The organism is Bilifractor sp. LCP19S3_H10, assembly GCF_052119185.1.
Classification (GTDB): Bacteria; Bacillota; Clostridia; order Lachnospirales; family Lachnospiraceae; genus Bilifractor.
In genome coordinates, this window is the sequence record NZ_JBQKFT010000015.1 from 1 (window position 1) to 57671 (window position 57671).

Below are 57671 nucleotides of genomic sequence, written 5' to 3' on the forward strand. Positions count from 1 at the left end.
AGCCAGGATCAAACTCTCATAAAAAAGATTGATTCGTTCAGAATTAACACTTGGCTAATTCATCCCTTTTTACTGTTTTAAAGGATCGTAATCAATTCGTTATCTCCCTGCAAACAGTTCGATAACCCGTTGAATACTTTCGATCGTTCAAACAAAAATTTTATAAAACTTCATTTGAATTTTCGAGGATGTGTTTTACTGTTCAGTTGTCAATGTTCATGACAGGATCAGTGTTTTATCGCATACATTGCAACGTTCTGATCCAGCGGAGATGAAGAGATTTGAACTCTTGCGCCGCTATTAACGACCTACTCCCTTTCCAGGGGAGCCCCTTCGGCCAGCTTGGGTACATCTCCATTCTGCTCGAATATCTCGACCAATTAAATTGTACTGCAATGCCGCGTTAATATTTCTCGCGCGAACAAATGATATGTTAGCACAACACATTTGTTTTGGCAAGCACTTTTTTCATTATTTTCATTTTCTTTTTCCCAGGATCAAACGAAACATCCAACTCCTATCTTTTTGCAGAGTACCGCGTCCACAGCACACGAAACGGCGCATGGGCGTGGGGGAATGCCAAAACAAATCTTAAACGATTTTTATTAGTAGAGATACGTATTGGAAGATACCTCTTCCAGAACCTTAGCGGCTGTTTTACCGGTCTCTCAGATACAGCTTCGGGTCCGATCAACCGGCACATAATCCGGAATATCCGTTCCCGCATACCTGCTGATAAACGACGCCAGAATATGTCCGGTGAGCCCCCAGATTACTCCCATTTCGGTTCTGTAGAAATATACCAGGTGTTTTTTCGAATGCCACGGGTAATTTTTTCCATCGGGAATCAATTCAAAGGGAAAATCTTCGGATGGTTGCGTAACAACGTGTGCAACATAGGTTTCTGGTTTGTGCTCCCGGAACCAGTCAAGCGGAACCGTAAAGGTATGATCCACTTCATCGCCGGACCAGGTATTCTGATAATCACGAAGGACTCCTACCACCGGCCACACCGGGGCACCTGCCGGGCCCATTACTCCGTCCATCTCTCCAAGAATCTCAATCTGGCTGCTTCCGACCAGAAGTTCTTCCTTTGTCTCCCTGACCGCCGCCTGCACTGCATTTTCTCCTTTTTCAAACCGCCCTCCCGGTAAGCAGATTTCTCCCGGCTGTGCATGAAGAGAGGAGGCTCTTTTCTCAAACAAAATTCTCACCTCGCCATTTTCTTCAAGCAATGGAATCAGGACAGCCGAAGTCTGCCGCATCGGATATTCGGGATATCCCGGAGTTCGGCCAAGAAATCTGTCCCGTATTCTTTTCTCTTCCTGTATGATCATGTTTTCATCCTCTCTGATCATGTTCTCATTCTCTTTGATCACATTTTCCTCCACTATTTTCTTCCCGGCAGTGTCTGTACCGGAAATGCCACGGGTACACAGTCTGTCTGATCCGAAATTTATATCACGCTATACAGGAAGCAGCGCCGTCATATGATCCGAACTCAATAACCGTGTAAAAATGGTATAAGCCCGGAAGCTATGTGCCTCCGGGCTTATAAGCGCAGCGTGAGGGATTCGAACCCCCGTGCCGTTTCCAGCAAACGGTTTTCAAGACCGCCTCGTTATGACCGCTTCGATAACGCTGCCTGCAAAATATGTATGACCTGCCGTTTCTCAACGACAGATCATACTATACCATACGATTTTGTATATTTCAACGGATATTTCAGCAATTCAGGTTTTTTTCTCCAGAAAACGCTCGGCAATATCAAGATCTTCCGGCGTAGTGATCTTTATATTAAAGTAATCTCCCTGGAATACATGCACGTCGCTGTTGCCCATCTCCTCCAGAACCATGGCGTCATCGGTGATTCCATCCTTATCAAACATCTGCAGGGTGTCGTATGCCTTCCGGATCAGATCGTATCGGAAAATCTGCGGAGTCTGCACGCTCCAGACCTTTGTCCGGATCGGAGTTTCCGATACGACGCCTTTTTCGTTCACAATCTTTATGGTGTCCTTAGCCTGCACCGCACAAACAGCAGTACCGTACTGACGTGCCGTCTGATACCCCCGTTCGATGATGTCACCGGTGACAAAGGGACGGACGCCGTCATGTATAAAAACGTAATCCGCATCCACACAGGCAAGCAGGCCGGCATAAACGGACTCGTAGCGCTCCGCCCCTCCGATCACCAGCCTGGATACCTTTGTGTATCCGTATTTCTCTACGATATTTTCCCGGACATAATCTGTCGTATCTTTTCCGACAACCAGAATGATCTCATCGATTCTCTGAGAATTCTGAAACACGTCCAACGTATATGCCAGCAGAGGTCTTCCTTTAAGTTCCAGGAACTGTTTGGATACCTTTCCGCCCATCCTCCTGCCGCTCCCGGCGGCAACGATCACAGCCGTGCATTTTTCCAGATTTGCAGCCATATGATCTCCCCTCTCCGTGCGGGACTGCACATTTTTTAACATTCTTCTCTTGTCCGTGCGGGACTGCACATTTTTACATTTTTCTCTTGTTCGTGCGGGACTGCACATTTTTACATTTTTCTCTTGTTCGTGCGGGACTGCACATTTTTTACATTCTTCCATTGTCCGTGCAGGCTGCGTGTGTTCAGTGCTTTTTCCTTCGCCCGTGCGTCTTGCATGACTCCAGTTCACTGTACCTCACCCGTGCGGGCTACATGTCTTCAATGTTTTTTCATCTTTCCCCGAGCTTGAGATTCGGCACGGCATTCAGGTCCCATCCGCTCCTCGCGCCCTTCTGGAATTCATAATATCCGGCAACCGCGATCATTGCCGCATTGTCCGTACAATATACGGGTGACGGACGGTAAAACTTCATCCCGTTCTTTGCACAGGCCTTCTCCATCGCTGCGCGAAGCGCGGAGTTCGACGCCACACCGCCGGCTATCGCAAACTTTGTCACATGGTAATCTCTGGCGCCGCGCATAGCTGTGTCCACAAGTGAATCCACAACCGCCTGCTGAAACGATGCCGCGACATCCGCCTGATTCCACTCCTGATGCATCATCGTGCACTTGTTCAGATAATTCAGGACCGCAGATTTCAGGCCGCTGAAGCTGAAATCATAGTCCGTCATCTCCTGATTCCCTCTGGCAAAGGTGAGCGAAGTCTTCCCCGTATCTGTGACATGAGACCTCGGGAATTCTATAGCGTGCGGATTTCCCTCTTTTGCCACCTTGTCAATCTTCGGTCCTCCCGGATATCCGAGGCCGATGGCTCTTGCCACCTTGTCAAACGCCTCGCCGGCTGCATCGTCTCTCGTCCTGCCGAGGATCTCGAATTCCCCGTAATCCTTCACGATGACAAGATGCGTATGTCCCCCGGAGATAATCTCGCACATAAACGGCGGTTCCAGGTCCGGATGCTCAATATAATTAGCACTGACATGCCCTTCGATGTGATGCACGCCGATCAGTGGAATGTTCTTCGCGTAGGCGATTGCTTTTGCCTCCGCCACACCTACCAGGAGCGCCCCCACAAGACCAGGTCCATACGTCACAGCAATTGCGCTGATATCGTCCAGTGTTACCCCCGCATTCTTCAGTGCGAGACGAATGACCTGATTAATTTTCTCGATATGCTTCCGGGACGCAATCTCCGGGACTACGCCTCCGTATATGGTGTGGAGATCAATCTGTGAGGAAATCACATTTGACAGGACCTCCCTCCCGTTTCTGACAACAGCAGCGGCAGTCTCGTCACAGGAGCTTTCGATTCCAAGAATCAATGTATCTGACATATTCTTCTCCGTCATATTCAATGCCCGGACCGGAAGCCGGGATTTCTTGTATTTCCGACGTCCGGACCGGAAACCGGATTTCTTGTATTTCCGACATCCGGACCGGAAACCGGATTTCTTGTATTTCCGACGTCTGGACCGGAAGCCGGGTTATTGGTTATTCCTCATCAAATTTTAGTTCTGCCGTTTTTCCGTCTTTTCCGAGCTCTGTCCGCGGAAAAACCTTCTGTACCTCTTTAATATACCACTCCGGATGCACCATGGACGGGGAAAAATGAGTAAGCCACATTTCTCCCGGATCTGCCTCTGCGGCGAGACCAGCCGCCTCATACATTGTCATGTGCTTATGCTCCCTGGCCTTCTGTTCTTTTTCCGGTTCTCCGTACATTCCCTCCAGAATCATCAGATCCGATCCCTCTCCGTGCTCCGCGATCTGCTTTACTGGTCTGGTATCTGTGCAGTACGTTACCTTAAGTCCTCTTCGCGGAGGTCCCAGAACCATGTCCGGCGTGTAAACGGTGCCGTCCTCCTCCATCGTCTCGCCCTTCTGCAGAGGATTCCAGAACTTCAGCGGTATATTTGCCGCTTTTGCCCTTGCTGCGTCAAACCTGCCTGCCCGTAGAATTTCTACGTTGTATCCGTAGCAGATCATATTGTGCTGAACTCGAAAAGCTGTGATACGGTAGCCGTGCAGTTCAAAAATCTGCTCCGGTTCAGTAATCTCAATCATTTCTATTTCAAACGGAAGCTCGGGCGCGATGACCCTCAATCCTCCGATGACCCGGTGCAGTCCCTTCGGTCCGATCAGCGTCAGCGGTTCCGTTCTGTCCGCATTGGCCATTGCAAGAAGGATTCCCGGAAGACCGCTGATATGATCCGCGTGAAAATGCGTAAAACAGATGATATCAATCGGCTTAAAGCTCCATCCGTTCTCCTTCATCGAAATCTGTGTTCCTTCGCCACAGTCGATCAGCAGACAGCTTCCGTTATATCTCGTAAGCAGAGACGTCAGCCAACGTTTCGGAAGCGGCATCATCCCGCCGGTGCCCAGCAGACAAACATCTAACATGTAATAACCTCTTTTTCTGTAAAATCTGTATGTTAATGTACCACAACCCTTACGTTTTGCCAACGCAAGATTATTCTGAGGAGCAGAAAAAAAAACGTAAACGGCGGCAACGAGATAAAACACGCTGCGCGAGTTTTATCTCGCTATCGCGACGCTCGCCGCACACGAATACTTCGCATTCGGCTGCGGCTCACTGTTCGCGTAAAAAAAAGATGAGCACCTATGTGCCACATACGCGTCACATAAGTGCTCAAATCATGTATTTTTTTCAGCGGATGGCATCCTTCATGCTTTTTACATAGCTGTAGATATATGGTGCGGCATCTTCTCCATACTTTGCCACAAGCCTGACAATTGCGCTCCCGACAATGACACCGTCCGCAATGGATGCCATTTCCTTCGCCTGCTCCGGCGTATTGATTCCGAACCCGATGGCCGCCGGAATCTCCGTGACCTCTTTGATGTGTCCGAGAATGGAACCGAGATCTGTCGTGATCTTCGATCTTACCCCGGTGACTCCCATGGACGATACAACGTAGATAAAGCCGCGCGCCTCGCCGGCAATCGTCCGGATTCTCTCCTCTGATGTCGGAGCAATCATGGAAATCACGTCGACGCCGTGCTTCGCGGCGATATCCGCGCACTCTCCCTTTTCTTCATATGGCATATCCGGGAGAATGATTCCGCTGATCCCGACCTCTTCACAGCGATTAAAAAATCTCTCATATCCGTAGTAGAATACAATGTTCAGGTATGTCATGAATACAAGAGGCATATCTGTTTCCTTTCTCAGATCCGCCACCATATCAAAGACCGTATCCGTAGTGGTGCCTGCCTCAAGAGACCGGAGATCCGCTTCCTGTATCACGACACCTTCCGCGATCGGATCCGAAAACGGAATGCCGATTTCGATCAGATCTGCCCCTGCCTTTTCCATCGTCAGGATAAATTCCTTCGTTTTTTCGATGGATGGGTCGCCTGCGGTGATAAATGGGATGAATGCCTTGCCGTTTTTAAATGCGTCTGTTATTTTTTTACTCATCGATATCCACTCCTCTGTACTTTGCAATAGATGCCACATCCTTGTCACCGCGTCCGGACAGGCAGATGATGATAATCTGATCCTTGTCCATGGTCGGAGCAAGTTTTCTCGCATAAGCCACCGCGTGTGCACTCTCAACGGCAGGTATTATTCCCTCCGTACGTGAGAGGTACTCAAAGGCATCCACCGCCTCATCATCGGTCACCGGAACATATTCAGCACGTCCGATACTTTTCAGATACGCATGCTCCGGCCCGATTCCCGGATAATCAAGGCCTGCGGAAATCGAGTACACCTTATCGATCTGTCCGTAATCGTTCTGGCAGAACAATGATTTCATTCCGTGGAAGACGCCAAGCTTGCCGACCGCCATAGTAGCCGCCGTTTCTCCTGTGTCCACACCTCTTCCTGCGGCCTCGCAGCCGATCAGTCTGACGCTCTTATCCGGAATAAAGTTATAAAAGGCACCGATTGCGTTGGAGCCGCCGCCGACGCAGGCCATCACGACATCGGGAAGTCGTCCTTCCTTTTCGAGGATCTGTTCCCTTGCTTCCTTTGAGATAACCGACTGGAAATCACGGACGATGGTCGGGAACGGATGCGGTCCCATGCAGGACCCGAGCACATAATGCGTGTCATCCACGCGGCCTGCCCATTCGCGCATTGCTTCGTTAACAGCATCTTTCAGGACCATGGAACCGCTTTTTACATGATGAACCTTCGCACCGAGAAGTTCCATCCGGTAGACGTTCAGCTTCTGCCTCTGGCAGTCGAGCTCTCCCATGAAGACCTCGCACTCCATGCCAAGCAGCGCGGCTACGGTAGCTGTCGCCACTCCGTGCTGTCCGGCTCCGGTCTCTGCAATGACCCTTGTTTTTCCCATCTTCTTCGCGAGAAGCACCTGTCCCAGGCAGTTGTTGATCTTGTGGGCTCCCGTGTGGTTCAGATCTTCTCTTTTCAGATAGATCTTTGCTCCTCCGAGGTCCTTCGTCATTTTCTCCGCATAATAGAGGCGGGATGGACGGCCCGCATAATTCTTCATCAGCGAATCCAGTTCCGCCACGAATTCCGGATCATTCTTGTAATGGTTGTAAGCCTTCTCAAGATGAATCAGTTCATTCATCAGTGTTTCCGGAACATATTGCCCTCCAAATTCACCAAATCTTCCGTTTTGATTTGTCATTTTTTCCTCCAGTTCATAATACGAATATCATATGGTCGTTTCCTGAATAATCTCGCCACAGATCTACGCAGCAGCCGGCAAAATCTATCCCGACGGATCTACGCTGTGACCTGTTGGTTAATTACGCTTTGTAATCTTCTGTAAAATCTACCCCAACGGATCTGCTCAGCAGCCGGTGCTGTCCTGCCTTCGCAGATTCTCAATTGCCCGGCGGATTTTTTCCGGATCCTTTACCCGGTCCGTCTCTACGCCGCTGCTCAGATCCAGGCAATATGGCCGAAACCGTTCCGCCGCCTCGCGGATGTTTTCCGGTGTGATGCCGCCGGCCAGAAAAAACGGCCTGCCGATATCCCGAATCAGCTTCCAGTCAAATCGCTGTCCGGTTCCGGCTCCGCTGTCGAGCAGCACATAATCCGCGATACTTGCCTTTGCGCGAAGCATGTCCCTCTCCGACGAAATCTTAAACGCCTTGATCACAGGCACCAGGGTATCCTGAAAAATCATGACCTTCCGCAACTGCCGGATATAATATTCGTCCTCGTCTCCATGCAGCTGAACAGCATTGATAATTCCTTTTTTCAGGTATTCCGCGATATACTCATAGGGCTCATTCACAAAAACGCCACAGGCCGTGATCGAGGGATCCAGCATACCCCGAAGCTCCGCCGCCTGTTCCATCGGGATGTACCTCCAGAAACGGGAGGTACAGATGAAACCGATCGCATCCGGTCTCCAGCGGTTCGCCGCCCGGATATCCTCTTTCCTGCGCATTCCGCAGATTTTTATCTTGTACTGTTCCTTGCGCTCTTCCTTCAAATTTTCCTCCGTATTCGTGTATTTCTTTGCAAATACTGCCGCAGAATCCCTTGCCTCAGCATTGGACATGTCAATCAAAATTTTTTATCTTACGAATATGTTCCTGTCTTTCGAATATATTCCTGTCTCTAATATGTTTTAGTCTTTCGAACAGTTTCTTGTTATCTGGCGGCACACTCCCGGCGAAGCAGGTCAAGCTCTGCTTTCTTGTCCGTGCTGCGCATCAGAGTCTCCCCGATCAGCACGGCATCTGTGCCGTTCCGGAATAGTTCTCCGACATCCTCCGGGGTACGGATCCCGCTCTCGGACACATAGAGAACTCCCTTCGGTATCCGGTCTCTGAGCCTTACAGAGTTCCGGACATCAACCGTAAAATCCTTCAGATTCCGGTTATTTACACCGATGATCCGCGCTCCCGCACGCACTGCCGTCTCAACCTCCTGTTCATCGTGGGCTTCCACAAGCGCAGAGAGCCCAAGCTCCTCCGCGATCTCCCGAAATTCCCGGATCTGCTCCTCGCTCAGGATAGCACATATCAGAAGTACCGCTGAGGCTCCCATCACTCTGGCCTGCCAGATCATATATGGATCAATGGTGAAATCCTTTCGAAGAACCGGTATATGCACCTCAGCAGCGATGTCTTCCAGATACCTGTCACTGCCCAGAAAATAATCCGTCTCTGTCAGACAGGATATCGCGGACGCGCCAGCCTCCTCATACTCTCTTGCGATTTTCAGATACGGAAAATCCGGCGCGATCAGTCCTTTTGACGGCGACGCCTTTTTGACCTCACAGATGAAGGACATCCCCGGTCGCGCAAGTGCCGCCTCAAAGGGGAATCCGCTATCCGCGTTCATGGACTCCGCCCGACGGCGAAGTTCCTCCGGAGGAATCTTTTTCTTTTGTTCCCGGATGCGGTTTCCTGTGGCTTCCGCCAGATCGTCTAATATCATATCATGTATCCTCCCTGTCCAGGCTGTTTCCTGAATCCGCGTTGTCTTTCTATAGTATATATCTTCTCTATCCCGGTTGCTTTTTGAATCCGCGTTGTTTTATTCATTGGATTCTCGGATATAAGCATCCAGAATTTTTTCTGCGCTCCCATTATCAATCTGTTCTGCGGCCTTCCGGATTCCCTCTTCGATGCTGGCGGCTTTTCCCGCGACATAGATTGCGGCTCCGGCATTCAGAAGCACCGCGTTTCTCTTTGTTCCCTGAATCTTTCCGCTCAGGATCTCCCTTGTGATGCGCGCGTTTTCCTCTGCGGTGCCTCCCAGAAGCTCCTCCTTTTTGCCGCGTGCCAGGCCGAACTGTTCCGGTGTGATGACCATCGACCTGTAGTATCCGTCACGGAGCTCACAGATTGTGGTCGGAGCGCTTGCGGAGATCTCATCCAGACGATCCTGTCCGTACACGACGAGCGCGCGTTTTACGCCGAGTTTATCCAATACCTTGGCAATCGGTTCCACCAGATACTCATCGTACACACCGAGGAGGAAGTACTCCGGATTTGCCGGATTCGTTAGCGGCCCAAGAATATTAAATACGGTCCGGATGCCAAGCTCCTTGCGGATCCCTCCCACATATTTCATGGCTGTGTGATATTTCTGGGCAAAAAGGAAACACACTCCCACATCTTTCAGAAGACGCAGTGCCTTCTCCGGATCCTGATTGATATTCGCTCCGAGCGCTTCCTGGCAGTCTGCAGTTCCGGAAAGTGAGGAAGCCGCGCGGTTTCCGTGCTTCGCGACCTTTACCCCGGCTGCCGCAATGACAAAGGCGCTCGTTGTGGATATATTAAAGGTATGGGACTTGTCGCCGCCTGTTCCCACAATCTCGAGGACCTCCATCCCGGGATGTCTGACCGGAGTCGCGTGTTCTCTCATTGCCTGCGCGCATCCGGAAATCTCATCAATTGTTTCTGCTTTTGCGGATTTTGTGGATAGTGCGGCAAGAAAAGCAGCATTCTGGGTCTGCGTCGTCTTTCCACTCATGATCTCATTCATAACGGTATAGGCTTCGTCATAGGTAAGATCCTGTTTGTCTACAATTTTTTCAATAGCTTCTTTGATCATTTTCGTTCCTCCTGTCCGGCTGCACTATTCTTCACTTCCTATGCTGCTCTGCTCCTCTTTGCTTTTCTATCTGGTTCCCCTATTCTTCGTATCTCTATGCCGTTTTGTTAATCTTCGCCATGTTCTTTTGCAGCGATTCCGCTGCTCGTCAGAAAATTGCGAAGCATCTGTTTTCCCTCCGGCGTCATAATCGATTCCGGGTGAAACTGCAATCCGTAAATTTTTCTTTCGATATCTGCTACTGCCATAACCTCCCCGTCGTCGGCCCTTGCGATTTCCCTGAGATGCGGCGGAAGCGTGTTCTCGATAACTGCCAGCGAATGATACCGCCCGACGGTCACCTCCTCCGGAAGCTCTGTAAAAATCGGTGCCGTCACGTCAAGCTTCACCCGGGACTGCTTACCGTGCATCAATTGTTTCGCATAAGAGATCACGGCGCCTGATGCTTCACAGATCGCCTGATGTCCGAGGCACACCCCGAGGATCGGCACCTCTCCTCCCATCTCTCTGACAACCTCTTCGCAGACACCGGCATCCTTCGGCTTCCCGGGTCCCGGTGACAGGATGATGCAGTCCGGCTTCATGTCTCTGATTTCCCCGACGGTTTTTTCATTATTCCGGATCACCTGAATATCCGAATTCAGAGCACCAATCAGCTGGTAAAGGTTATAAGAAAAACTATCGTAGTTATCAATTAACAGAATCATTCTTCTTCCTCCGCTTTCTCAAGAGCTTCTACAACAGCCCTTGCCTTGTTCCGGCATTCCTGATATTCCTTCTCGGGTACACTGTCTGCCACGATTCCTGCACCGGAACGAACGAATACCTTCCCGTTCCGCTTATAAGCCAGCCGGATAGCGATGCAGACATCCAGGTTCCCCGTGAAATCCACATACCCGATTGCGCCGCCGTATATCCCTCTTTTGTCATGTTCCAGCTCATTGATCAGCTCGCAGGCCCGGAATTTCGGGGCTCCGGAGAGCGTTCCTGCCGGAAGCACGGAATCTACCGCATCAACAGCCTGCCTGTCATCGCGAAGCTGTCCCTTTACCGCCGAGCCGATGTGCATGACGTGAGAATACTTCTCAATGCACATATATTTTTCGACCTCTACGGTTCCAAATTTACATAACCTTCCAAGATCATTCCGCCCGAGGTCCACCAGCATGTTGTGCTCCGCCCGTTCTTTTTCGTCGGCCAGAAGCTCCTTCTCTAAACGCTGATCTTCCTGATCGTCGCGTCCTCTCGGCCTTGTTCCCGCCAGAGGAAATGTACGAATTTCCCCGTTTTCCACCTTCACGAGCGTTTCCGGAGAAGCGCCGGCAATTTCCACATCATCACCGGAAAAATAAAACATATAAGGAGACGGGTTTGTCGTTCTCAGAACACGATACGTATTCAGCAGGCTTCCCTCATATGCCGCCTTCATTGGATTTGAAAATACAAGCTGAAAAATATCCCCCTCCCGGATGTAATGTTTTATTTTTTCCACCTTCCCGGTGAACTCCTCCAGGGAGAGCTTCGGCTTCAGCGGCTCAAGCAGATGTCCCGCAGGCACTTTCTTCGGCTTCCCGTTCCGGATGATGTTCTCCATTTCATCGAGCTGCAGGATTGCCTTATTGTAATCGGTTTCCATGCACTCCGTGTGGATGTTGACAATCAAAAGAATCTTCTGGCGGAAATTATCGTAGCAGATCAGCTTGTCAAACAGCATCAGGTTCACATCATCAAACCTGTCCTCATCCGGCGCATCCAGCTTCAGCTCCGGTTCTCCGTACTGTATATAATCGTAGGAAAAATAGCCCACCAGTCCGCCGGTCAATGTGGGAAGCCCGGGAATCCGGGGTGATCTGTTCTCATGAATAATCTGTTTGATGTAGATGCCCGGGTGAGCGGTCTCCATTCTGATTTTGCCCCCGGCATTCACGGTCAGGATATGATCCTTACAGGAAATCTCCATCGACGGATCAAATCCAAGGAACGTGTATCTGCCCCACTGACGGCTGTCCTCTACACTTTCCAGAAGAAAACAGTGCGTACTGACATTCTGCAGAGCTCTCAAAGTTTCCACCGGGGTCCGGATATCAGAGAGAATCTCTCTCGTCACCGGAATTCGCTTGTAATCGCCGGATGATGCAATCCTCTTCACTTCTTCGAATGATGTCTGCTTCATAACCTTCCCTCCGTAATCAAATTCCCTGATACCGCTTACACATGCACCGAGTCGTTTACACCAGGCTGCATGCCCCAGGTCTCCTTCAATTTTTTCGCCGCACACGAATACTTCGCATTCGGCTGCGGCTCACTGTTCGCGTAAAATAATAAACCCGCCCATGACAGATTTTCTTCTGTCAAGGGCGGGTATAATCGTACAGTTTCGATTCCCGTGGTGCCACCTTGTATTTGTGTCTCCACACACTCATGAGATACCATCATATCTCCGGCATGTAACGTATGCCCTGCGTCAGAAGCTACTTATACCATAACCCGTTTTATGATCCCGGTATTTTCACCCTGCCCTCAGTGGTCCATTTACGGATCAGCGTCCTGCCCGGCTCGCACCTCCCCGGACTCTCTGTGAGTGCCCCATCCGCTTTATCTCCACTTCATCGGTTTAAACTGATGTAGTCTTAAATTATGTTGATATTAAACCACGTTTCACAGCTTCTGTCAAGAAAACTTTCTGAGAAATCCGCACCAAATTCGCATCTAAAATTCGTGCATTGCCGGCCTGTAATGCGCACGATTTTCCCACCTGATTTTTCGCTTTTAAAGCAAGGATGATAAAGCTCACGACTTTTCATTTACCTCGCGGTTTCCCTGTGGTATTCACGCACCCAGCCGCTCAGCAGGGAGTTTACATCTCCTTCCGGCTTGTCTACTTTCAGGTTCCTGATTTCTTCTGCCAGGGATTCTCTGGTTCCGTTATCCGCCTTCAGATCATCCGCCAGCTTTTCAAAGGCTTCTTCTCCTTTTGCCAGATAAACAGCGCAGAGATAGTTTTCCACTGTTTCCCTGGAATGAATACTGTTATAGGCTTCTCTAAGACATTCGACCGCTTCATCCATCTCGAAGAGTCTCGCATATGTGACTCCCATATTGTTGTATACCGTCCCGAGAAACTGCTCGCCGAGTCCTTCCATGTCTTTCATCGCAAGGATCCTCTTGTAGTCCTCGATTGCCTTTGTATATTTCCCGTAACCCACCAGAGAATCGGCCCGCAGACGCAGTCTCTCCGGTCCCGGCAGCTTCCGGTTGGCTTCGAGAGTTTTCTCAAAATTCTCACGATCCTGTACATAAATCCATCCCGTCTCGGCGTTCAGTGCGTGCAGCATTCTTCCAAGCGTCTGCACTCCCTCTCTGCGGATTCTCTCCAGAGACCTCACAAAGTTACGGTCCTCCAGCTCCTCTCCAATCCATCCGATCAGGGCATCGTCAAAAAAACCCTCTTCGACCAGAGCCAGATTGTGGTCTGCAAAATAGCAGAGCTCCTCGATCGAATAGATATTCAGGTCAATGTCACGAATATAAAAAGGATGTTCCGCCCTCTTTACCTGACATAACACAGCCATGCTCATTCGTCTCATTCCTCCAGAATCTCATCATGCAAAAAATCTCTGCACAACCTGCCGATGTTCATCTGTCTCACTCCTCCAGAATCTCACGCCAGACTTTCCCGGTTGCCGGATACATGTCTCCGAATCCCAGGTCTTCTACTTCGATGACACAGCGTTTTGCAGATTCACATGTCAGGTGAATTCGAAGACGGGTCGTCCCGTCCGGACGGTCATCGAGCTCAGGAAGCTGCATCACCGATACCTTCTGATCATTCTCATCCATGCGGTTGATCAAAAATCGAAGCTCATGCTCCTTGCCGATCAGAATGATCTCACAGACCTTGTCCGCCTCATACCAGTTCACTCCCGCGGCGATCAGAGGATAATAGGTCTCCCTCCCCTGAATGTTCATCTTCATGCCGATATTATTGCGGATGATATCATCCCCAAGATACAGACAGTCCGGGAATTTTCTCTGAACAACCTTCTCCCGTGCCGTATAACAGGCGCCTCTCGCATATAGGTTGTCAACCACAAACACCTTCCGTCCCGCCCGGCACAGCAGTGCAATGGATCGGCCCGCCCACGCACGGTCAAAAGTATCGCCCATCAGGAAGATACAGGAATACATATTCTGCCGCAGCGACGCATTGATCATATTATAGAACTGCTCATCCCAGAGACTTCTGTCCTGTTTCAGACAGATCGTTATCCCCTCTTCCATTGTAAAAGTCACCGGCCTGGTCTGTGGATTCATATTCATCGACAGAAAAGATACCTTTTCCTCCTCGAAAATAAAAAATCCAACATTCCGGTTCCAGAGCTCTCTCTTCTGATAAATCGTGTGATAAAAACAACTCTCCTTATAATCCTGAAGAAAGGCGCGTGCCTTTGCGAGGCCAAGCTCCCGGTAGATTGATTTCACCAGATGCACCACCGGGCGGGTCAGGACAGGAACCGTGATCGTGATGCCCGCAATCTGTGACTCCGGATCACTCAGGCCAAGTGTGTACAGTGCCTTCCTCATGGTCTCCGCGGCTTTCTGCTCAAGCTCGTTTCTCCGCCGGTTTCTCTCCTCTTCGTCCGGAAAATCATGAACCAGACTTTCGATTCCGTCGAGAATCTCCCGGAAGGAGACCATGTCATTTCCGACCTTCATCGGCGCGGTGACCGTATTTTCTTTCTCACGTTCATAGTAACAGATCTGCGGCTGATTTCGATTGAGATCTATCCCTACAATCAATTCTCTTTCGCTCATCTGCTCCCCCTCAATTCATCAGCTTCAGCAGCAGCTGATCCTGCCGTTCTGCTCTGATAACTTTGCATCTGTCCCTCCTCAATCCATCAGCTTCAGGAACCGGCTGACAAAGCATTCCTGTCGCAGGTACTGTTCCTCTGCTTCCCGCAGTTTTCCGTCATCTCCCTGATCCCGCGCCTCAAGCATGCGGTTGAGAAGCCGGAACTTCGTTGCGCCGGAAGTGTCCATGTCTACAAGAGAAACCTCATAGGTATCGGAATCGCTGATTTTTCCATCGTCCATGACACTCATGTAATAACGCAGGCTCTCTCCATAGAACAGAAGAAACTCCTTCACAAAAATGCCATGGTAGACATTATTCATCGGCTCGCTGATCCATTCTGTCTGTTCGCCGTCCTGTTCCTTCAGCTGATAATGAAGAATTACCCGGCTTCCCGGTCGGAACTGATCCTGGACAAACACCTTATCCTCGATCTGATATGCCTGAATCAGCCGCTTCGGAAGCTTGTGATAGAATTCAAAACGGAGTCCCTTCTCGTCCATCTGCTTCAGCAATACGCCGGCTCTCTCCATCCGTCTGGCATCCAGCGTATCCAGAGTAGAATAATACCGCAAAAGTGCCAGCTTGCAGATCGTATAATCGACCTCTCCACGGTCCATTGCACTTTCCATAGTGACAATTACCGGGTCGGATATCCCTCGTCCCCCGAGGAAATAATAATCCGAAAGATAGGCCAGGAATGCCGCTGTTACCTCCGGTCTTCCCTGCTGACGGACGTAATCACAAAGAATTTTTCCCTCGTCATCCGGGAACTGATGCGTCCGGATTGACTGCAGCAGGATCCGCTCGTCGAGACTGAGCGTCTCCAGCTGAAATCCCTTCAGCTTTCTCCAGAGTCTGCACAGATTCCGGACAGAGCCCCGGTAATGATCCCGGAGATAACTCAGCATGACCTCATCGTATTTTTCCTTTTTAAATACATACTCAGTCAGCTGCAGCAGCTTCTCCCCGTCCTCTCCGTCACCGAGAATCAGCCGGCTGGACAGACGCAGCAGGAGCCTTGTGGGTACACCTTCACATCCGAATTCGGATATCACATGAAAGGCTTCCTCATATCTGCCCTCGCGGATCAAAAGCACGATCGTGCTCACTTTATCCGCCTCCGCATAACAATTGATTTCCTCCTCACTCATGTCCCGCGGAAGTACCTCTTCATCGGGATGAGCCATGTCATATTCCAGAAGCTTCCTCCGCAGAATTTTGCGGTACTCATCGGTAAACGCCTCATCTGTCACTGCCATCCGGTAAGCAGAAACCGTGCGGCTGTTGACGTCCATCTGAAACGCCTTCTCCCGGCAGATGGAAAGCTCAGCCCCAGGATGACTCACGCCCTGCTCCAGAATCGCATGCGCACTGTCCCTGGCGTCCATCAGCCTCGTTACTTCAAAAGGAATGGTTGTCGCGTACCGCCGATGATGCACATCCTCCATGAGCACAGCGGCATCATCGGTATAAATCCGGGGATAAGCCACCCCGTCTTTCACTGTCTCCGTTTCCTCTTCTTTCAGTGCGTAATGACTCACAACCACCTGCCGTACCATCGGATCCGTGACCGTGACCTTATGTACAAACAAAACATTCCCGAGCAGCTCCGCGATCTCCGGCGATTCCGGTTTCCGGAAATACTGCTGGTAAAGAACCGCGTAATTCTCGTTCATGCGTCCCTTTCGCAGAGATTCCATCGCGAACGTCCGGATATAACGCCCATAGTTCAGAAAACTGGTATCGTCTTCCTCCCGGTTCAGTACGATACTGGCATAGAGCAGTGCACGTTTCTTCTCCGCAAGCTCGGTATTTGTCGCAAAATACATCAGGATCTGCTGTGGAAGTCTCTCCGCCGCCGGCTTATGATATGTCTCCATATAGTATTCATAAAGCCTTGTAATACGGAGATCATGAAGCACTGCCTTCTCGTACCACGGGAAGCAGCGCGAATCCACCGGATTTCCCTTGATCAGCAGCTTGCAGATCGCCTCAAGAACCGCATCGTTCGGATATTTTTGGTACCCGGCAGAAAGGATCCGGTACAACGGCCGGTTAAAATTCTTCTCGTTATCGCTCAGAAAAGCAGTTCTCTGAAGCAGTCCCTCGGTGATAAAATTGTGCTTCAGGCCGAAATTCAGAACCTGAATCATGAACGGTGAAAGTCTGCGCAGGAGAGACTCCTCCCTCGCCAGAAGGTTCCACGCATCCAGGTACAAAAAAGGACTCATGGATCCGGCGTTGAAGCAGTCCTCATATTCCTGCATGCGGTCCGCCGAATTTATGATCTCTGTGTTCTCCTCCTGATGGCAAAGTTTCAGCAGAAGATAGCTTCCCGGATTCTTCCGGTAGTATTTTGCAAGAAGCGGAAGAATGTCACGCTTCTCCTCAGGCAGCAGCCCCACCTCCTTTGCCAGCGAGAGATAAATTCCCTTCTCCTCGCTGTTCGCGGGGCTGACCCGACCGTCTTTCATAGGCCACAGCCGCTCCATTGCCTTACCATTGTCGTCTCTGGAAAACTCAAGATAGGCAGCATAAAGAATTGCGGCGGAATCGTCTGGATTCTCCTCGAGCATCTCATGCACCGTCATGGAAGATGACTCCAGCCAGCTGCGGTAATCCATCTTGTGAAGCTGAAGGCTCAGAAAATCTCTCATCAGCCAGGCGACCTTCCTGCTCCGAACTGCAGATGGAAGGATCTCCGACTCCTCTTTTCGGGATGCCTCAACAATATATTCGAGATTCTGGTGAACACTGCGGATCCGGATTTTTCCAAACGATTTTCCCTCACCGAGTCTGTCACTGTGGACAACATATTCCAGTCCGTAGACCTTCCCGATAAAGTCCTCGGTGGTAATCACCTTTTTCGTCACCTCGAGGAAATCGCCCTCCACCTCAACCTCAAGCCGGATGTATCCCCATGTATTGCGATAGACATACAAGGTATCCTTCTGAGATACATCCAGGTGATATACCGCCTTCTGCTGCTTATCGAGAGTGATCTCGATTGGCTCCTTCTTGCCGGTCGAGACGAGAAATTCCTCAAGATGCTGGTAGGTAACCGGATTGTGTGACATCCCGCGGTACAGTCCCAGATACTGCCGGTTGTTCCCGTTCAGGATTCTCGCAAATCCCGGATCCGTAAACATCAGAAATCCCTCCCTAAGACTTTTCTGGCAAAGCCTGGAGAAATCATCCAGTGTCCGGACCTCCGATTCTTCTCCATCTCCCGGAACATCCACGATCTCCGCGTACACAGGATATTCTTTCTCGGCAATATTGCTGCTGACCAGGATACTGCCACGGATACTCTGCCCGGAGAGCAGCCCTTTGGTAATCACAAGGAAGCTGATCTCACAGTCCTCTCCCTCAAATTCCGTTGTCAGAAGATGAATCCTGTAATCCTCCGACAATACGCTTCCCCGGATGGTACTGCCGTCCGATGCGCAGACATGAAAGGTCCCTCTGCGGACCTCTCCCTCTCCTACAACAATACGATATTCTTCTTCAGAGAAAACCAGCTTCGGAAGATCATACACGAACCCGGCTTCAATTACTCCGTCCTTATTCTTCAATACTCCCACCTTATCCTAAACGGATACGCGTCATGCCGTCCTTTTCCGGAAAGACTGCCCGGGAGAACCCGGTCTGCCCCGAACAGCACATACGCTTGACGAATATCCGCATTCGAATTAAACTTAGTTCCGAATGAGAACGCCTTTTGGAGTCTCATCCACATTGAAGTATACAACATCCACAGAACCTGCGCAATGTTCTGACCGGTGCACGTGATATCTGTTCATGTGTATGTGCAATTGACAAGGCAGAAAACCGCTCTAAGTTAGAAATCGAGGTGTCATCTATGGCTCAGTTTACATTGAAGCACAAGGATCATTTTCACGGAAGCGACCTGGAAAAAATAGAAGAGATCTACCATATCCCAAAGGAAAAAATCACCAGCTTTTCCGCCAACATCAATCCACTCGGAATCTCCCGCAATCTTCGGGAATCTATCAGCGAGCACATCGACGTCATTCAGACCTATCCTGACCGGGAGTATAAAGACCTTCGAAAAGTGATCGCAGAGTACGCGGGCACCACCTACGAAAATGTCATTGTCGGAAACGGATCCACTGAACTGATCTCCCTGATGATTCAGGCAGATGCACCGAAAAAAGCAATGATTCTCGGTCCCTCCTATTCCGAATATGAAAGAGAAATATCTCTGAGAGGCGGCCAGACCGTCTATTATCCTCTGAAAGAGGAGGAGGATTTTCAGCTGAATCCGGACGATCTCTGCCGTCATCTGACGGACGACCTCGATCTCCTGATTCTGTGTAATCCGAACAATCCGACCTCAACCGCGATCTCCAACGATAAGATGCGCACCATCCTCGACGCCTGCATGGTTCACGGCATTTTTGTGATGGTGGACGAGACATACGTAGAATTTACGCACGCAGATGAAAAGATCTCCTCGGTCCCACTCACCGACTCGTACACGAACATCGTCGTACTGAGAGGCACTTCCAAATTCTTTGCTGCTCCGGGTCTCCGTCTCGGCTACGCGATCACCGGCAACACAGATCTGATCCGTAAGGTCATCTCCCTGCAGAACCCCTGGTCTATCAGCTCCATCGCCGAGGTCGCCGGAAGGCTGATGTTCGGCGATACGGAATATATCAATCAGACACGTACTCTGATCGACACCGAACGCACCCGGATCTTCCGGGAACTTCAGACCTGGAATTCTATCAAGGTATACCAGCCTAAGGCGAATTTTATCCTCGTCCGGATTCTCCGCGAGGATATGGACGCGGACATTCTCTTCGACCACTGCATCCGGAAGGGACTCATGATCCGCAACTGCTCCACCTTCCCCTTCCTCTCCAACAAATACTTCCGGTTCTGCTTCATGAATCCCGAAGACAACGACCGCCTCCTCGCCCAACTCCGCAGAGACGTGAATGTATAAGCTCTTCGAAAACATATCCAGGATCGTCACACGCGAAGCGTGTGTAAGAGACTGGATATGTTTTCGAAGGCAACAAGCATGAGCACGAAGGGACGCGCCAGCGGCACGAAAGTGTCTAAACCATCTCATTGATCACGCCGCTGCGGTAAGCCTTCAGCAGTTCCTTCAGCTCATCAATCCTCTGCTTCAGCCGGCATCCGATATCTGTATCGCTGACATGAAGCCTGTGCGGCGCGTTCATAACCAGAATCCTGTCTCCGTGAATATCTGTCTCGTTCCGGACGGCGTCCTCCGTAGAGGTAAAAGGCTTCAGCGCCACCAGCTGCATTCCGTACGAATTGTAGATGAGAGTATACCCTGCAATTCCCGTCTTGCCCTGATATGCTTTCGAAAAACCTCCGTCGATGATGAGCACCTTCCCGCTGCATTTCACGGGACTTTCGCCGGAACTTTGCAGCACCGGTACATGTCCGTTCACAATATGCGCGTCATCTGGAAGACCGAATTCCCGAAGAACCCGGTTCATGATCTCCTCATTGTTTAAAAGCTGGTAGTACGGGTTTTTATGCTCGACATGTGTTTCCTTCTCCGCGATGAAATATCGCTCAAAAGTCGCCATTTTATCCTTCCCGAACAGAGGCGACTGCGGGCTGCACCAGATCCAGTAGATGATATCACGTCCTTTTTTCCTCTCTTCTTCGTTTACGGCGAAAAACGCCTTCCGGACGTACTTTTCCAGCTCGTCGTACAGCTCCCTCCCGCACAGTTTTTTCCCGTACACGTCTACCTTCATAAATTCTCCGTCTCCGGTCAGCGGCATACAGCCATGATAGAGAAGATTGTTGTTGTAGATACAGTACAGTTTTCCCTTGTTCAGGAGAAGATTCATATGCTGATAGAGCTTCTCACACTGCGTAAACGCCCGCTGCATCCGCTCCATCACTTCCGTCTCATCCACCGTCAGGCGATACGGATCCGATGGATCAATTGTCGGAAAATTATGATCAAGAAGTGCGTATTCTTTTCCATCCAGCCGTATGACCCCTCTTTCGTAATCAATCTTGTCAAGAAGCATACGGTCCTCCATATGGAACTCCGGACGCTCTCCAAAGAGCTGTCCCTCCAGCTTAAACTGAATGATGGAAATCGCCTTGTGCATTCTCATGTTCAGTTCATTTTCATTGGGCAGCCGGGTGCTGTTTTCTCCCTTCAGCCTGAAGAGAGAACAGGGATCATCGCCGTAGACCCGGGTGGCAAACGTTGCCAGAGGGATCATATTGATGCCGTATCCGTCCTCCAGAATGTCGAGATTCCCATATCTCGCACAAATTCTGAGAACCGTGGCGATACAGGGCAGCGATCCTGCGGAAGCTCCCATCCAGACAATGTCATGGTTGCCCCAGCAGATATCCAGAGAATGATAGCTCATCAGACGGTCCATGATTCTCTCCGGACCCGGACCCCTGTCATAGATATCACCCAGAATATGCAAATGATCTACAACCATCTGCTGAATCAGATGGCAGAGTGCCACGATAAAATCTTCCGCTCTCTGGATATCGATGATCGTATCAACAATAGAATTATAGTACGCCTCCTTGTCCAGAACATCCGGCTTCTCCGTGATCAGCTCCTCGATCACATAGGCATAGTCTTTCGGCAGCTGCTTGCGCACCTTTGACCTCGTATATTTGGAGGATGCCTTCTTGCAGATCTGAATCAGCCGGTACAGAGTGATTTTGTACCAGTCATCCATGTTCTCTTCCGTCTGACGTATGAGTGCCATCTTCTCATTCGGATAATAGATCAGAGTTGCCAGAGCGCTCTTGTCTGCCTCACTGAGCGTATGGTCGAACACCTCATCGATCTTTTTCTTTACGGAACCGGAGCCGTTTTTCAGCACATGCGAAAAAGCCTCATATTCTCCGTGGATATCCGTGATAAAATGCTCGGTACCCTTGGGCAGGTTTCGTATAGCTTCCAGATTTATGATTTCTGTTGACGCAGCGGCAATGGTCGGATACAGCTCCGCCAGCCGCTGCAGGTATCTCAGTTCCAGATTTTCCATGTAAAAGCCCTCCCTGTTTACGCCCCTTTATCCAGATACCCTCCGGTCTGGTCTTGGATTTTTCCTGCCCGATCTGTAGTTCTTCCGCCCAGGTCTGTGGTTCTGCTCACCCTGTCTTTGGTTCTCCCGCCCAGGTCTGTGGTTCTGCTCACCCTGTCTTTGGTTCTTCCGCCCAGGTCTGTGATTCTGCTCACTCGGCATGTGATTCTGCCGCCATGAATCTACCCCGCCTCCATTTGAAAATCAAACAGCGAGATCTGATTCGTCTCCGGCAGATCGGATATGATTCCCAGCCGGTCCAGTGTATCCGTAATGCTCTTGCCGACCTTCCCCCGCTGCCGCAGATCATCCTTGGACAAAAACTTTCCGTCCCGCGCCGCCAGTACGATGCTGTCTGCCGCAACAGAACCCAGGCCGTCAATGGCATCCAGCGAAGGCATCAGCTTTCCGTCAATAATCTGAAAACGATGCGGCTGCACCCGGTAGATATCTATCGGCATGAACGCAAAACCGCGGGCGTACATCTCCTCGACGAGACACATGTCTCCATACTGATCCTGCTCCATCTTTGACAGAGAATCCTTGCGGGAATTGAACTCGTCCATGATCTCCTCCAGATGGCGCTGTCCCTGGCACATTTTCTCGTAGGAGAACGCCTTCGCGCGGATTGAGAAATATGCTGCGTAATAAGCAAGCGGCCGGTACACCTTGTACCACCCCACGCGGTAGGCCATCATCACATAGGCCACGGCGTGGCCTTTCGGGAACATGTACTTGATCTTTTCGCACGACCAGATATACCAGTCGGGAACGCCGTGCTGTTTCATGTCGGCCGTCCATTCCGGCCAGTTTTTACACTGTTTCTTCGCCACCTTCCCCTTTCGCACCATCTCCATGATGGAAAAGCTCTCCTCAGAATCCATTCCCTTGTTGATCAGGTAGACCATGATGTCATCGCGGCAGCAGATGGCAGTTCCCAGCGTACATTTTCCTTCCTTGATCAGCGTCTCGGCATTGCCAAGATAGACATCCGTTCCGTGGGACAGACCTGAGATCCTGCATAGATCTGTAAAGTTCTGCGGCTTCGTATCAAAAAGCATCTGCATCGCGAAGCTTGTGCCGAACTCCGGGATCCCGAGTGTGCCCAGCCTGATGCCATGGATCTGCTCCGGCTGAAGTCCCAGCGCGCTGAGATTCTGGAACAGACTCATGACCTTTGGCTCATCGAGAGGGATTTTTGTCGCGTCTTCTCCGGTCAGGTCCTCCAGCATACGGATCATTGTCGGATCATCGTGTCCGAGAATATCCAGCTTCAGAAGGTTTGAATCAATCGAATGATAATCAAAATGTGTGCTGACGATATCCGAATCCGGATCATCAGCGGGATGCTGCACCGGCGTAAAGGTATTGATGTCCCATCCCTGCGGCAGTACAACGATGCCGCCCGGATGCTGCCCGGTGGTTCTTCGTATTCCTACGCAGCCCTGTACGATCCGGTCGATCTCGCAGCTTCGCTTGTGTATGCCTTTTTCCTCATAGTAATTCTTCACAAATCCGAAGGCTGTCTTGTCCGCCAGCGTGCCGATGGTCCCTGCCTTGAACGTCTGACCCGCGCCGAAGATAACCGCGGTGTATGCGTGTGCCTTCGTCTGATACTCTCCCGAAAAGTTAAGGTCGATATCCGGCTCCTTGTTCCCCTTGAAGCCGAGGAAGGTTTCAAAAGGAATGTTAAAGCCCAGCTTGTCCATGACTCTGCCGCAGACCGGACATTTCTTGTCCGGCATATCACATCCGGAATATCCCATTTTGCGGTATTTCACAACATCCGGCGTATCGAATTCCACATGATAGTCGTGATGACAAAGATAATGCGGCGGCAGCGGATTTACCTCTGTGATTCCAGACATGGTCGCCACAAAGGATGACCCGACAGAACCTCTCGATCCTACGAGATATCCGTCCTCATTGCATTTCCACACCAGCTTCTGCGCGATGATGTACATCACGGCATAACCGTTTGATATAATGGAGGTAAGCTCCCGCTCCAGTCTTGCCTGAACGATCTCCGGAAGATCCGGTCCGTAGATCTCATGCGCCCGGCGGTAGCAGATTGTGCGCAGCATCTCGTCAGAGTGCGGAATCACCGGAGGACATTTTTTCGGGTAAATCGGACTCATCCGCTCAATCATGTCGCAGATTCTGTTCGTATTGTCGATGACAACCTCCCTCGCCTTTTCTTCTCCGAGATAAGCGAACTCCTCCATCATTTCTTCCGTAGTGCGAAGGTACAGCGGAGCCTGATTGTCCGCGTCCGCAAATTTCTTTCCTGCCATGATAATCCGCCGGTAAATCTCGTCCTGAGGATCCATGAAATGAACATCGCAGGTAGCGACGACCGGCTTGTGGAACTGTTCTCCCAGCCGGATGATTTTCCTGTTGAGCTCCTGGAGATCCTCCTCACTGCTGACCGCCGGGTTTTTCTCGTCCTCAATGAGAAAACGATTATTTCCGAGCGGCTGTATTTCGAGATAATCATAAAAGTTCACAATCTTCGCAATTTCCGTATCCGGCGCTCCCCTCAACAATGCCTGGTAGAGCTCTCCGGCCACACAGGCGGATCCGATGATCAGCCCCTCGCGGTGCTCCTGCACAAAGCTCTTGGGAAGCTTCGCCTGACGGTTAAAGTATTTCAGATGCGATTCGGATACACAGCGGTACAGATTTACTCTGCCCGCCTCGTTTTTTGCGAGAATGATCGCGTGGCTGGATTTCATCTTGCGGATTGCGTTCTGATTCACGCTTCCTTCCCGGTTCAGCGAATCCAGGTCATCAATCCCCTGTTCGCGAAGCATCGCCACAAATTTCACAAAAATCCAGGCCGTACATTCGGCGTCATCCACGGCACGGTGATGATGTTCCAGAGAAACTCCCACCGCCTTGGCAACCGTATCCAGCTTGAAACGGGACAGGTTCGGCAGAAGGAGCTGTGCCATCGCCACTGTATCCACATAAGTGAATTCCCAGTCAATCTTCTGCCTCCGGCACTCCATCTTGATAAATCCGGTATCGAAATCCGCATTGTGGGCTACCAGAACAGCTCCTTTACAGAATTCACGAAACCTTGGAAGAATCACCTCAATCGGCGGCGCGTCCTGAACCATTTCATCCGTGATGCTGGTCAGCTCCGTGATCCGGAAAGGGATCGGGACTTCCGGGTTTACGAATTCCGAAAAACGGTCGACAACCTCCCCCTTCTCCACCCGTACCGCACCGATTTCAATGATCTTGCATGTCAGGTTGGACAGACCGGTTGTCTCGATATCAAAAACCACGTAGCTGTCCTCAAGACTCTGTCCCCTGCTGTCGGTGGCAATTCCTTTCAAATCGTCCACCAGATACGCTTCCATGCCATAGATGACCTTAAAGGGTGCTCTGACCTTTTTCAGCTCATTCTTGTCCGCATCCGGATGTTCCTCAGCGTATTTTTTCTGATAAGACTCATCAATGGCCTCGAGGGCATGGTTTGCCTCGGGAAAGGCCTGAACCACCCCGTGGTCGGTGATCGCGATCGCCGGCATTCCCCAGTCGTACGCCCGCTGTACCAGCTTTGAGGCGTCTGTAATGCCGTCCATATCGCTCATCTTTGTATGGCAGTGCAGCTCCACGCGCTTCACCGGGCTGCTGTCATAGCGTCCCTTCCGGAAACTGACCGACTTCCGGATCCCGATCACCGTCGATACCGTCAATTCGTGCTCGTAGCTGTCCAGCATGATCCTGCCCTTCAGCTTGATGAATTTCCCCGCCTTCAGTTCTCCGGCAAGTTCCTCCTTCTGCGACTGCATAATAAAGATCTTTGCCTGGATGGTGTCCGTATCATCGGTGACCGCAAAAATCACAAGCGCCTTCTCATTTCTCAGATCACGCATGTCCACCGACAGAATCTGACCTCTGATGACAGCCTCCGAGGTTGTCTCATCGATCGACTCAATCGGAATGCTGTCCTCATCGAAATTTCTTCCGTAGATCAGATTCGGATCATCATCCATCTTCAGACGGTCGCCAAAGCCGAATCCGCCTCGTCCGGATCTCCGTGAAAAACGTCCTTTTCCGCCGGTGCCCTGTCTGATGCCGAAACCGCCTCGCCCGGACGATGCCGCAGTTCCCCCGTCCGCCGGCTTTCCCGAAACAGCTGCAACATCCCTCTTCCCGGTCTCCGCACTCCCGTCTCCGTCCCCGGCAGTCTCCGCTATACCGTTCCTCTCCCGGCCTGCCCTGGAGTTCTCGAAAATATGCTTTGCCTGTGCCCGCATCTGCTGCGCGCTTCGCTTCAGATCCTCCGATTCCTTCACCGGATAGAATTCCGTCGCGATCTCTATCGGCAGCCCGCAGCGGTACGTGAAAATATGGTCCAGAATACGGGTGAGCTCCGCGCAGCGCTCATGTCCGATCACAGAATCCTCCAGCCCGATCCGCATGAGATTTTCCTCAGGGAAACTGATTTTCGCCGTCCGGAACAGGTATGCCAGAAAGATATCCTTTTTCTTCAGCTCGTACAGAATGCTCGTACGGTACACCTCCAGCATCTTCTCCGGATTGTACTGTCTGGAAAGGCGGAATTTCTCTGTGACCTTCACCGCAAAAGAAGCATCCGAAAAAAGCTGGCGATGGATTTCCCTCTCCAGCTGATCGATATATTTTTTGTGAATCCACTGCGGGCTCTCCAGATAAATGTGCAGAACACCGCGCTTCCGGTTATATGCAGCCTTTCTCACCACCGCGAACTGCAGATATTCCTCAAGCTCCCCCTCGAGCTCCAGATTTGGAAAAGCCTCTGCCAGCTTTCTGCTCTCCGGCGCCTCCGCAGCTGCCGCACTTCCTGTTGAATCCTGCCGGATATCTGTTTCCTTCCGGATTCCCTTCTCGCCATGGATTTCAGTTTCCCTTTGCATTTCCTTTTCTTCCAGGATTCCAGTTTCCCCTTGCATTCCGTTTTCTCCTAGAATTTGCGTTTCACTCATCTGAGATCTGACTCTCCAATCACAATCCGGGATCCTCCCAATGTTCCAGTTCATTTCTGAGGGCATCCAGGAGCTGATCCTCCGGAACCTTTCGGATGATTTCGCCCCTGCGGATCAACAGTCCCTCGCCCTTTCCTCCGGCGATTCCCAGATCCGCCTCTCTCGCTTCCCCGGGTCCGTTTACAACGCATCCCATCACCGCCACCTTCAGATTCAGCGGATAGTTCTCTGTCATCTTTTCCACTTCATTTGCCAGATGGATCAGATCGATCTGCGTTCGTCCGCAGGTCGGACAGGATACCACCTCAATGCCTCCCTTCCGAAGTCCGAGCGTCCGAAGGATAAACTTTGCGGTCCGGATCTCCTCAAGAGGATCTCCCGTCAGCGATACACGGATGGTATCACCGATTCCCTGATACAGAATGATGCCAAGTCCGATCGCCGATTTCAGATTGCCGGAATAAAGTGTCCCGGCCTCGGTGATGCCCACATGAAGCGGGTGATCGGTCCTTTTCGATATCAACTCATGTGCCTTCGCGCACATCATGACATTCGACGACTTAATGCTGATGACGAGGTTATCATACCCCATGTCCTCAATGATAGCCGTCTGCTTCAACGCGCTTTCCACAAGCGCCTCAGCAGTTACACCGCCGTACTTCTCCAGCAGATTCTTCTCCAGAGAGCCGCTGTTAACTCCGACACGGATCGGAATTTTCCTCTCCTTCGCGCAGTCTACCACCGCGCGCACCCTGTCGGAGCTTCCGATATTCCCGGGATTGATACGTACCTTGTCCGCTCCGTGCTCCATCGCCGCAATCGCCAGCCGGTAATCAAAATGAATATCCGCAACAAGCGGTATCGCAATCTGTTTCTTTATCTCTGTGATAGCCTTTGCTGCTTCCATCGTCGGAACCGTACAGCGGATAATATCACATCCCGCCTTTGTCAGCGCCCGGATCTGTGCAACCGTCGCTTCCACATCCTCCGTCCTCGTATTTGTCATGGACTGAATCAGGATCGGATTTCCACCGCCGATCACTCTGTCTCCGATGCGTACTGTCTTCGTCTTCATCATAAAATCCTTTCGTTTGCTGCAGCATCTGCCTCTGCCTTCTGCCCTCTACATTTCAGGAAACGCGGTGTGATACTTCCTGCGGTATTTTCGAAAAACAAACTCGATATCAAAACAGGTCTGCTCCTCGCTTTCCTCTGCCAGTTCCCATTCCGGCATATAATCCAGATTTGGAAAATAACAGTCCGCCTGGTAGATAAAACCAACCCGCGTCGCCAGAACCTCATCACAATACGGAAGCATCAGCTCATAGACCGAAGTGCCTCCGATGATAAAGATTTCATCCGTATTATACTTCTTCAGCTCCTCTAAGAGCTCTCTTTTGCTCCGGACTACAACAGCACCTGCCGGATGAAAATTCGAATCTCTGGACAAAACAATGTTCACCCTTCCCTCCAGAGGCCGACCACCCGGAAGTCCGTCGAAGGTTCTTCTTCCCATCACCACGACATGACCGATCGTCGTATCCCGAAAAAACTTCATATCAGAAGGGATGTTCACCAGAAGATGTCCCTGATTACCGATTCCCCATTTCTGATCTGCACAAACAATCGCTTTCACTATCCAAACACCTCATCATTATACAATCTCTTAAAAAAGCACACAGGATCGCCGTGCCTGACTGCGATTCGCTCTTTTCATAAACGAGATAAAACACGCTGCGCGAGTTTTATCTCGCTATCGCGACGCTCGCCGCACACGAATACTTCGCATTCGGCTGCGGCTCACTGTTCGCGTAAATAAAAAAAGACCTGTTTCTCACAGATCTTCTGCCGGCCGCAACGGTCAGATAACAAGGCTGCCATCCTGAAGATCCCCGCTGCTCCTGCAGGCATTTCCATTCAGCTTCTATTCTATAAATCGTTCCAAAGGTTGTCAACCGGAAGGCATACCTGCCATACATTTTTCAAATGGCAAACCGGACTTGCGCGCAAAGATACTATCATCAGGTTTGTCGCGGCATTGGCCCCACCGCTTCACACCTTGTGTGAGCGGGTGAGGCTTTCTGCTCCGGTCGGATCAGGACCAGCTGGCTGAATTCTTATCCGAACAGATCTCAAACATCGTCTTGCCGGGATTCAGCATGATCTTATTGCCATTGCTGTCAAAATATTCAGTATTGTCATTCTGATCGGCTTTCTCCCATGTAATCGGAATCGCTTTTCCGTCTGTGAAGAATACGCCGGTCCCGGAAGTAAACAGATTCATATCGAGATGCACATTATCGTCCAGATGCCACTCACTGACATACTGTACGATGATGTTCTTGAACTTCAGCTGCTCACCCGTCTCCTGATCTATGTGCTCCGAGCCGTACTCATACCGGTAGTACTGCCGGTCCTCTGTATTGAACACAAAATAAGGATCATCGTACTTGAACGGAATGTGAACGGTATTCGCCACCTCTCCGCTGATGTCCGTATCCGTGGTATTAAATGCAAGATTCGGCGCATAGCCCTCGGGGTAAGCCCTGTTATAGCCAAGGCTGTCTGCGTCACTTGTAAGAGAAGATCCTGCGACATAAACATTGTGGGGCGCCTTGCGATCCTCCGAGCGGTAAAACCCGCCCGCAGTCATTCCATTGATGTCCTCCATGTTCTGAGAAGTGATCAGATCCTGTGCCTGCTGACTCCAGCCGTAATGAGAATAGACTGCCTCGTTATCCATCGCAAAATATACAAAATACGGGCGCGCACTTCTCACAGGTCCGATCTTCCCGATATTGGAAGGATCCTGGAACACCGCCATCAGACGTGTGATATTTCCCTCTACTTCAATTTCATACAAGAGGTCCGCCTGATTGATGCCGGATTGCGGAACCGCAGGCTGCAGATTATTGATCATGATCGCTATCGGTCTTCTGGACCCTGCAGCAGTATCTATCGGTTCTCCGGTCAGGTAACTGTACATCTGCCCTTCCGGAAGTGTACTCTCCGACTTCGGAGCTTCCGTCGGAGTCTCCTCAGGCGTCGAAGTCGGTGTCGCAGAAGGCGTAACCGTCGGAGTGCCGGTCGGTGATGGCGTAGCGGTGACCAGTGCTACCGAGTCATCAACAGTTTCCGCCCTCCCGCACCCTGCGGCAAGCCCCGCGCCAATCGTCAGACATAACAAAGCCATAATATATTTCTTTCTCAATCGTTCAAATCCCCCAATTCCTGTCTTTGTAAGGATATCCTCCATCTCTGCAAAGATATCCTGATGCCAGTGTTGATGCTGTTATCTCTGCACCGATACCTTTGCACGGACAGCCTCTGTACCAATGCTTCCTGCAGGCAGCTGCGTGCCGCGCACAGCCAATAGCCAACAGCCAACAGCCAACAGCCAACAGCCAACAGCCAACAGCCAACAGCCAACAGCCAACAGCCAACAGCCAACAGCCAACAGCCAACAATCACATTATAGTTCATCACGCATGATATGGCAAGTTGTTCAAAGGATTGCCGTGTCATTTATATTTTATTATGCGTTTTTACTATTTTCGTCGACTGTTTCGTACAAAAACAGATATTTACTCACCTCCAGTACTCCAACCCGGATACTTTTTTATGCTTCATCTTTATCAAGCTGAGAGGTGCAGTGCGGACATCTTGTAGCCTCAAGCGGAATCTCAGACTTGCAATACGGGCAGATCTTCGTGACCGGTTTTTCCTCTTCCTTCTGCTTTCCGACAAGTTTGTCGGCGCCCTCATGCATTTTGTTGATCGTTTTAATTACCAAGAACAGCACCAACGCGATGAGCAGGAAATTGATGACGGCAGCAATAAATGTGCCAAGTCCAAGCACCGGTGCATCCTTTCCGGCGCCCATCGTAATATTCCACTGATCAAAGCTGATGCCGCCTGTTATCACAGAGATCAACGGCATAATGATATTGTTCACCAGTGCATTTACAATGGCGGTAAAAGCACTGCCAATGATAATGCCGACCGCCATATCCATGACATTGCCGCGCGAAATAAACGCCTTAAATTCCTTCATAAATCCCTTCATTGATTCTTCCTCCTCTGGGCTGTACCAGTTTAAAGTATCTGTTTCTACCGGTGTTCTGCACGTACCGGCTTAATCTGATTATAATCAATTCTCCTGTGCCGCACAACGCAAAAATAAACTCCTGTGGCAAGGCCTCCGGGCCTTGCACACAGGAGTTTACGATTTCGATTATCTATCAGAGCTGCGGACCAGCGGAAACCAGAGCCTTACCTGCTTCGTTACCCTCATATTTTGCAAAGTTCTTGATGAATCTCGCCGCAAGATCCTTTGCCTTCTCATCCCAATCAGATGCAGAAGCATAGGTATCGCGAGGATCAAGAATGCTGCTGTCAACACCCGGAAGCTCTGTCGGTACCTCAAAATCAAAGTACGGGATCTTCTTTGTCGGTGCCTTCAGAACATCCCCGTTCAGGATGGCATCGATGATACCACGGGTATCCTTGATGGAGATACGTTTTCCGGTTCCGTTCCATCCGGTATTAACAAGATAAGCCTTTGCTCCGCTCTGCTCCATTCTCTTGACCAGTTCCTCTGCATATTTGGTCGGATGCAGTTCAAGGAATGCCTGTCCGAAGCACGCAGAGAAGGTCGGTGTCGGCTCAGTGATTCCACGCTCGGTTCCTGCAAGCTTTGCAGTGAATCCGGACAGGAAATAATATTTTGTCTGCTCCGGTGTCAGAATAGATACCGGCGGAAGAACTCCGAATGCATCGGCAGAAAGGAAGATGACATTCTGTGCTGCCGGGCCGTGAGAGATCGGCTTTACAATCTTCTCAATGTGATCGATCGGATAGGACACACGGGTGTTCTCTGTGACACTCTTGTCCGTGAAATCAATCTTTCCGTTCTTGTCTACCGTTACGTTCTCAAGAAGAGCATCTCTTCTGATTGCGTTATAGATATCCGGCTCAGAATCCTTGTCCAGGTTGATAACCTTTGCGTAGCATCCGCCCTCATAGTTGAATACTCCGTTGTCGTCCCAGCCGTGCTCATCATCACCGATCAGCAGACGCTTCGGATCAGTGGAAAGTGTGGTCTTGCCGGTTCCGGACAGGCCGAAGAATACAGCTGTGTTCTTGCCGTTCAGGTCTGTATTCGCGGAGCAATGCATGGATGCGATGCCCCTCAGCGGCATGAAGTAGTTCATCATAGAGAACATACCCTTCTTCATCTCTCCGCCGTACCAGGTATTGATAATAACCTGCTCCTTGGAGGTTACGTTGAAGACAACGGCTGTCTCGGAGTTCAGGCCAAGCTCTTTGTAATTCTCAACTTTTGCCTTGGATGCGTTGTAGACAACGAAATCCGGCTCAAAGTTTGCCTCTTCCTCAGCATTCGGCTTGATGAACATATTTCTTACGAAATGTGCCTGCCATGCAACTTCCATGATGAAACGAACAGCCATTCTGGTGTCCTTGTTCGCGCCGCAGAAACCATCAACGACATAGAGCTTCTTGTTGGAGAGCTCCTTCTTCGCGATTTCCTTAACCGCCTTCCATGCCTCAGGAGAAGCCGGATGGTTGTCATTCTTGTACTCGTCGGATGTCCACCATACTGTGTCCTTCGAGTTCTCATCCATAACGATGAATTTATCTTTAGGAGAACGTCCGGTGTAAATACCGGTCATAACATTAACCGCGCCGAGCTCAGTAACCTGACCCTTGTCATATCCGGTGAGTTCCGGCTTTGTCTCCTCCTCAAACAGCTTCTCATAGGATGGATTGTATACGATTTCTGTTGTTCCGGTAATGCCGTACTTTGTTAAATCTACGTTAGCCATTGAATTGCTTCCTCCTTTTACAGAAATACTCATGAATCACCTGGTATCTGGAAGTCATTCCCGGGTTTCCCGCATCTTCCGCATCTTCAGCAGAGCGGAACGATAAACAGCTCCTCCGATATCTGTGTGATCAAATATAACTGCGTAATCTTCTACGGAAATCATTTTACATGATTCCAACCTTAATGTCACCAACATTCGTCAAAACTGTGGATTTCGACAAAAATTTGTCAATTGTATCCTGAAAAATACATTTTTTCACAATGAATGCCTGCCGATTGCTAAAATGCAAGCAACACAGCAATTCTGAAGCTGACGGCTTCATCCATGTAACTGCCGCCTTTGAGAATACCTCTTTTCCTTCATAATCAGGAAGGAATCGGGCTGCCGGATTGTTCCTGTCCTCTCAGGATAATCTTCGGTCCTCCGGTATGCTCTACATATTCCTTTGTCACCACAACCTCACTGATGTTGTCATCCTTTGGGATCTCATACATGATATCCAGCATAAAATCCTCAATAATTGCCCGAAGCGCACGGGCACCGGTATCTTTATCAAGGGCCTTTTTCGCAATGGAATGCAGCGCACCGTCGTCAAAGACAAGCTTCACCCCGTCAAGCGCAAGAAGCTTCTCATATTGCTTCAGTATCGCGTTTCTGGGCTCACGAAGAATCTTAACGAGCATATCCTCGGTGAGGCTCTCGAGAGAGAAAATAATCGGAAGTCTTCCAAGGAACTCCGGGATCATTCCGAAGGCCCGGAGATCTTCATTCGTTACCTTCTGCAGAATATCAGGGTCCTCTTCATACCGGTCCTTCAGATCTGCCTGGAATCCCATGGACGATGTGCGGTTCAGGCGCTCCCGTATCACATCCTCGAGGTCCGGAAAGGCGCCGCCGCAGATAAAGAGAATGTTCTTCGTGTTCACCGTCTCAAGAGGAACCATGGCGTTCTTGCTTGTGGCCCCTACCGGAACCTCTACCTCACTTCCCTCAAGAAGCTTCAGAAGGCCCTGCTGAACTGCCTCGCCGCTCACATCTCTCTGACTGGTATTTTTCTTTTTGGCAATTTTGTCGATCTCATCGATGAAAATGATGCCGTGCTCCGCGCGGTCCACATCATTGTCTGCCGCCGCAAGAAGCTTCGACACAACGCTTTCGATATCATCTCCGATATATCCGGCCTCTGTCAGACTCGTGGCATCCGTAATGGCCAAGGGCACATCCAGCAGTTTTGCCAGCGTCTGAACCAGATAAGTCTTTCCGGACCCGGTCGGACCGATCATCAGCATATTTGATTTCTCGATCTCTGTCCCGTCCTTCATCTGCTCCGGAGTCTGAAGAATTCTCTTGTAGTGGTTATACACTGCAACAGACATCACCTTCTTTGCATGCTCCTGACCGATGACATATTCGTCCAGTTTTGCCTTAATGATATGTGGTCTCGGCACATCCTGCATTGTGAGCTTCTTTCTTGGTGTCTTCTGTTTTTCCTTCTTTTTATGGTCGCGGGCAGGCATGCCGAAACCAAGTCCGGACAAATCGATCATGCCGATGTTCGGCGGAAGCTTGCTCAGCATCTCATTCATTCCGGGATTCTGTATTGCCTCGAATCCCTTCTGCATGCAGTCCGTACAGATGTACATCCCGCCGGGCAGTTCGATCTGCTTCCCCGTGCTGCTTTCCGGACGATGACACATCATGCAGTAATGCCCGCTGTGACGCTTTTCTTCATCGTCCGTATCCTCTTCCCGCGTCTTCCATGTTCCGGCAGAAACGGATGAATTTTTTACGTCCCCATTTACCTCGTCCGGAGTTATTTCGTTCTGGCCCTTATCAGCCGCATCCCCTTCGTCCGCATTCTTCTCCCCGGAATCCGGCACTTCCCGAAAATCTCCGTCAATAATATCCTTATCGTCAATCATAATTATCCTCTCAGTATCCGAAAAATTGTCCAAAGATATCTCCGCTGTTGTCGTTTCCGCCCGGCTCTGTTCCCGGCATACCCGAAGAATTGTTATCCTGTCCCTGGTCCTGCGAATCCGGATTCTGAATGCTGCTGATCGCATCACTTGTCCCCAGAGTTACCTTCACCGTCTGTTCCTTATAGGAGCTCCCGCTCGCCCGCTGTATCACAACCGGAACTTCCTCACCCGAAGAATAATACTTCAGCCGGTTTTCCAATTTGGAATATGAAGTAACACTCTTGCCGTCAAATTTTGTGATCACATCTCCCTTCCGGATTCCCGCCTGATCCGCAGGTCCTCCGGATACCACAGACGTAACACAGACGCCCTCCGGCATGTTATAGATCTGTGAGTACTCGCTGGTGACATCTGCGCATGTGATTCCCAGATAGCCTCTCTCATCGTCATCCAGCCGTGTTCTGGTGTTCTCATTCATGAGATCCTCCAGAATCGGTTCCGCCTTTGCCATGGGGATTGCAAAACCCACATTATCTACAGAAGCCTGTGAGCCATTACCACTTCGCTTCGCCTCATTGATGCCGACCAGCTCTCCTTTCATATTCAGGAGCGCCCCTCCTGAATTTCCGGAGTTGATGGCAGCATCTGTCTGAATCAGACCGTCTGAATTGAATGTATTTGTGCCATCAGACAGCTGAAGCGACCGGTTAAGCGCACTGACATACCCGCTTGTCACCGACTGGCCGTATCCGAGCGCATTTCCGATAGCCACCACCTGCTGACCCAGAACAAGTTTATCAGAATCCCCGACGGTTGCCACACGGATCTGACCCATTGTATCATCCGAGATATCCGAGAGTTTTACCGCAACCACTGCAAGATCATGATCCTCGTCGAATCCCTTGATCTGTGCGGAAATAACCGACTCATCCACAAATCCCACGGATACCTGCGTCGCGCCTTCTATCACATGATTATTTGTAGCGATCAGAAGCTCCGAATCATTTTCTCCGATAATAACGCCCGTTCCGGCTCCCTGGACCTGATATTTCTGTGTGCCTCCGAAAAAGCTCTGCATTTCTTCTACGGACATGGTAGAAATCGTCACCAGCGACGGCATAGCGGCCGATGCGACCTCTGCGACCGACATCTCCTGATCCTTGCCTGTAGACGCAATATCCGGCGTAAGCGCTGTCCCGGAAGAAGCCGTGACATTTTCCGTCTCATCCGAAGCATCCTTGCCGGAATGGTTCGGGGTATCTGTGTTTTCTCCTGCCGATGCCGATGAATAGACCGGGTGGATCAGGTTTCCGACATAATTAACGCCGTAGGCAACCAGCCCCGCGATCAGGCCGAACACCACTGCCATGGCTGCAACCGTTGCCCAATGTCTGCCGCTGCGTCGCGGTCGTTTCACCCGGTGATCCTGGTCAAGATTTTTCCGTCCTTTCCGGTCCCTTCGACTGCTGCCAGCCGAATAATCAGAATAGTCATTTCTGCCTCGGCCGGACCAGGGATCTCCCCTGCCCTCCTCCTGATGAGCGTCGGCATCTTCTTCCGTTCTGTGCTGTTCTCCCTGTCCTTCTCCGTTTCCGGTATGGTCACTGTATCTCCAGTAATTTCCGTCACTTCCGCCGGACCAGGGATTATTTCCTTTCTGTTCCGATCCACCCTGCCGGAGTTTGGGGTTCACCCAGCTGTAGGTCGTCTTCGCTTCCGCATCCCGATTTCCGCTCTTTTCCTTTTGAGACGAATCTGGTGTTCCGGTGTTCTCTTCCGATGACGAAACGGAATTTCTATCGTTGTGTATATCACTCATATGCAAGCTCCTCCGTTCTCAACGCCAGTATAGCGTGAAAACCCATTAATATACGTATTTTACCTGTTATTTGTGTAGAATATGTGAAAACAGTAAGCAAAACTGCGGTAATCCTCTGTGCTGCGAACACATACCAGATGGCCCTACTGATGTAGGAAATATGTGTGAGGCAATCATCTGCGTGTCGCATCAGCATAGCTTATTTACATGGTCTGTCCTCCACTTTATGCCATATCGGCACAGATGAAGCCCCATGCACTTTGTCATGACATGCATGGCATAAGCTCCGCCTTATGCCATATCGGCACAGATGAGACTCGCCGCATGTGCAGAGAATGCCCCGGCAGCCGTTTCCATATGGCTTTCCGGGGCATTCTTGTCACCTTCTGCTATGCATTTCTCATATCCATGCGCATCTGGATAATAGTATCAGGGTAACAGTATCTGTATAATCGATACGATTGCCTTCCATTAAATGCTTACAATCGATACGGTCACCTTCCATTATCCGCTTATATCCGCTTCTCATGCCCACATCCAGCAGCATACCGTGCCATCGGCAGGCACCTTTACCTCTCCCGGAGAGGGACAGCCTCCGTTTCCTCCGAAAATACCTTTGCAACCGCATCCAGGGCCTCTTTCTCATCGCAGCCTCTGCAGCAAAGTACAACCTCATCTCCATCCTGCAGACCTGCCGCAAGCAGACTGAGTACACTTCTGGCATTTGCTGTGGAAAGACCCCCGTTGTATTCTAGAAGGATCTCGGATTGAAAACGGAGCGCCGTCTCGCTGATCCTGCCGGCGGGTCTCAGATGCAGCCCGTTTTTCCCTTTTATTACCATTGTTCTGCTGACCATTTCTGTTTCCTGCTGCATATATCTGCCTGGCACTTGCCGGAATGCTTTTCTCATGTGCTCATAACGGCTGCCTACGAACTGGTTCCGCCTTTATCACTCCCGGAAGAGGAGCTTGCTGTCGCCTTTTCCTTCAGATGTACCGGTATCGAAACCTCATCATCCAGCGATACTCCCGACGGAAGCACAAATGATATATTTACGGTATAATCGCCTGTATCCTTGCCCTTGAGATCGATGGAAGCCTTGATGTCTGACGTCTTCAGATCATCGATCACAGATCCCGCTCCGTTCAGCCGCACCTGTATGCTGGTCTGGTCATACGAGATCGTCAGATCCGGATCCAGGTTATTTGTAGCTATATCATCCACATCCAGCGTGAATTCCTTGGTTTCGTCCGAAAGAATCGTAACGGTTACCGTGACCGTACCTGCCGTGCTCGATGCCAGCCGCAGACCGTCCGGAAGCACGTCACTGAGTTCAACTTCCGCCGTAACATCCGAGGAGGCATCTGACACAGATACATACCCCTCCGGAATCGTGATAATATTCCCGTTTGCCGCAAGCTGGCTCAGTGCGTCGTCTGTTCCAACCACGGTAATTGTCTCCGGTGTCGTGCTCACAGCCGTTACGTTATATCCCTCGGCCGGTTCTCCGGAGTACTCAACCTTCATCCCGACACCGGATTGCTTCTTCCACAAATCTACATATACCGAAACATCCGGCACACCGCCATCGAACGTCAGATCATCCTGAACTGTCTCCTGGGACAGCGCTTCGCCGTTCTTGTCCATGATCTCGAGCTCTGCCTTTCGGTTTCCATCCTGCGTCATGCCTGTGACGTCGATCTTGGCGACCACGCTGTCAATCTCATTGATGATGGATTCCGGTCCGTTGATCACTATTTTCTCCGGATTCGGAGTCGCGATTCCCACCTCGTAGCTGGATCCCGGAACCGAACTTCCTGTGTCCACACTCACAGCGAATTCCTTGCTCGCGACATCTTCAATCGTAATCGGTATTGCCGTTCTGGACAGTGTCACATTTGAAGCCGAAATACCGGGAACCGTGACCGATAATGGAACCATGACAGGATCGCGGTCAAGATCAACAATCTGCGTCAGATCGGCCGTAACGGTGATATTGTCCGCGGAGATTTTCTTCAGCTCCGACCGGTTTCCCTTCACATATACGGTAACTGTCTTGTACTGATCCTCGATCATGTAGATCTGTTTTCCGTTTGAGATGTACGATTCATTCGCCACCGTAATGTGAACACTGTAAGACTCTGTCTCCACAGGATCATTGATGTCCACTACCGAGTACCAGATGACAATCGCTATCAGTAATGCCAGCAACTTGTATCCGATATTGGAACGCAGACTAGCTAGGATTCTTCGTATCACGGTTTCTGCGTCCCCCTTTCAGTATGCGGATTTTATCATTGTACAGCACCTGGACATCCTGCAGAACCTCGCGCAGCTGGCTCGGAGAAATCGCCGTGTGAAGCCGTCCATTCATGGCGTAGGATACGCTCCCGGTCTCCTCCGACACAATGATCGTCAGAGAATCTGTGATCTCGCTGATACCGACACCGGCACGGTGTCTGGTACCGAGTTTTTTGCTCAGCTCCATATTGTCAGAGAGCGGCAGATAACAGGTAGCTGCCGCAATCCGGTCATTCTGAATAATAACCGCGCCGTCATGAAGCGGGGTGTTATGTTCGAAAATATTAATCAGCAGCTGACCCGACACAATAGCGTCCAGACGAATACCGGTGCTGATATACTCATCCAGCAGCGTCTCCTTCTCGATAACGATCAGGGCGCCTGTCTTCACATCACCCATTTCAAAACAGGCCCTGACCAGCTCGTTTATCGTGTGGTTACTGAATCGCTTATTGTCCTCACCGGTTTTGCTGATGGAAAAAAAGGAGCGCAGTACGTTGCTGTGTCCCATCTGCTCCAGTACTTTTCGGAGCTCTGGCTGAAAGATGATGACAATTGCCGTAAAAGCGACGACGCTCAGATTGCCGAGAAGCCAGACGATCACTTCCATATGCAGAATGTTCGCGACAATGACAAACGCTCCGATAAACAGAATTCCCTTCAGCAGAGTGTACGCGCGGGTGTTCCTCATCCAGATGATCAGCCGGTAGATCAGAAAAGCCAGAAGCAGAATCTGGATAATATCAATGACCTGAATTGTCTTTGGCGGCTTCAGCCATGAAAGGATGTAATACTGAAACCTGCTCAGAAAAGCATTCATATGATTCTCCTTCTTCTCTGACTTAAGCCGGATGACGCCCGGAGCAATCCTCAGCCTGTACAGCCTGTGGCAGAAAGCAGCCTGCAGCTATGTACGACAATATGGCACATCCGTTTACCTTCTGATGATCCTGGTCTGTCCCATATCCTCTTCCCGGGCGTTTGCTTCATCTCCGGTTTTTGCTTCATCTCCGCTCTCAGGAGAAACCGGATCCAGTCGGATTGTCTCTCCCCCAATGTCCGAATTCCTGTCCTTATGAACATCTGCACGAGTCTGACGGTCCTCACTGTCTACGGTAAGGTTTATGGTTGTCATCTTCTCATCTTTGTCTGTGTTCCGGGCAGTACCAGGTGCAGAACCGTCAAGGCCATTTTTCCGGCCGTTCTGGTTTGTATTCAGAGATTTCAGGGATTCTTCGAGTCTGGACTGAAGATTGATCCCCTCAAATTTCTTCTCATAGATATTGTTCTCCCGGGTGACAAAACGCTTCTCATCCGCGTCTGCCTCCACCTCTTCCGTTTCGTCCTCTTCCTCTTCGAGATTATATCTCGGTCTGCGCTTTGGAGTCACCTTTACATAATAATAGTTGTTGTCGTCCTCAAACTGAAGGAACTCCGTGTGGGAATAGTCCGCATTATAGCAGAAAAATTCAAAGACAAATGCGACGGCAGCTGAGATCGCGGTTTCGATCACGGTCATCACAAGATTTATCTTCACATTCAGAATACTGGCACCGGCAATCATCAGCCCGAGATATATAATCGCGCTGACGATGATGCTGATCTCCCAGGCATGGCTGCTGACCAGCTCCCGGATGCAGGTAACAATCAAAAATACCACCACGAATGTCACAAGCATGAGAATCGTCTTCGAATTCATCATCGCGCCGGGTATTGCCTGAACAATGTCAATCATACTGGCACCTTTTGTATTCGCGACCGCTTCGACGGTATCCGGAAGACCGTTTACAAAGGACCAGGAGAGCACGCTGAAGATCAGCGTGATTGCCGACACCGGACCTCGCATAAGCCCCAGCACAACAGGAACCGTCATCGGCATGTGCAGAGCTCCCGCCACCGGCGTAAGAATAATCGCCAGCGCATCCTTCGGAACAAAGCGGAAGTACAGAAGCAGCATCAGCAGATAAAGCACAACAGCGAATGCGCCGACTCCGACATTCAATCCAAAGCTGTTCGCTACAATCAGCACGGTACCGATAAAGACGATCCCGTTAACCGGAAGGATCGCGCAGATAACAGACAGAATGATTATCACGAGCAGATTGTTCAACTGACTCACATATCCGATCTTGTCATTCAGTGTAATAAACGTGATCACCGCCAGCGCAAACCGGAAAAGCGGACGTATATATACGTCATAATCCGTATAAAAACGGATCAGTCTCTCTCTTAACTCAAGCAATTCGTTCATTCTTCCTCTTCCTCCTGCTTTTCCCGTTCGCAGCTTTCCTCGTGATATCCCCGCCGGTACATGCGTCCCAGCCTTGCGAGAGCGCGCTCATATTCTTCCATGTCGCTCTGCATCCGAACATAGCGGATCCGCGCCAGTATATAAGCGATGACAGAATAGATACCTACGAAAATAACATAGCTCACAATCAGCACCGCAATAACAGGCCGGATATCCCCGGCATTCAGCCGGGATAAGAAGGTATCCATATTTGCCAGCATCAGTACGCCGAGCAGCAGAATATACGCAATAGTGCTCAGCAGCAGATTCCGGATCAGTGCAAAAGCCGTATAATCTCTCTGATAATACCGGCTGATCCGGAAAGACCCGTCCGCGTGTTTCTTCTCAAATCTCGCCAGACCGATCATCAGGTACAGTCTTTTCTTGTCAATCATTTTCCTGTCCTCTATATACTGTATAAGCTCTTCGAAAACGCAGACAGGATCGTCACACGCGAAGCGCGTGTAAGAGACTGTATGCGATTTCGAATACCTGTAGGATTGCGAGAGTGCGAAGCACGGAGCAATCCGCAGCCTATACAATTTGTGGGCCCCGCTTTCGGGGCATAACGGTATAAAAAAACATCAGTTTATTTTATCATACTTCCGGAGCCATTGAAAGTGTGTGTTCTGACGCCTGCTTTCCCCTACAACCCGTCTGAATCAGTCATACACTTTGACCCGGCGCTATGGATACGCAGGCAAACCATATCCTGCATGCCCCGGCTTCCGCTGCCGTCTCCGCAAGCGCATCCAGCGTTGCCCCTGTGGTATAGATGTCGTCAACCAGAAGCACCCTCTCCGGCAGGCTTACACCGTCTCTCGCAGCAAATGCGCCTGAAAGGTTTTTTCTTCTCATCGAAGGAGTAAGCCCTTTCTGCGGCCGGGTGTTTTTTCTCCGGTATATTTCATTCGTCGCACAGGGAATTCCGAGTTTCTCCGAAAGATGCCGGCCAACCTCTTCCGCCTGATTGTATCCCCGTTTCCGGTACCTGTCCGGATGGATCGGAACAGGAAGAATCAGCTCCGGCTTCCATTCTTTCAGATGTATGCCGCCGTGTTTCCAGATCGCGGTCGCATAAAACCCGGCATATTCTGCCCGGTTTCCGTACTTAAAACGGGTGATCGAATCCTGCACCATCCCCCGATACGTAAAGGGTGCAAAGCCTTGAATAAAGCGATGCTCTCTTCTCCGGCAATTATCACAGTATTCCGCGGTATCAGACTCCAGCGGTCTTCCGCACTTCATGCAGACCGGTCCTGTGATAAAGTTCAGAATGCCCGCGCATTTCCGGCACAGATAAGGCTCTCCGGCAGACAACAGACAATCGCAAAACGGACAGCGGCGCGGATAAAGCAATCCGGCAATTTTTTCCGCACGCAGCATTCCGTCCCGCCATATATCATTCTTTCTCTGCGGGAATCCATCTTCCTTTCTCCTGTCCGGGCTTTTCCGCAAGGCTCTCCCTCCTGTCCGCGTCTCTTTCCGCGCCTAACACCTCTGTCAATGGGAACCGCTAACGCAATGCGCCATGCTTCCGGCCTGTCTCGGTCTCTTTCCGCCGCATATTATCTCTGTGCTACGCAAACCCGCCGGCAAGGCGCATCCACAGCGTTCGAAGCAGCTGGGCATGCTCTCTTCCGCAGGTCTCTGTCGCCGGAAATCCGCTTCAAATCTCCTGCCGTTTCAGCTCGATGATCCGTTCCGCCAATGACGTGTAGCGGTTTTCCTCGGTTGCATTTTCAATCATCGCCTGGAACACCTGTCGGCTTCCTGTCAGAACCACACATTTCCTGGCCCTTGTCACAGCAGTATAGAGGAGGTTCCGTGTCTGCAGCATATGCGGAACTCCGAGAAGAGGAATGACTACGGCAGGGTATTCGCTTCCCTGTGCTTTGTGAACCGTCGTAGCGTATGCCAGCTCCAGTTCATCCAGCTGGCGGAAGGTATAATCCACAGTCTTTCCCTCTTCATATTCAACAGTAAGCAGCTCGTTCGGCACATCAATTCTCCGGATGATGCCCATATCACCGTTGAACACCCCGAGACCCCGCTGCGCGACGATTCCGTATTTTCCCCTCAGCTGCCATTCCAGCTGATAATCGTTTCGGATCTGCATGACCTTGTCTCCCTCCCGAAAAATTTCGCGGGAGGTTTCTCTCTCCTGCTTGGCAGGAGATGGCGGGTTCAGATAAGTCTGCAGAATCCGGTTGAGACTCTCGACGCCAAGCGCTCCCTTTCGTGTCGGTGTCAGGACTTGTATCTCCGAAGAATCCGCCTTTACATACTTCGGGAGCTTTTCCTGCACCAGAGCGAGCACAACTCTCTGTACCACTCGCACATCCTCCCGTTCAAGGAAAAAGAAATCCCTGCTCCGATTATCCGTGCGAACGGGAAGCCCGGCATGGATCCGGTGTGCATTGACCACGATATCACTTTCCTGCGCCTGCCGGAAAATCCTGGTAAGCATAACAACCGGAAAGCATCCGGACCGTATGATGTCCCTGAGCACACTGCCCGGTCCGACGCTCGGAAGCTGGTTCTGGTCACCCACCAGAATCAGCCGTGTTCCCGGGACAATCGCTGAAAGAAGTGAATGCATCAGAAAAATATCAACCATCGACATCTCATCAATGATGATCACGTCCTGCTCCAGCGGATTTTCAGCGTTCCGTTCAAAGCGTACATTCATCGATTCTTCATCAGCCGCACCTGAAATCTCAAGCAGCCGGTGTATCGTAGACGCCTCATAACCGGTCGCCTCCGTCATCCGCTTCGCCGCGCGTCCGGTCGGCGCTGCCAGCGCGATACTCAGATGCTCCGATTCAAAATACCGGATCATCGTATTGATCGTTGTTGTTTTTCCGGTTCCAGGCCCTCCCGTCAATACAAAAATACCGTTCGTGGCCGCTGCCGCAACTGCCTTGCGCTGAAGATCGTCAAGAACAATCCGGTCGGACTTCTCGATCCTTCGGATCCTCTCATTCACCGCCTCTTCGTCCTCACTGATATGAAGATTCAGATCCTGAAGCATTCTTGCGCAGTTCAACTCGGTCAGGTACGATCTCTCCGCGTAGATTCTCGCGTGAGAATCTCCGTTCTCATCCTCAAAGACCAGCGCCTTTATTTTTTTGTCGAGAGCAAGGTCCATCAGATACCGGTCGATGTCACCGGGATCTGTTCCCAGAAGTTCTCCGGCTCTCTGCACCAGGATCTCCTTCGGAAGGTAAATATGGCCCTGTGCGCCAGCCTGATTGAGTGCGTACAGGATTCCGCTCCGGATCCGGTATTCTGAATCCGGCCGGATTCCAGCCCTGGAAGCAATCTCATCGGCGATCCGAAATCCGACCCCGTCAATATCATCTGCCATCTGATAAGGGTTCTCACGCATCACCGTATACAGCCTGTCCTGGTAACGGTTATAAATCCGGATGGCGAGAGAAAGGGAAATCCCGTACTGGGAGAGAAAAATCATAGCGTTCTGCATCTGTGATTTTGCCTCAACCTGCTCTCCGATCTCCCGGGCTTTCCGTTCACTGATCCCCTTTACCTCGGCCAGCCGCTCCGGCTCCTCCTCCAGGATCCGCAGGGTGTCATCGCCAAACCGCTTCAGAATGCGTGAGGCCAGCGCTGCTCCTACGCCCTTGATGGCTCCGCTCCCCAGATACCTCTCCAAGGCTACACTGTCTCTCGGAATTGTAACATGGACATTCTCTGCCCGGAATTGCTTTCCGTAGCTTGGATGAACACTATACTCTCCCTCCGCCTCGATATACTCTCCCTCGTTGACCGAGGAGAAGCTGCCGACACAGGTCACATCCTCGTCCAGCGTGGACAAATTCAGAACGGTATAACCATTATCCTCATTTCGATAGATGATATGCTCCACATATCCTTCTATTTTTTCCGACATGCTCATCTCCAAATGTCCGGCCTTACCGGAACGCAGCCGGCTTCCTCAGCGGAAACTCTTCTGCTTTTCAAAATCCGACATTGCACGAATATACAACCCGGTACCGACAGCGACTGCCTGCTGCGGATTGTCCGCCAGAAGGGTCCGGATTCCGGTTGCCTTCTCGATTTCTCCTTCCAGTCCGTCCAGCATCGCGCCTCCTCCGGTCAGAACAATTCCCCGTTTTGCTATATCTGCCGCAAGATCCGGGGGTGTTTTCTCCATCACTACGCGGATTGTCTCTATAATCCGGCGCACCGCCGGAGAGACGGCTTCTCTTACCTGATCCGAGGTAATGCTGACTGTCCGCGGAAATCCCGCATCCACATCGCGTCCCGTCACAGAGACCTGTCTCAGGCTCCGGTCCGGATCTGCGGATCCGATCTGAATCTTGATATCCTCTGCGGTCTGGCTTCCGATGATCAATCCGTAGATATCATGAATATACTGACAGATTGCCTCGTCAAATGCTTCTCCTGCCGTCCGGATGGACTGAGAAATTACAATCCCTCCAAGAGACAAGACAGCGATTTCGCTGATACCGCCTCCGATATTCACAATCATGCTGCCGCTCGCGCGCATGATATCCACACCGGCGCCCATCGCGGCGACGATCGGTTCCCGGACAATCACAGCGTCCCTTGCGCCCGCGCGGTACGAAGCTTCCTCCACCGCTCTTCTCTCGATATCCGAAACGCCGCTCGGCACACAGATACAGATCCTCGGCTTCAGAATATTCCAGTTTCCCATGGATTTTCGGATGAAATACCGCAGCATTCGTTCGGTAACGACAAAATCCGAGATCACGCCATCCTTCAGCGGACGTATCCCGACAATATTGCCCGGCATTCGTCCGATACACTGCGCCGCTTCGGTCCCGAATGCCAGAATCTTGTTCGCGTCTCTGTCATAGGCCACAACGGATGGCTCCTGACAGAAGATTCCCTTCCCCTTGACATATACAATAATTGACGCCGTTCCAAGATCAATTCCAATGTCAGTAACCGGCATATAATAATATTCCTTTCTATCTTATCGGATAAGCTCTTCGAAAACGCAGACAGGCCGCCTGTCGCGAAGCGTGTGTAAGAGACTGTATGCGGTTTCGAAGGCAACAGGTATGAGCACGAAGTGACGCGTATAAGCCGTCATCCCTTCAGATATTCTCTGAGATACTGACCGGTGTACGACTCCGGCACCTTCGCAACCTCCTCCGGCGTACCACTCGCGATCACCGTGCCGCCCTTGTCACCGCCCTCCGGGCCCATATCAATGATATAGTCAGCGGTCTTTATGACATCAAGATTGTGCTCAATGACAATCACCGTATTGCCATCTTCCGTGAATCTCTGGAGAATATCCACCAGCTTGTGCACATCTTCAAAATGAAGACCGGTTGTCGGCTCATCCAGAATATAGCAGGTCCTTCCTGTGCTTCTCTTTGATAGTTCAGCCGCCAGCTTGATTCTCTGAGCCTCACCGCCCGATAGTTCTGTAGAAGGCTGCCCGAGCTTCACGTACGACAGACCGACATCATACAGCGTCCTGATCTTTCGGTAGATCGACGGAACCTTCTCAAAAAAGGGAAGCGCCTCCTCCACGGTCATATCCAGAATCTCAAAGATATTTTTCCCCTTGTATCTGACCTCCAGTGTCTCCCGGTTGTAGCGTTTTCCGCCGCACACCTCGCAGGGGACGTAGACATCCGGAAGAAAATGCATCTCAATCTTCACAATTCCGTCTCCGGAACATGCCTCGCATCTTCCTCCCTTGACATTGAAACTGAAACGTCCCTTCTTGTAGCCGCGTGCCTTCGCATCCGGTGTCGCGGCAAAAAGATCACGGATCATATCAAATACACCTGTGTATGTCGCGGGATTTGATCTCGGCGTACGCCCGATCGGGGACTGATCGATATTGATCACCTTGTCCAGGTGCTCCATTCCTTCAATTCCCCTGTGCTTTCCCGGAATCACAAGAGCATGGTTCAGTTCCCTCTGCAGATGCTTGTAGAGAATCTCGTTGACAAGAGAGCTCTTGCCGGAGCCCGAAACACCGGTCACACAGGTCATCACACCAAGCGGAAATTTTACATCGATGTTCTTGAGATTGTGTTCCTCGGCGCCCCTGACAATCAGCCAATCCTTTGGCTTCCTTCTTACATCGGGAACCGGAATCTTACGCTTTCCCGACAGATACTGCCCCGTGATGGATTCCGGACATTTCATGATGTCCTCTGCGGTTCCCATGGCGACCAGCTCGCCGCCGTGGCTGCCCGCCCCCGGGCCGATATCTACCACACAGTCTGCCGCCCGCATCGTTTCTTCATCGTGCTCGACAACGATAACGGAATTTCCAAGATCCCGGAGATGCATCAGAGTTCCGAGAAGCTTTCCATTGTCTCTCTGATGAAGGCCGATGCTCGGCTCGTCCAGTATGTAAGCCACTCCGACAAGTCCCGATCCGATCTGGGTGGCAAGCCGGATACGCTGCGCCTCACCGCCGGAAAGCGATCCGGTGGCTCTCGCCAGCGTCAGATAATCCAGTCCGACTTCGTGGAGAAAGCTCACACGGTTCCGGATTTCTTTCAGAATCTGTCTTCCGATCAGCATCTGATGATCACTTAAACGGATATCGTCCAGAAATTTCAGAAGGTTCTCAATCGACAGATTCGTCACCTCGTAGATATTTTTGTCCGCAACGGTGACTGCCAGCGAAGACGGCTTCAGCCTCTGCCCGTGACATGCCGGGCACGGAGAAATATTCATAAAGTTCTCGTATTCCTGACGCGAAGATTCCGACGCGGTTTCCCGATACCGCCGCTCCACATTCTTGATCAGCCCCTCAAAGGCAACGTCGTAGACACCTTCTCCCCGCTGACCCTTATAATGGACCTTCACTGAATGCCCTTTTGTTCCATAAATCAAAATATCGTGGATTTTTTTTGGGTAATCCTTAAATGGCGTGGACAGAGAAAAATGGTATTCCTCCGACAGTGCTTCCAGCATACACCGCGTAAAGCTTCCCTTCTGGGTGCTCGACTGCCATCCAGGAACGGCAAAGGCTCCCTCGTCGATAGATCTCGATGGATCCGGGATCATCAGCGATTCCGCGAACTCCATCCGATAGCCAAGGCCGGAGCACTCCGGACAGGCGCCGAATGGATTATTGAAGGAAAAGCTCCTCGGCTCGATCTCGTCTACACTGATTCCACAATACGGACAAGAGAAGCTCTCGCTGAAATTCCGGGTATGCCCGTCCATTGTATCGACTACGAGAAGTCCACCAGAAAGTTTCAGCACGTTTTCCACCGAATCCGTCAGCCGCTTTTCGATTCCCGGCCGGACAATAAGGCGGTCCACCACAATTTCAATGTTATGTTTCAGATTTTTGTCGAGTACGATGTCCTCCGACAGGTCATACTGGTTTCCATCTATGACCACGCGGACATAGCCGGATTTTCTTGCCTGCTCCAGAACCTTCTCATGACGTCCCTTCCGTCCTCTCACCACAGGCGCAAGCAGCTGGATTCTGGATTTCTCCGGCAGTTCCATGATCTGACCCACCATCTGATCCACCGTCTGTCTGCTGATCTCACGTCCGCAGTTCGGACAGTGCGGAATACCGACTCTTGCATACAGAAGTCGGAAATAATCATAGATCTCCGTGACCGTTCCCACCGTGGATCTCGGGTTCCGGTTGGTCGATTTCTGATCGATGGAAATGGCGGGCGGCAGGCCCTCGATACTCTCCACCTTCGGTTTCTCCATCTGCCCGAGGAATTGCCTCGCGTAGGAGGAGAGACTCTCCATGTAACGTCTCTGTCCCTCTGCATAAATGGTGTCAAACGCCAGAGAGCTCTTTCCCGATCCGGATAGCCCGGTCAGCACCACAAGCTTGTCTCTGGGGATATCTATGTTCAAATTCTTCAGATTATTCTCCGAAGCACCTCTGATCCTGATAAAATGGTTCTTTTCTGCCAATTTTAAACTCCTAACTCTTCTGCCGGCTTCATACATATTGCGGCGTCACGCCTGCGGGGGGCACTGCACTTCGTATATGCTCCCGCGTCACAGAAGCTGCCTCGTATCTTCCGCGGCACTGACATGTATAAGCATTCATACGTTGCTTCGCGCGCTCGCAAACCTACAGGAAATCCGCCATGACCGTATTTGACAGGGAGAGCCCCCGGCGGGTGAGAAACAGATTTCCTCTTTCCTCCCGCAGAAGGCCTGCATCCTCATACTTGCGGATTGTACTGCCGTATACCTCCATTACATCCTCTCCGAAGCGGCATCTGAACTCCTCTTTGCTGATGCCGGACGTCATTCTGAGCCCCAGAATCATAAATTCCGCCATCAGGTCTTCTTTTCCAAGAAATTCCGGTTTTTCCCGTCCGGTTTCCGACAGAATGTTCTCTATTTTCTCCACAGATAAACGCTCTCCACCAAACAACATCTTTCCTCTTCCGTCGTTCTCCGGTCCGGCGTACATCTGCAGATACGTTCCGATATCATCCGTGTTCCGGAATCGCAGTCCCCCTGTATAGGAGGACGCTCCCAGTCCAAGTCCGAGATACGGAATCCCGGTCCAGTATCCCACATTGTGGCGGCATTCCCTCCCGATTCTTGCGTAGTTGGAGATTTCATACCGGCGGAATCCATAGCCGGCAAGGATCTCCTCTGTCCGATCGTACATCCGCCTCTCTGTCTCCTCACCGGGGAGCATCTCCTCAGAGCTCAGATGATACTGTCCTTCTTCGCGTTCTCTTACATGAGTCTCCGTATCTCCCTCGGCAATCATCCCGGAGACCTCGTGATATTTTTCGTAAAAAGGTGTTCCCTCCTCGATGATCAGGCTGTAAGCAGATATGTGCTCCGGACCTGCTTCTGCGATCCGCTGGAGTGATTTCTCCCAGGATTCCTCTGTCTGCCCCGGGAGTCCGGACATCAGGTCGACATTCAGATTGGAAAATCCCGCCTCCCTCGCATACGCGAAGCTCTCCCGAAACGCCTGAAACGTGTGGATTCTGCCAAGACGCTTCAATTCCCCGTCGTCGGCGGACTGACACCCGAAGCTCAGGCGGTTGATTCCCGCTCTTCGATAAACGGACAGGCTTCCCGGCTGCACGGTTCCAGGATTGACTTCCATCGAAATTTCCGCACCTGGCTCCAGATGAAAGGTCTCTCTGACCGCGTGCATGATTTCCGCAATCATCTCTGCGGGAAGAAGAGAAGGGGTTCCACCTCCGATATATATAGAAGAAACACTCTGCCTCATACCGGAAAAACTCCGGATCTCGCGCATCAATGCCTCCACATATCTGTCTTGTGTTCCGCACTCAGCGGGAAAACTGAGGAAATCGCAGTAACCACATTTTTTTGCGCAGAATGGGATGTGAATATATAACTCCATGCCGGCTTTAGTTCTCATCAAGCTTCAGAACATTGAGGAAGGCGTCCTTCGGGATTTCAACGTTTCCGATCTGCCGCATCTTCTTCTTTCCTTCCTTCTGTTTCTCCAGGAGCTTTTTCTTGCGGGAGATATCTCCGCCATAGCATTTTGCAAGTACATCCTTACGGAGAGCCTTTACCGTCTCTCTCGCAATCACCTTTGAGCCGACAGCAGCCTGAATCGGAATGTCGAAAAGCTGCCGCGGAATCTCCTGCTTCAGTTTCTCGCACATCTTTCTGCCCCGGTCATAGGCGGAATCTGCAAATACTATGAATGACAGGGCATCTACCGGCTCCTTATTGACCAGAATATCAAGTCTCACCAGCTCACTTCTCTGATACCCAATGATCTCATAATCCAGAGACGCATACCCTCTGGATCTCGATTTCAGAGCATCGAAGAAATCATAGATGATCTCATTGAGTGGGATATGATAGGTTAGAAGCGCACGGGTCGTCTCGATATACTCCATACCCTGGTATTCGCCCCTGCGCTCCTGACAGAGCTGCATAATCGGACCGACAAACTCGGTGGTTACCCTGATCTCTGCCTTTACCATCGGCTCCTCCATGTATTCGATCTCTGAAGGATCCGGAAGATTGGATGGATTCGTCAATTCCACAACTTCTCCGCTCGTCTTGTGGATCTTATATACAACTCCCGGCGCCGTTGTGACCAGATCCAGATTATATTCTCTCTCCAGCCGCTCCTGAATGATCTCCAGATGGAGCAGACCGAGAAAGCCACAGCGGAACCCGAAGCCCAGCGCCGCTGAGGTCTCCGGCTCATAATACAGAGACGCATCATTGAGCTGCAGTTTTTCCAATGCGTCCCGAAGCTCCGGGTACTTCGCTGAATCTGCAGGGTAGATACCGCAGTATACCATGGACTGTACCTTTTTGTAACCGGGAAGCCGCTCTGCGCAGGGACGGTCCGCATTTGTCACAGTATCTCCAACGCGGGTATCCTTGATGTTCTTGATGCTCGCAGTGATATAGCCCACCATACCGGCCTCAAGAACATCACACGGAATCATCTGCCCTGCGCCAAAATAACCGACTTCAACCACCTCTTCTTCCGCCCCGGTCGCCATCATCCGGATCCGGTCTCCTGGCTTCACCGTGCCCTCCCGAAGCCTGACGGAGATGATCACTCCCTTATAGGAATCATAGATGGAGTCAAAGATCAGTGCCTTCAAGGGCGCCTTCACGTCTCCTTCCGGAGCCGGGATCTTGTGCACGATCGCTTCCAGCACATCCTCAACGTTCTGACCTGTCTTCGCCGAAATCTCGGGCGCATCCTCTGCGTCCAGGCCGATGACGTCCTCGATCTCGCTTTTTACCTCCTCCGGATGTGCACTCGGAAGATCGATTTTGTTCAGCACCGGGAAAATTTCCAGATCATGCTCCATGGCAAGATATACATTTCCCACCGTCTGTGCCTCCACTCCCTGTGTCGCGTCCACCACAAGAACAGCACCATCACAGGCAGCAAGGCTTCTGGAAACTTCATAATTAAAGTCCACGTGGCCGGGGGTATCGATCATATTCAGGATATACTCTTCACCGTCTTTCGCCCGGTAGACCGTACGGCATGCCTGTGCTTTTATGGTAATTCCGCGTTCCCGCTCCAGATCCATATTGTCAAGAACCTGATTCTGCATCTCGCGGCTGGTGAGAAGGCCTGTCTTCTCGATGATCCGGTCAGCCAGTGTTGATTTTCCGTGATCAATATGCGCGATAATGCAAAAATTTCTGATTTTGCTCTGATCTATTAATGACAAGGTGCTACCTCCGGTTTTTGAGATTATGTATCATATAGACATCTGCAGATTCTCCCTTCGGAATCCGTCACCGGGTCTTTCTTCTTTTCGCTTTCACCGCATTCAGACAGACTCCGACAGATATACAGTGAGATTATACTCGACTTTGTCTGGGGCCGCAAGGTGCAGGAAACGTGAAAATCTTCGAAAAAAAGCCCGCTGACGGCAAAAAATGGTCAGCAGCCGTCAGGCGATGGTCTAAAGATGGTCAAAAGATTCACGTTTTTTGATAATTACAGATTCACGTTTTTTGAAAATTTAAGTTGACAAACCCATATGAAATAGAATAATATGAATAAGCATGTTCGGAAGTGGAAAAGTGTCATCCTATAAAGAACATCCCATAAATATAAAATAAAAGGAGGTGTACAGTTTGGCTAACATCAAATCCGCGAAGAAGAGAATTCTCGTTAACAAAACAAAGGCTGAGAGAAATCAGGCCATCAAGTCTGCAGTAAAAACATCTATGAAAAAGGTAGAGGCTGCAGTTGCTGCGAATGACAAGGAAGCTGCACAGGCTGCTCTGCTGAATGCAACATCTGTCATCGACAAAGCCGAGACAAAGGGCGTTCTTCACAAGAACAACGCATCCAGAAAAGTTTCCCGCTTAAGCAAAGCTGTAAACTCTATTCAATAAATCAATAAACGAGCAAACACGAGGAGTCGTCGCCTCGTGTTTTTTTATTGTATAAAGCCGTCGTCAAGCAGGCAGTTTTTGGGCATGCGAAGCATGCACAGAAAACTGCATGCTTGAACGACGCTAACATGTATGAGCATGGAGCGGTGTGAAACACCGCGAGAATGCGAATATGCGCGGGCAGTGAGCCACACCCGCTCACACAAAGTGTGAAGCGGTGGGGCGAACGCCGCGACAGACCGACGAAGTCGGTCACATGTGGCAGCTGCGAGAGTTGCGAAGCAACGGAGCAGCTGGCTTTATACAGTATGTGGCACGTTTTATCATATGGGCGTTTATTGTATAAGCTCTTCGAAAACGCAGACAGGATCGTCACGCGCGAAGCGTGTGTAAGAGACTGTATGCGATTTCGAAGGCAACAGGTATGAGGATGAAGCGCGAACGCGCGAAATCCGAATACCTGTAGGATTGCGTGAGTGCGAAGCACGGAGCAATCCGTAGCTTATACAATATTATTATTGAGCAGCTCTTCGAAAACGCAGACAGGCCGCCTTCCGCGAAGCGCGCGTAAGAGACTGTATGCGATTTCAAACGCTCATGCCTGCAGTTTTCACCGGCTCCATTTCACAATCATCATCTCCACACTCAGCTTGTCATCCAGCCGCCCCGTCTTCACCTCTTCCTCAACCTGCACAAATTCCCTCACAATGGATTCCAGCTGTGGAATTGAATAATTCCGGCACAGTCCGAGCGTGCGGCTGACCGCGAACGGCGGCATGCCAACTTTTGGCGCAATCTCCCGATTCGGCACTCCGTCTGCCGCCAGTGTCTTCACCTGAAGGAGCTGATTATACTGCCTCGCCAGGAGATACAGAATCCGCATCGGCGCTTCCTTGAGCGCCAGAAGATCATAGTAATAATCCAGCGCCTTTTTCTGCTGATGTTCCGTAACCGCCCGTATCATGTCGAAGATCTGATTCGTGATCTGGGGCGCACAGACCGCGTCAATGTCCTGATTTGTGATGACCTCCCTGCCCATGGTATAGCAGAGCAGTTTTTCAAGCTCACTGCTGATATTTGCCATGTCTGTTCCTGTCATATCTAGAAAGTGGCTCATATCCTTCCTGGTGATTTTCTTCCCCTCTCTGGTCATGCGTGTCAGCACCCACCGGGTAAGGGTCTCCTCTGTCTGCGCCGCAAACTCCGCCACATGCCCTTTTTTCTGAATCTGCTTGTAGAGACGATTTCTCTTGTCAACCTCGTCCTCCACAAATATCATCACAAGGTAGTCCGGCAGATGATCCATGTAGTCATCCAGTCTCTCGGTCTTCCGGCGGAAAAATCCACTGTTTTCGACGAGAATAACCCGTCGGTCCGCAAAAAAAGGCAGCGTTTCTGCCTGCGACACAATCTCCTGCTCATCCACGTCCTTACCGGTGTATCTGGTAAAGTTCATGGTATCCCCCTCCGGAACAAGCGCCCGGATCAGAAGATCCCTGTACTGGTTTCTCAGATATGCTTCTTCCCCGTACAAAAGATAAACCTTTTTGAAATTGCCGCCTTTGATATCTTCCCGAATTATCTTCAACCTTCTGCAACCTCCCTTTCCCGGGATTTTCTGCTCACCGTCTCATCTTACCATATCCGCTTCTCTCCGGAAAGTTCTGATCCGGAAACTTCCTCTTCCCTTCGTTTCCAGACAGATGGCGCCACAATCTCTCGTCACATAATATTCCGCTCCTGCCTCGCGAATCCTTGTCAGCGTCTCTCCCGCAGGATGTCCATACCTGCTCTTTTCCGGGGCGGAAATCATGCAGACAACAGGAGATACCTTTCGGAGAAATGAATCTGAGGTAGAATTGCGTGAGCCGTGGTGCGCAACCTTCAGATACTCCACGGATCCGGCCTCCTCCAGAACCTTTCGTTCTCCTTCTCCTTCCAGATCTCCCGTCAGGAGTGCATCGAAATCCCCGAAAGACAGCAGCAGAACCATGCTGTCCTCATTTCTCCCTCCAGTCATGCCATCAGATGCGCCACGACTTGTGTCCCCCAATGACGCACCGGCAGTGCGGCCATCTGTCCCTCCGGTCCCCGATCCATTTTCCGGCTCTGTATCCGGATGCAGCACCCGGATTCGGAGCTTTCCATCCTGAAGTGTATTTCCTTTTTTCAAAAACACGATCCGGATCCCTGCCTTCCTGCATAATTTTATAAGGTGTCCGCCTGCAGCGTCATTCTGCATCTGCGGAGTCAGATAAAGTACGTCCACCCGGATGCGTACCCGTTGACCGACAATCTCTTCCAGCAGCTCCTCGATCCCGTTCAGGTGATCCTGATCTCCGTGACTGACAAAAATCCCCCGGATCCTTGTAACCCCTCGAGATTTCAGATATGGAATGATCCGGTACTTCCCCGGCTGCTTCACACTGCTGCTTCCTCCATCGACGAGATACACCGGATCCCCGCCTGGCTTCCACATTCCGAGTCCCCGGGAGATGACGAGACTGTCTCCCTGTCCGACATCCAGCATAGCAATTGACAACGCCGGACTCCATTTCAGAGAAAGAACCAGCACCGCCGCAGCCACCACCAGCGCCGCGCGCCTTCCCATACCGTGTCTGAGGCAAATCCATACCAGAAGAAGGCAGAATCCATAGGCCATAAGCTGCCACCGTTCCGGTTTTCCGACCGTCCATACCGAGCCCGGGATGGTTTTCACAAACAACGCAATTCTCTCAAACAGCTGAAGTAAAAGATCAACTGGAATCAACAATAGCCACCCTGCCGGAGAACACAGCATACCTGCAGTGCTTCCGGCAATACCAAGGATCAGTACCGCTCCCATCGCCGGAACAATCAGCAATGTTGCGAATGGCAGCACCGGAATCTCTGAAAATGCGTAAGCGGCAACCGGGATCGTGCACAGCATGACTGCCACCCACATCAGAAATGCCTCGAGAATTTTTTCAAAAATTTTCTTGATCCGGCTTCCTCTGTGCCAATAATTCTTCGGTACCAGCCCAAGCAATGCTGGATAAAAAACGGCTGCGCCTCCAACCGCCGCATAGGAAAGCTGGAATCCGGCATCGAAAAGATATCCCGGCCTTGTTAACAGTAGAAGAATGGCCGAGATCCCGACCGCGCACAGCACATCATAAGACCTTCGTAGAATTTTTGCCCCCAGGGCAAGTCCGAACATGATCATCGCACGGACAGCAGAGACTGGGGAGCCCGCAAACACGCAGTAAATTCCTGTCACCGCCGCTGCGCCGGCAGCGGCAATGGCCTGTCCTGCCCGGATGTGAGACGGCATGCCTGAAAGAAGAACCCGGAACAGCAGCTCATAAAATATCATCCCAAGCACTGAGATATGCAGTCCGGAAATCGCCAGAACGTGCATGACTCCGCCGTACCTGTACCGTTCTTTGCTCTCTTCGCTCAGCATTGAGCGGTCTCCAAGCAGCATAGCCGACAAAACCCCGGCCTGTTTCGGATGCATCAGTTTCGCCTGCCGGGCGCTGACTCCTTCCCGAAACGCTGCAAGATGCTCCCGTAAGCCTCCACCCGGGTCTGTCACCATGACTTTCTCGTTCAGCATTTCATAATAAATCTTTCTGCACGCATAATATTTCCTGCTGTCAAATTCACCCGGATTTGAGGGTCCGTCAATTTCCGATAGTTTTCCCCGGAATATCACTTTGCTCCCGACCGGAAGCTGTCCAATATCGCGCTCCTTCAATTCTTCTTCGGTTAACAGTCCTGTCCCGGCAAGTTTATTATCGTCCGCAAAATTCGCCTCCGGCAACACTGTAACTTCCGGCAGCACTGTAACCTTCAGATAACCAATCCGGATACGGCAAACCTGATTCTCATCGTCCCGGAATTCAGCTCTACAATCCTTAATGATATACTGAACAGATTTTTTCTTCCGATTCCTCTCCACAATCTCTCCGGAGCAGCTGGCAGTCGTTCCAGACTCCAGAACGCTTTGCGCGCTCTCCGGAATCTTAGGGCGTCCAAAAACAGGGATTCCTGCAAAGCGACAGAACAGAATCCCCAGAATCAGCAGCACACAGGCAATACAGACAGGCCGGTATTTCAAATTCCATCACCCCGATTCCATCATCGTGTCATTACACCGATGCCTTGAAAAATGTGAAAATGAAGAAGCTGCGGAAACGAAAAAATGTCAAAACATAAAAGCAGAAACGAGATAAAACACGCTGCGCGAGTTTTATCTCGCTATCGCGATGCTCGCGTAAATAAAAGAACAAATTGGAACATATGAAATGCACGAAAGAGACTGCAGCGCAATGATAAAAGCCGCTTTCATTAAGAAAACAAGGGAAGAGAAGAAAAAATAAAAAGGAAAGAGAAGAAAAAGAGAAAAAAAGAAAAGCAGAAAACGAAAAATAAAACGAAAGCAAAACAAAATTGAAAAGTAATCAGAACGGCTGATGTGTTGACATAAGTAAACCATAGCACCCGGCCATAAAAAACGCAATATGCAATTCTCACAAAACCGCAGCAATCCGCAGCTTATACAGTGTGTGGCACAATGTATCACATGGCCGTCTGCTGCATAAGTACAGCCGCAATGTTCTTGACCCACGGGGAGCCTTCTCACCAGTGGGCAAGAACATTAACGATGACAACAGGTATGAGCATGAAGTAACGCGTCAGCGGCACGAGAATACAAATCTGCCGTCACGAAGAAATCAGATCCTGGTTTCTGGTATACTG

The 57671-nt window shown here is 50.8% G+C and carries 40 protein-coding genes and 2 tRNA genes (1 of these 42 running past the window's edge); 2 read left to right on the forward strand and 40 right to left on the reverse strand.

Features of this window, described 5'->3' with window-relative positions; translation table 11 throughout:
• Window positions 1-266: 266 nt before the first annotated feature.
• From ACTQZS_RS11360 to ACTQZS_RS11435, 16 genes are all read right to left on the reverse strand, one after another.
• Window positions 267-356, reverse strand: a tRNA-Ser gene (locus tag ACTQZS_RS11360).
• Between the two features lie 312 nt (window positions 357-668).
• A complete protein-coding gene (locus ACTQZS_RS11365; RefSeq protein ID WP_441475905.1) occupies window positions 669-1379 on the reverse strand; it encodes an NUDIX hydrolase in 711 nt (236 codons plus the stop codon).
• Between the two features lie 180 nt (window positions 1380-1559).
• Window positions 1560-1645: transfer RNA gene (locus ACTQZS_RS11370), tRNA-Ser, on the reverse strand.
• Between the two features lie 88 nt (window positions 1646-1733).
• Entirely contained in the window at window positions 1734-2441 is a 708-nt protein-coding gene (ispD, locus tag ACTQZS_RS11375) for a 2-C-methyl-D-erythritol 4-phosphate cytidylyltransferase (RefSeq protein WP_441475906.1), read from the reverse strand.
• Window positions 2442-2712: 271 nt separating this feature from the next.
• Entirely contained in the window at window positions 2713-3792 is a 1080-nt protein-coding gene (tsaD, locus tag ACTQZS_RS11380; RefSeq protein WP_441475907.1) for a tRNA (adenosine(37)-N6)-threonylcarbamoyltransferase complex transferase subunit TsaD, read from the reverse strand.
• Between the two features lie 142 nt (window positions 3793-3934).
• On the reverse strand, window positions 3935-4846 hold the full coding sequence (locus tag ACTQZS_RS11385; protein ID WP_441475908.1) for a ribonuclease Z: 912 nt from the start codon (window positions 4844-4846) through the stop codon (window positions 3935-3937).
• 268 nt (window positions 4847-5114) lie between these two features.
• Window positions 5115-5888, reverse strand: a complete 774-nt coding sequence (gene trpA, locus ACTQZS_RS11390) for a tryptophan synthase subunit alpha (RefSeq protein WP_441475909.1) — start codon at window positions 5886-5888, stop codon at window positions 5115-5117.
• Entirely contained in the window at window positions 5881-7071 is a 1191-nt protein-coding gene (gene trpB / locus ACTQZS_RS11395) for a tryptophan synthase subunit beta (protein ID WP_441475910.1), read from the reverse strand. The genes trpA and trpB overlap by 8 nt, the downstream gene beginning before the upstream one ends.
• 165 nt (window positions 7072-7236) lie before the next feature.
• Window positions 7237-7956, reverse strand: coding sequence for a phosphoribosylanthranilate isomerase (locus ACTQZS_RS11400; protein ID WP_441475958.1), 720 nt, complete (start codon window positions 7954-7956; stop codon window positions 7237-7239).
• 92 nt (window positions 7957-8048) lie between these two features.
• The gene (gene trpC / locus ACTQZS_RS11405; protein WP_441475911.1) at window positions 8049-8840 is read right to left on the reverse strand and encodes an indole-3-glycerol phosphate synthase TrpC; all 792 of its coding nucleotides are present in this window, start codon (window positions 8838-8840) and stop codon (window positions 8049-8051) included.
• A gap of 99 nt (window positions 8841-8939) precedes the next feature.
• Entirely contained in the window at window positions 8940-9962 is a 1023-nt protein-coding gene (trpD, locus tag ACTQZS_RS11410) for an anthranilate phosphoribosyltransferase (protein ID WP_441475912.1), read from the reverse strand.
• A gap of 107 nt (window positions 9963-10069) precedes the next feature.
• Entirely contained in the window at window positions 10070-10669 is a 600-nt protein-coding gene (locus tag ACTQZS_RS11415) for an anthranilate synthase component II (protein ID WP_441475913.1), read from the reverse strand.
• A complete protein-coding gene (trpE, locus tag ACTQZS_RS11420; RefSeq protein WP_441475914.1) occupies window positions 10666-12135 on the reverse strand; it encodes an anthranilate synthase component I in 1470 nt (489 codons plus the stop codon). Before trpE ends, ACTQZS_RS11415 begins: the two co-directional genes overlap by 4 nt.
• 631 nt (window positions 12136-12766) lie before the next feature.
• On the reverse strand, window positions 12767-13540 hold the full coding sequence (locus ACTQZS_RS11425) for a hypothetical protein (RefSeq protein ID WP_441475915.1): 774 nt from the start codon (window positions 13538-13540) through the stop codon (window positions 12767-12769).
• 67 nt (window positions 13541-13607) lie between these two features.
• Entirely contained in the window at window positions 13608-14777 is a 1170-nt protein-coding gene (locus ACTQZS_RS11430) for a DUF5716 family protein (RefSeq protein WP_441475916.1), read from the reverse strand.
• A gap of 78 nt (window positions 14778-14855) precedes the next feature.
• Window positions 14856-18395: a DUF5717 family protein gene (locus ACTQZS_RS11435; protein ID WP_441475917.1), complete on the reverse strand. Its 3540-nt coding sequence runs from the start codon at window positions 18393-18395 to the stop codon at window positions 14856-14858.
• Between the two features lie 287 nt (window positions 18396-18682).
• Between ACTQZS_RS11435 and ACTQZS_RS11440 the strand changes: the two genes are divergently transcribed.
• A complete protein-coding gene (locus ACTQZS_RS11440; protein WP_441475918.1) occupies window positions 18683-19795 on the forward strand; it encodes a pyridoxal phosphate-dependent aminotransferase in 1113 nt (370 codons plus the stop codon).
• A gap of 115 nt (window positions 19796-19910) precedes the next feature.
• On the opposite strand, the gene ACTQZS_RS11445 is transcribed toward ACTQZS_RS11440, so the two are convergent.
• From ACTQZS_RS11445 to lepA, 21 genes are all read right to left on the reverse strand, one after another.
• The gene (locus ACTQZS_RS11445; RefSeq protein ID WP_441475919.1) at window positions 19911-21863 is read right to left on the reverse strand and encodes a fructose-1,6-bisphosphatase; all 1953 of its coding nucleotides are present in this window, start codon (window positions 21861-21863) and stop codon (window positions 19911-19913) included.
• A 17-nt stretch (window positions 21864-21880) separates the two neighbouring features.
• On the reverse strand, window positions 21881-22057 hold the full coding sequence (locus ACTQZS_RS11450) for a hypothetical protein (RefSeq protein WP_441475920.1): 177 nt from the start codon (window positions 22055-22057) through the stop codon (window positions 21881-21883).
• A gap of 27 nt (window positions 22058-22084) precedes the next feature.
• Window positions 22085-26848 carry a PolC-type DNA polymerase III gene (locus ACTQZS_RS11455; protein ID WP_441475921.1) on the reverse strand — a complete coding sequence of 1588 codons (4764 nt, stop codon included), beginning with the start codon at window positions 26846-26848 and terminating at the stop codon, window positions 22085-22087.
• A 52-nt stretch (window positions 26849-26900) separates the two neighbouring features.
• The gene (gene ispG / locus ACTQZS_RS11460) at window positions 26901-27956 is read right to left on the reverse strand and encodes a flavodoxin-dependent (E)-4-hydroxy-3-methylbut-2-enyl-diphosphate synthase (protein WP_441475959.1); all 1056 of its coding nucleotides are present in this window, start codon (window positions 27954-27956) and stop codon (window positions 26901-26903) included.
• Window positions 27957-28004: 48 nt separating this feature from the next.
• Window positions 28005-28517, reverse strand: a complete 513-nt coding sequence (locus ACTQZS_RS11465; RefSeq protein WP_441475922.1) for a dihydrofolate reductase — start codon at window positions 28515-28517, stop codon at window positions 28005-28007.
• A gap of 459 nt (window positions 28518-28976) precedes the next feature.
• Complete coding sequence (locus ACTQZS_RS11470) at window positions 28977-30092, reverse strand: DUF3048 domain-containing protein (RefSeq protein WP_441475923.1); 1116 nt, start codon at window positions 30090-30092, stop codon at window positions 28977-28979.
• A 408-nt stretch (window positions 30093-30500) separates the two neighbouring features.
• A complete protein-coding gene (gene mscL, locus ACTQZS_RS11475; RefSeq protein WP_441475924.1) occupies window positions 30501-30947 on the reverse strand; it encodes a large conductance mechanosensitive channel protein MscL in 447 nt (148 codons plus the stop codon).
• A gap of 175 nt (window positions 30948-31122) precedes the next feature.
• The gene (gene pckA / locus ACTQZS_RS11480) at window positions 31123-32727 is read right to left on the reverse strand and encodes a phosphoenolpyruvate carboxykinase (ATP) (RefSeq protein ID WP_441475925.1); all 1605 of its coding nucleotides are present in this window, start codon (window positions 32725-32727) and stop codon (window positions 31123-31125) included.
• Between the two features lie 368 nt (window positions 32728-33095).
• A complete protein-coding gene (gene clpX, locus ACTQZS_RS11485) occupies window positions 33096-34652 on the reverse strand; it encodes an ATP-dependent Clp protease ATP-binding subunit ClpX (RefSeq protein WP_441475926.1) in 1557 nt (518 codons plus the stop codon).
• 10 nt (window positions 34653-34662) lie between these two features.
• Complete coding sequence (locus tag ACTQZS_RS11490) at window positions 34663-36471, reverse strand: trypsin-like peptidase domain-containing protein (RefSeq protein ID WP_441475927.1); 1809 nt, start codon at window positions 36469-36471, stop codon at window positions 34663-34665.
• A gap of 569 nt (window positions 36472-37040) precedes the next feature.
• Window positions 37041-37328 carry an HPr family phosphocarrier protein gene (locus ACTQZS_RS11495; protein WP_441475928.1) on the reverse strand — a complete coding sequence of 96 codons (288 nt, stop codon included), beginning with the start codon at window positions 37326-37328 and terminating at the stop codon, window positions 37041-37043.
• 71 nt (window positions 37329-37399) lie between these two features.
• Window positions 37400-38731, reverse strand: a complete 1332-nt coding sequence (locus ACTQZS_RS11500; RefSeq protein WP_441475929.1) for a CdaR family protein — start codon at window positions 38729-38731, stop codon at window positions 37400-37402.
• The gene (gene cdaA / locus ACTQZS_RS11505; protein WP_441099801.1) at window positions 38709-39593 is read right to left on the reverse strand and encodes a diadenylate cyclase CdaA; all 885 of its coding nucleotides are present in this window, start codon (window positions 39591-39593) and stop codon (window positions 38709-38711) included. Before cdaA ends, ACTQZS_RS11500 begins: the two co-directional genes overlap by 23 nt.
• 114 nt (window positions 39594-39707) lie before the next feature.
• Entirely contained in the window at window positions 39708-41024 is a 1317-nt protein-coding gene (locus ACTQZS_RS11510; protein WP_441475930.1) for a hypothetical protein, read from the reverse strand.
• Complete coding sequence (locus tag ACTQZS_RS11515; RefSeq protein ID WP_441475931.1) at window positions 41021-41458, reverse strand: hypothetical protein; 438 nt, start codon at window positions 41456-41458, stop codon at window positions 41021-41023. The genes ACTQZS_RS11510 and ACTQZS_RS11515 overlap by 4 nt, the downstream gene beginning before the upstream one ends.
• Window positions 41459-41729: 271 nt before the next feature.
• Entirely contained in the window at window positions 41730-42521 is a 792-nt protein-coding gene (locus tag ACTQZS_RS11520; RefSeq protein WP_441475932.1) for a ComF family protein, read from the reverse strand.
• A gap of 211 nt (window positions 42522-42732) precedes the next feature.
• Window positions 42733-44976 (reverse strand): SF1B family DNA helicase RecD2, encoded by a 2244-nt coding sequence (recD2, locus tag ACTQZS_RS11525; RefSeq protein ID WP_441475933.1) that lies wholly within the window; start codon window positions 44974-44976, stop codon window positions 42733-42735.
• Between the two features lie 45 nt (window positions 44977-45021).
• Window positions 45022-46026, reverse strand: a complete 1005-nt coding sequence (locus tag ACTQZS_RS11530) for a rod shape-determining protein (RefSeq protein ID WP_441099808.1) — start codon at window positions 46024-46026, stop codon at window positions 45022-45024.
• 137 nt (window positions 46027-46163) lie between these two features.
• On the reverse strand, window positions 46164-48998 hold the full coding sequence (gene uvrA / locus ACTQZS_RS11535; RefSeq protein WP_441475934.1) for an excinuclease ABC subunit UvrA: 2835 nt from the start codon (window positions 48996-48998) through the stop codon (window positions 46164-46166).
• Window positions 48999-49161: 163 nt separating this feature from the next.
• Window positions 49162-50448, reverse strand: coding sequence for a radical SAM family heme chaperone HemW (gene hemW / locus ACTQZS_RS11540; protein WP_441475935.1), 1287 nt, complete (start codon window positions 50446-50448; stop codon window positions 49162-49164).
• On the reverse strand, window positions 50438-52252 hold the full coding sequence (gene lepA, locus ACTQZS_RS11545; RefSeq protein ID WP_441475936.1) for a translation elongation factor 4: 1815 nt from the start codon (window positions 52250-52252) through the stop codon (window positions 50438-50440). The genes hemW and lepA overlap by 11 nt, the downstream gene beginning before the upstream one ends.
• A 412-nt stretch (window positions 52253-52664) precedes the next feature.
• Between lepA and rpsT the strand changes: the two genes are divergently transcribed.
• Entirely contained in the window at window positions 52665-52928 is a 264-nt protein-coding gene (gene rpsT / locus ACTQZS_RS11550; protein WP_441475937.1) for a 30S ribosomal protein S20, read from the forward strand.
• Between the two features lie 610 nt (window positions 52929-53538).
• Here the strand turns inward: rpsT and holA are convergent.
• From holA to ACTQZS_RS11565, 3 genes are all read right to left on the reverse strand, one after another.
• Window positions 53539-54516, reverse strand: a complete 978-nt coding sequence (gene holA / locus ACTQZS_RS11555) for a DNA polymerase III subunit delta (protein WP_441475938.1) — start codon at window positions 54514-54516, stop codon at window positions 53539-53541.
• Between the two features lie 42 nt (window positions 54517-54558).
• Window positions 54559-57030 (reverse strand): ComEC/Rec2 family competence protein, encoded by a 2472-nt coding sequence (locus tag ACTQZS_RS11560; protein ID WP_441475939.1) that lies wholly within the window; start codon window positions 57028-57030, stop codon window positions 54559-54561.
• Between the two features lie 605 nt (window positions 57031-57635).
• Window positions 57636-57671, reverse strand: the 3' portion of a protein-coding gene (locus ACTQZS_RS11565) for a GerMN domain-containing protein (RefSeq protein WP_441475940.1). The gene runs 903 nt beyond the window's last position; the window shows 36 of its 939 coding nt (coding positions 904-939); its start codon lies beyond the right edge, outside the window; its stop codon occupies window positions 57636-57638.

Bases quoted from the DNA above. Each gene is read 5' to 3' on its own strand.
- tsaD (WP_441475907.1), bottom strand. From the start codon at position 3,792: ATGACGGAGAAGAATATGTCAGATACATTGATTCTTGGAATCGAAAGC.
- ACTQZS_RS11530 (WP_441099808.1), bottom strand. From the start codon at position 46,026: ATGCCGGTTACTGACATTGGAATTGATCTTGGAACGGCGTCAATTATT.
- pckA (WP_441475925.1), bottom strand. From the start codon at position 32,727: ATGGCTAACGTAGATTTAACAAAGTACGGCATTACCGGAACAACAGAA.
- trpB (WP_441475910.1), bottom strand. From the start codon at position 7,071: ATGACAAATCAAAACGGAAGATTTGGTGAATTTGGAGGGCAATATGTT.
- ACTQZS_RS11430 (WP_441475916.1), bottom strand. From the start codon at position 14,777: ATGAGCGAAAGAGAATTGATTGTAGGGATAGATCTCAATCGAAATCAG.
- ACTQZS_RS11425 (WP_441475915.1), bottom strand. From the start codon at position 13,540: ATGAGCATGGCTGTGTTATGTCAGGTAAAGAGGGCGGAACATCCTTTT.
- ACTQZS_RS11385 (WP_441475908.1), bottom strand. From the start codon at position 4,846: ATGTTAGATGTTTGTCTGCTGGGCACCGGCGGGATGATGCCGCTTCCG.
- ACTQZS_RS11415 (WP_441475913.1), bottom strand. From the start codon at position 10,669: ATGATTCTGTTAATTGATAACTACGATAGTTTTTCTTATAACCTTTAC.
- ACTQZS_RS11510 (WP_441475930.1), bottom strand. From the start codon at position 41,024: ATGAACGAATTGCTTGAGTTAAGAGAGAGACTGATCCGTTTTTATACG.
- ACTQZS_RS11440 (WP_441475918.1), top strand. From the start codon at position 18,683: ATGGCTCAGTTTACATTGAAGCACAAGGATCATTTTCACGGAAGCGAC.
- ACTQZS_RS11455 (WP_441475921.1), bottom strand. From the start codon at position 26,848: ATGCAAGGGGAAACTGGAATCCTGGAAGAAAAGGAAATGCAAAGGGAA.
- recD2 (WP_441475933.1), bottom strand. From the start codon at position 44,976: ATGTCGGAAAAAATAGAAGGATATGTGGAGCATATCATCTATCGAAAT.
- trpD (WP_441475912.1), bottom strand. From the start codon at position 9,962: ATGATCAAAGAAGCTATTGAAAAAATTGTAGACAAACAGGATCTTACC.
- clpX (WP_441475926.1), bottom strand. From the start codon at position 34,652: ATGATTGACGATAAGGATATTATTGACGGAGATTTTCGGGAAGTGCCG.
- trpC (WP_441475911.1), bottom strand. From the start codon at position 8,840: ATGATATTAGACGATCTGGCGGAAGCCACAGGAAACCGCATCCGGGAA.
- ACTQZS_RS11445 (WP_441475919.1), bottom strand. From the start codon at position 21,863: ATGGAAAATCTGGAACTGAGATACCTGCAGCGGCTGGCGGAGCTGTAT.
- ispG (WP_441475959.1), bottom strand. From the start codon at position 27,956: ATGAAGACGAAGACAGTACGCATCGGAGACAGAGTGATCGGCGGTGGA.
- ispD (WP_441475906.1), bottom strand. From the start codon at position 2,441: ATGGCTGCAAATCTGGAAAAATGCACGGCTGTGATCGTTGCCGCCGGG.
- ACTQZS_RS11515 (WP_441475931.1), bottom strand. From the start codon at position 41,458: ATGATTGACAAGAAAAGACTGTACCTGATGATCGGTCTGGCGAGATTT.
- trpA (WP_441475909.1), bottom strand. From the start codon at position 5,888: ATGAGTAAAAAAATAACAGACGCATTTAAAAACGGCAAGGCATTCATC.
- ACTQZS_RS11495 (WP_441475928.1), bottom strand. From the start codon at position 37,328: ATGGTCAGCAGAACAATGGTAATAAAAGGGAAAAACGGGCTGCATCTG.
- ACTQZS_RS11400 (WP_441475958.1), bottom strand. From the start codon at position 7,956: ATGTCCAATGCTGAGGCAAGGGATTCTGCGGCAGTATTTGCAAAGAAA.
- trpE (WP_441475914.1), bottom strand. From the start codon at position 12,135: ATGAAGCAGACATCATTCGAAGAAGTGAAGAGGATTGCATCATCCGGC.
- ACTQZS_RS11490 (WP_441475927.1), bottom strand. From the start codon at position 36,471: ATGAGTGATATACACAACGATAGAAATTCCGTTTCGTCATCGGAAGAG.
- hemW (WP_441475935.1), bottom strand. From the start codon at position 50,448: ATGAGAACTAAAGCCGGCATGGAGTTATATATTCACATCCCATTCTGC.
- mscL (WP_441475924.1), bottom strand. From the start codon at position 30,947: ATGAAGGGATTTATGAAGGAATTTAAGGCGTTTATTTCGCGCGGCAAT.
- cdaA (WP_441099801.1), bottom strand. From the start codon at position 39,593: ATGAATGCTTTTCTGAGCAGGTTTCAGTATTACATCCTTTCATGGCTG.